This is a genomic window from Saccharopolyspora sp. NPDC045839 (assembly GCF_056431645.1).
Genome location: NZ_JBWKKH010000024.1, coordinates 57,180 through 112,436 on the forward strand (window position 1 = coordinate 57,180; position 55,257 = coordinate 112,436).

53 protein-coding genes and 2 pseudogenes (1 of these 55 cut by a window edge) are annotated in these 55,257 nt (G+C 70.8%); 24 read left to right on the plus strand and 31 right to left on the minus strand.

Going from position 1 to position 55,257, the window contains the following annotated elements:
- The first annotated feature begins 69 nt into the window (after nt 1–69).
- The 3 genes from AC07EQ_RS28590 to AC07EQ_RS28600 all read left to right on the plus strand — a co-directional run bounded on the left by AC07EQ_RS28590 (nt 70) and on the right by AC07EQ_RS28600 (nt 3,225).
- Nucleotides 70–969 carry an EamA family transporter gene (locus AC07EQ_RS28590; protein WP_478390963.1) on the plus strand — a complete coding sequence of 300 codons (900 nt, stop codon included), beginning with the start codon at nt 70–72 and terminating at the stop codon, nt 967–969.
- Nucleotides 966–1,538, plus strand: a complete 573-nt coding sequence (locus AC07EQ_RS28595; protein WP_478390964.1) for an NADPH-dependent FMN reductase — start codon at nt 966–968, stop codon at nt 1,536–1,538. The genes AC07EQ_RS28590 and AC07EQ_RS28595 overlap by 4 nt, the downstream gene beginning before the upstream one ends.
- A gap of 100 nt (nt 1,539–1,638) precedes the next feature.
- Nucleotides 1,639–3,225: an MFS transporter gene (locus tag AC07EQ_RS28600; protein ID WP_478390965.1), complete on the plus strand. Its 1,587-nt coding sequence runs from the start codon at nt 1,639–1,641 to the stop codon at nt 3,223–3,225.
- A gap of 632 nt (nt 3,226–3,857) precedes the next feature.
- On the opposite strand, the gene AC07EQ_RS28605 is transcribed toward AC07EQ_RS28600, so the two are convergent.
- The 5 genes from AC07EQ_RS28605 to AC07EQ_RS28625 all read right to left on the minus strand — a co-directional run bounded on the left by AC07EQ_RS28605 (nt 3,858) and on the right by AC07EQ_RS28625 (nt 9,676).
- Nucleotides 3,858–4,844: a LysR family transcriptional regulator gene (locus AC07EQ_RS28605; protein WP_478390966.1), complete on the minus strand. Its 987-nt coding sequence runs from the start codon at nt 4,842–4,844 to the stop codon at nt 3,858–3,860.
- Between the two features lie 48 nt (nt 4,845–4,892).
- Complete coding sequence (locus tag AC07EQ_RS28610) at nt 4,893–6,080, minus strand: acyl-CoA dehydrogenase family protein (RefSeq protein ID WP_478390967.1); 1,188 nt, start codon at nt 6,078–6,080, stop codon at nt 4,893–4,895.
- On the minus strand, nt 6,077–7,282 hold the full coding sequence (locus AC07EQ_RS28615) for a CaiB/BaiF CoA transferase family protein (RefSeq protein WP_478391040.1): 1,206 nt from the start codon (nt 7,280–7,282) through the stop codon (nt 6,077–6,079). The genes AC07EQ_RS28610 and AC07EQ_RS28615 overlap by 4 nt, the downstream gene beginning before the upstream one ends.
- Nucleotides 7,282–8,610, minus strand: coding sequence for an MFS transporter (locus AC07EQ_RS28620; protein ID WP_478390968.1), 1,329 nt, complete (start codon nt 8,608–8,610; stop codon nt 7,282–7,284). The genes AC07EQ_RS28615 and AC07EQ_RS28620 overlap by 1 nt, the downstream gene beginning before the upstream one ends.
- 472 nt (nt 8,611–9,082) lie before the next feature.
- The gene (locus AC07EQ_RS28625; RefSeq protein ID WP_478390969.1) at nt 9,083–9,676 is read right to left on the minus strand and encodes a TetR/AcrR family transcriptional regulator; all 594 of its coding nucleotides are present in this window, start codon (nt 9,674–9,676) and stop codon (nt 9,083–9,085) included.
- Between the two features lie 135 nt (nt 9,677–9,811).
- Here AC07EQ_RS28625 and AC07EQ_RS28630 point away from each other — a divergent pair, with 135 nt between their 5' ends.
- The 3 genes from AC07EQ_RS28630 (at nt 9,812) to AC07EQ_RS28640 (ending at nt 13,589) form a co-directional block, all read left to right on the plus strand.
- On the plus strand, nt 9,812–10,780 hold the full coding sequence (locus AC07EQ_RS28630) for an SDR family NAD(P)-dependent oxidoreductase (protein WP_478390970.1): 969 nt from the start codon (nt 9,812–9,814) through the stop codon (nt 10,778–10,780).
- 161 nt (nt 10,781–10,941) lie between these two features.
- Complete coding sequence (locus AC07EQ_RS28635; RefSeq protein WP_478390971.1) at nt 10,942–12,348, plus strand: MFS transporter; 1,407 nt, start codon at nt 10,942–10,944, stop codon at nt 12,346–12,348.
- 41 nt (nt 12,349–12,389) lie between these two features.
- Entirely contained in the window at nt 12,390–13,589 is a 1,200-nt protein-coding gene (locus tag AC07EQ_RS28640; protein ID WP_478390972.1) for a cytochrome P450, read from the plus strand.
- Between the two features lie 58 nt (nt 13,590–13,647).
- Here AC07EQ_RS28640 and AC07EQ_RS28645 read toward each other — a convergent pair whose 3' ends face one another.
- From AC07EQ_RS28645 to AC07EQ_RS28665, 5 genes are all read right to left on the minus strand, one after another.
- On the minus strand, nt 13,648–14,985 hold the full coding sequence (locus tag AC07EQ_RS28645; protein ID WP_478390973.1) for a hypothetical protein: 1,338 nt from the start codon (nt 14,983–14,985) through the stop codon (nt 13,648–13,650).
- Nucleotides 14,982–15,569, minus strand: a complete 588-nt coding sequence (locus AC07EQ_RS28650) for an RNA polymerase sigma factor (RefSeq protein ID WP_478391041.1) — start codon at nt 15,567–15,569, stop codon at nt 14,982–14,984. Before AC07EQ_RS28650 ends, AC07EQ_RS28645 begins: the two co-directional genes overlap by 4 nt.
- 72 nt (nt 15,570–15,641) lie before the next feature.
- A complete protein-coding gene (locus AC07EQ_RS28655; RefSeq protein WP_478390974.1) occupies nt 15,642–16,544 on the minus strand; it encodes an NADP-dependent oxidoreductase in 903 nt (300 codons plus the stop codon).
- A gap of 273 nt (nt 16,545–16,817) precedes the next feature.
- A complete protein-coding gene (locus tag AC07EQ_RS28660; protein ID WP_478390975.1) occupies nt 16,818–17,078 on the minus strand; it encodes a hypothetical protein in 261 nt (86 codons plus the stop codon).
- Nucleotides 17,079–17,454: 376 nt separating this feature from the next.
- A complete protein-coding gene (locus AC07EQ_RS28665; RefSeq protein ID WP_478390976.1) occupies nt 17,455–18,150 on the minus strand; it encodes an alpha/beta hydrolase in 696 nt (231 codons plus the stop codon).
- Between the two features lie 375 nt (nt 18,151–18,525).
- On the opposite strand from AC07EQ_RS28665, the gene AC07EQ_RS28670 reads away from it, so the two are divergent.
- The 3 genes from AC07EQ_RS28670 (at nt 18,526) to AC07EQ_RS28680 (ending at nt 19,879) form a co-directional block, all read left to right on the plus strand.
- Entirely contained in the window at nt 18,526–18,789 is a 264-nt protein-coding gene (locus tag AC07EQ_RS28670; RefSeq protein WP_478390977.1) for a hypothetical protein, read from the plus strand.
- 83 nt (nt 18,790–18,872) lie between these two features.
- Complete coding sequence (locus AC07EQ_RS28675; RefSeq protein ID WP_478390978.1) at nt 18,873–19,436, plus strand: MmyB family transcriptional regulator; 564 nt, start codon at nt 18,873–18,875, stop codon at nt 19,434–19,436.
- A gap of 41 nt (nt 19,437–19,477) precedes the next feature.
- On the plus strand, nt 19,478–19,879 hold the full coding sequence (locus tag AC07EQ_RS28680; RefSeq protein ID WP_478390979.1) for an NAD(P)H-binding protein: 402 nt from the start codon (nt 19,478–19,480) through the stop codon (nt 19,877–19,879).
- A gap of 63 nt (nt 19,880–19,942) precedes the next feature.
- Here AC07EQ_RS28680 and AC07EQ_RS28685 read toward each other — a convergent pair whose 3' ends face one another.
- The 3 genes from AC07EQ_RS28685 to AC07EQ_RS28695 all read right to left on the minus strand — a co-directional run bounded on the left by AC07EQ_RS28685 (nt 19,943) and on the right by AC07EQ_RS28695 (nt 21,319).
- Nucleotides 19,943–20,185: a CDGSH iron-sulfur domain-containing protein gene (locus AC07EQ_RS28685; protein ID WP_478390980.1), complete on the minus strand. Its 243-nt coding sequence runs from the start codon at nt 20,183–20,185 to the stop codon at nt 19,943–19,945.
- Between the two features lie 13 nt (nt 20,186–20,198).
- Nucleotides 20,199–20,405: a heavy-metal-associated domain-containing protein gene (locus AC07EQ_RS28690; RefSeq protein ID WP_358386169.1), complete on the minus strand. Its 207-nt coding sequence runs from the start codon at nt 20,403–20,405 to the stop codon at nt 20,199–20,201.
- Nucleotides 20,406–20,485: 80 nt separating this feature from the next.
- Nucleotides 20,486–21,319, minus strand: a complete 834-nt coding sequence (locus AC07EQ_RS28695) for a hypothetical protein (RefSeq protein ID WP_478390981.1) — start codon at nt 21,317–21,319, stop codon at nt 20,486–20,488.
- 336 nt (nt 21,320–21,655) lie between these two features.
- Here AC07EQ_RS28695 and AC07EQ_RS28700 point away from each other — a divergent pair, with 336 nt between their 5' ends.
- Together AC07EQ_RS28700 and AC07EQ_RS28705 are read left to right on the plus strand one after the other, a co-directional pair.
- Complete coding sequence (locus tag AC07EQ_RS28700; RefSeq protein WP_478390982.1) at nt 21,656–23,077, plus strand: MFS transporter; 1,422 nt, start codon at nt 21,656–21,658, stop codon at nt 23,075–23,077.
- A gap of 58 nt (nt 23,078–23,135) precedes the next feature.
- Nucleotides 23,136–23,663, plus strand: coding sequence for a carboxymuconolactone decarboxylase family protein (locus AC07EQ_RS28705; protein WP_478390983.1), 528 nt, complete (start codon nt 23,136–23,138; stop codon nt 23,661–23,663).
- A 653-nt stretch (nt 23,664–24,316) separates the two neighbouring features.
- On the opposite strand, the gene ppnP is transcribed toward AC07EQ_RS28705, so the two are convergent.
- The gene (ppnP, locus tag AC07EQ_RS28710; RefSeq protein WP_478390984.1) at nt 24,317–24,598 is read right to left on the minus strand and encodes a pyrimidine/purine nucleoside phosphorylase; all 282 of its coding nucleotides are present in this window, start codon (nt 24,596–24,598) and stop codon (nt 24,317–24,319) included.
- Between the two features lie 163 nt (nt 24,599–24,761).
- Between ppnP and AC07EQ_RS28715 the strand changes: the two genes are divergently transcribed.
- Together AC07EQ_RS28715 and AC07EQ_RS28720 are read left to right on the plus strand one after the other, a co-directional pair.
- On the plus strand, nt 24,762–26,279 hold the full coding sequence (locus tag AC07EQ_RS28715) for a PucR family transcriptional regulator (RefSeq protein WP_478390985.1): 1,518 nt from the start codon (nt 24,762–24,764) through the stop codon (nt 26,277–26,279).
- A gap of 225 nt (nt 26,280–26,504) precedes the next feature.
- Nucleotides 26,505–27,851, plus strand: coding sequence for an MFS transporter (locus AC07EQ_RS28720; protein ID WP_478390986.1), 1,347 nt, complete (start codon nt 26,505–26,507; stop codon nt 27,849–27,851).
- 107 nt (nt 27,852–27,958) lie between these two features.
- Here the strand turns inward: AC07EQ_RS28720 and AC07EQ_RS28725 are convergent, their stop codons facing one another.
- The 4 genes from AC07EQ_RS28725 to AC07EQ_RS28740 all read right to left on the minus strand — a co-directional run bounded on the left by AC07EQ_RS28725 (nt 27,959) and on the right by AC07EQ_RS28740 (nt 31,976).
- Nucleotides 27,959–29,008 (minus strand): polyprenyl synthetase family protein, encoded by a 1,050-nt coding sequence (locus AC07EQ_RS28725; RefSeq protein WP_478390987.1) that lies wholly within the window; start codon nt 29,006–29,008, stop codon nt 27,959–27,961.
- A 313-nt stretch (nt 29,009–29,321) separates the two neighbouring features.
- Nucleotides 29,322–29,474 (minus strand): hypothetical protein, encoded by a 153-nt coding sequence (locus tag AC07EQ_RS28730; RefSeq protein WP_478390988.1) that lies wholly within the window; start codon nt 29,472–29,474, stop codon nt 29,322–29,324.
- 231 nt (nt 29,475–29,705) lie between these two features.
- On the minus strand, nt 29,706–30,614 hold the full coding sequence (locus tag AC07EQ_RS28735; protein ID WP_478390989.1) for a Vgb family protein: 909 nt from the start codon (nt 30,612–30,614) through the stop codon (nt 29,706–29,708).
- Nucleotides 30,615–30,926: 312 nt separating this feature from the next.
- Complete coding sequence (locus AC07EQ_RS28740; RefSeq protein ID WP_478390990.1) at nt 30,927–31,976, minus strand: NAD(P)-dependent alcohol dehydrogenase; 1,050 nt, start codon at nt 31,974–31,976, stop codon at nt 30,927–30,929.
- Nucleotides 31,977–32,075: 99 nt separating this feature from the next.
- Between AC07EQ_RS28740 and AC07EQ_RS28745 the strand changes: the two genes are divergently transcribed.
- Nucleotides 32,076–32,693, plus strand: a complete 618-nt coding sequence (locus AC07EQ_RS28745; RefSeq protein WP_478390991.1) for a TetR/AcrR family transcriptional regulator — start codon at nt 32,076–32,078, stop codon at nt 32,691–32,693.
- Nucleotides 32,694–32,770: 77 nt separating this feature from the next.
- On the opposite strand, the gene AC07EQ_RS28750 is transcribed toward AC07EQ_RS28745, so the two are convergent.
- Nucleotides 32,771–33,226 (minus strand): RrF2 family transcriptional regulator, encoded by a 456-nt coding sequence (locus tag AC07EQ_RS28750; protein WP_478390992.1) that lies wholly within the window; start codon nt 33,224–33,226, stop codon nt 32,771–32,773.
- 139 nt (nt 33,227–33,365) lie between these two features.
- Between AC07EQ_RS28750 and AC07EQ_RS28755 the strand changes: the two genes are divergently transcribed.
- The 3 genes and pseudogenes from AC07EQ_RS28755 to AC07EQ_RS28765 form a co-directional block, all read left to right on the plus strand.
- Nucleotides 33,366–34,484 carry an NADH:flavin oxidoreductase gene (locus AC07EQ_RS28755; protein ID WP_478390993.1) on the plus strand — a complete coding sequence of 373 codons (1,119 nt, stop codon included), beginning with the start codon at nt 33,366–33,368 and terminating at the stop codon, nt 34,482–34,484.
- Nucleotides 34,485–34,797: 313 nt separating this feature from the next.
- Entirely contained in the window at nt 34,798–35,934 is a 1,137-nt protein-coding gene (locus AC07EQ_RS28760) for a magnesium and cobalt transport protein CorA (protein ID WP_478390994.1), read from the plus strand.
- A 174-nt stretch (nt 35,935–36,108) separates the two neighbouring features.
- Nucleotides 36,109–36,303: pseudogene (locus AC07EQ_RS28765) on the plus strand (helix-turn-helix domain-containing protein); the annotation flags it as partial.
- Between the two features lie 154 nt (nt 36,304–36,457).
- Here the strand turns inward: AC07EQ_RS28765 and AC07EQ_RS28770 are convergent.
- The 3 genes and pseudogenes from AC07EQ_RS28770 to AC07EQ_RS28780 form a co-directional block, all read right to left on the minus strand.
- The gene (locus tag AC07EQ_RS28770; RefSeq protein WP_478391044.1) at nt 36,458–36,586 is read right to left on the minus strand and encodes a hypothetical protein; all 129 of its coding nucleotides are present in this window, start codon (nt 36,584–36,586) and stop codon (nt 36,458–36,460) included.
- Nucleotides 36,587–36,666: 80 nt separating this feature from the next.
- Nucleotides 36,667–36,765 (minus strand): annotated as a pseudogene (locus AC07EQ_RS28775) (hypothetical protein); the annotation flags it as partial.
- A 170-nt stretch (nt 36,766–36,935) separates the two neighbouring features.
- Nucleotides 36,936–38,750, minus strand: coding sequence for a sulfatase (locus AC07EQ_RS28780; protein WP_478390995.1), 1,815 nt, complete (start codon nt 38,748–38,750; stop codon nt 36,936–36,938).
- A gap of 164 nt (nt 38,751–38,914) precedes the next feature.
- Here AC07EQ_RS28780 and AC07EQ_RS28785 point away from each other — a divergent pair, with 164 nt between their 5' ends.
- The 5 genes from AC07EQ_RS28785 to AC07EQ_RS28805 all read left to right on the plus strand — a co-directional run bounded on the left by AC07EQ_RS28785 (nt 38,915) and on the right by AC07EQ_RS28805 (nt 47,002).
- Nucleotides 38,915–39,889, plus strand: a complete 975-nt coding sequence (locus AC07EQ_RS28785) for a formylglycine-generating enzyme family protein (RefSeq protein WP_478390996.1) — start codon at nt 38,915–38,917, stop codon at nt 39,887–39,889.
- Between the two features lie 71 nt (nt 39,890–39,960).
- On the plus strand, nt 39,961–40,563 hold the full coding sequence (locus tag AC07EQ_RS28790; protein WP_478390997.1) for a PadR family transcriptional regulator: 603 nt from the start codon (nt 39,961–39,963) through the stop codon (nt 40,561–40,563).
- A gap of 193 nt (nt 40,564–40,756) precedes the next feature.
- Nucleotides 40,757–42,334 (plus strand): sulfatase family protein, encoded by a 1,578-nt coding sequence (locus AC07EQ_RS28795; RefSeq protein ID WP_478390998.1) that lies wholly within the window; start codon nt 40,757–40,759, stop codon nt 42,332–42,334.
- A 46-nt stretch (nt 42,335–42,380) separates the two neighbouring features.
- Nucleotides 42,381–43,733, plus strand: coding sequence for an MFS transporter (locus AC07EQ_RS28800; RefSeq protein ID WP_478390999.1), 1,353 nt, complete (start codon nt 42,381–42,383; stop codon nt 43,731–43,733).
- Between the two features lie 71 nt (nt 43,734–43,804).
- Entirely contained in the window at nt 43,805–47,002 is a 3,198-nt protein-coding gene (locus AC07EQ_RS28805; protein ID WP_478391000.1) for a glycoside hydrolase family 3 C-terminal domain-containing protein, read from the plus strand.
- Nucleotides 47,003–47,103: 101 nt separating this feature from the next.
- On the opposite strand, the gene AC07EQ_RS28810 is transcribed toward AC07EQ_RS28805, so the two are convergent.
- Nucleotides 47,104–47,238, minus strand: a complete 135-nt coding sequence (locus AC07EQ_RS28810; protein ID WP_478391001.1) for a hypothetical protein — start codon at nt 47,236–47,238, stop codon at nt 47,104–47,106.
- Here AC07EQ_RS28810 and AC07EQ_RS28815 point away from each other — a divergent pair.
- Entirely contained in the window at nt 47,237–47,341 is a 105-nt protein-coding gene (locus tag AC07EQ_RS28815; RefSeq protein ID WP_478391002.1) for a hypothetical protein, read from the plus strand. The two genes, AC07EQ_RS28810 and AC07EQ_RS28815, sit on opposite strands and share 2 nt — an antisense overlap.
- Before the next feature lie 37 nt (nt 47,342–47,378).
- Here AC07EQ_RS28815 and kce read toward each other — a convergent pair whose 3' ends face one another.
- The 4 genes from kce to AC07EQ_RS28835 all read right to left on the minus strand — a co-directional run bounded on the left by kce (nt 47,379) and on the right by AC07EQ_RS28835 (nt 51,571).
- Nucleotides 47,379–48,311 (minus strand): 3,5-dioxohexanoate:acetyl-CoA acetone transferase, encoded by a 933-nt coding sequence (gene kce, locus AC07EQ_RS28820; protein WP_478391003.1) that lies wholly within the window; start codon nt 48,309–48,311, stop codon nt 47,379–47,381.
- Nucleotides 48,312–48,337: 26 nt separating this feature from the next.
- Nucleotides 48,338–49,102, minus strand: coding sequence for an SDR family oxidoreductase (locus AC07EQ_RS28825; RefSeq protein ID WP_478391004.1), 765 nt, complete (start codon nt 49,100–49,102; stop codon nt 48,338–48,340).
- Nucleotides 49,103–49,130: 28 nt separating this feature from the next.
- On the minus strand, nt 49,131–50,366 hold the full coding sequence (locus tag AC07EQ_RS28830) for an MFS transporter (protein WP_478391005.1): 1,236 nt from the start codon (nt 50,364–50,366) through the stop codon (nt 49,131–49,133).
- Nucleotides 50,367–50,500: 134 nt separating this feature from the next.
- Nucleotides 50,501–51,571, minus strand: coding sequence for a LacI family DNA-binding transcriptional regulator (locus AC07EQ_RS28835; RefSeq protein ID WP_478391006.1), 1,071 nt, complete (start codon nt 51,569–51,571; stop codon nt 50,501–50,503).
- 255 nt (nt 51,572–51,826) lie between these two features.
- On the opposite strand from AC07EQ_RS28835, the gene AC07EQ_RS28840 reads away from it, so the two are divergent.
- Complete coding sequence (locus AC07EQ_RS28840) at nt 51,827–52,297, plus strand: Asp23/Gls24 family envelope stress response protein (protein WP_478391007.1); 471 nt, start codon at nt 51,827–51,829, stop codon at nt 52,295–52,297.
- 100 nt (nt 52,298–52,397) lie between these two features.
- On the opposite strand, the gene AC07EQ_RS28845 is transcribed toward AC07EQ_RS28840, so the two are convergent.
- The 4 genes from AC07EQ_RS28845 to AC07EQ_RS28860 all read right to left on the minus strand — a co-directional run.
- Nucleotides 52,398–52,958, minus strand: coding sequence for a dihydrofolate reductase family protein (locus AC07EQ_RS28845; protein WP_478391008.1), 561 nt, complete (start codon nt 52,956–52,958; stop codon nt 52,398–52,400).
- Nucleotides 52,959–53,219: 261 nt separating this feature from the next.
- Nucleotides 53,220–53,663 carry a DUF7144 family membrane protein gene (locus AC07EQ_RS28850; RefSeq protein ID WP_478391009.1) on the minus strand — a complete coding sequence of 148 codons (444 nt, stop codon included), beginning with the start codon at nt 53,661–53,663 and terminating at the stop codon, nt 53,220–53,222.
- Between the two features lie 35 nt (nt 53,664–53,698).
- Complete coding sequence (locus tag AC07EQ_RS28855; RefSeq protein WP_478391010.1) at nt 53,699–54,226, minus strand: COG4315 family predicted lipoprotein; 528 nt, start codon at nt 54,224–54,226, stop codon at nt 53,699–53,701.
- A 420-nt stretch (nt 54,227–54,646) separates the two neighbouring features.
- A protein-coding gene (locus AC07EQ_RS28860; protein ID WP_478391011.1) for a LysR family transcriptional regulator crosses the window boundary here: on the minus strand, nt 54,647–55,257 show its 3' portion. The gene runs 301 nt beyond the window's last position; 611 of the gene's 912 nt are visible here — the last part of the coding sequence; its start codon lies beyond the right edge, outside the window — the gene reads right to left on this strand; it ends in the stop codon at nt 54,647–54,649.

Consider the following 55,257-nt stretch of genomic DNA (forward strand, 5'->3'; position numbering starts at 1 on the left):
GACTTGACATCGAGATTGTCTCCTGGTTTTATCTCGATGTCGAGATTACCCGATGGAGGAGGCAGTGACATGGTCGCCGTCGCAGACCTGGCGCCGGAGGCGCGCATTCGCGAACCAACGCCGTTGCGCGACGCGCTGATCACCGCGATTGCACCCGTGAGCTTCGGAACCGTCTACGTCGCAACCACTCTGCTGCTGCCGCCGGATCGGCCGTTGCTGGCCGCGGCCGCGCGTGCACTGCCCGCGGGCCTGCTCATCCTGGCGTTCACCCGGACGCTGCCGCAGGGTGCGTGGTGGTGGAAGACGACGGTGCTCGGGATGCTCAACGTCGGCGCGTTCTTCCCGCTGCTGTTCGTGGCCGTCTACCGGCTGCCCGGCGGGCTCGCCGCCACCTTCGGAGCGCTGCAGCCGCTCATCGTCGCAGCGCTGGCGGTCCCGCTGCTGAAGATCCGCACTCCGCGCGCAGTGCTGATCGCGTGCGGCGCGGTCGCGGCCGGTGTCGCACTGATGACCACTACAGCAGCGACCATGCCGGACCCGGTCGGCATCGCCGCCATGCTCGCGGCGACCTCGCTGATGGGCTTGGCGATCGTGCTCGGCAAGAAGTGGGGTTCACCGGTTCCGGCGCTGACCATGACCGGCTGGCAACTCACCATCGGCGGGCTGGCGCTCACGCCGTTGACGCTCGTGACCGAAGGGCTGCCGACGACGTTCACCGCTGAGAACCTGATCGGCTTCGCCTACGTCGGGCTCATCGGAACCGCACTCGCCTACACGATGTGGTTCCGCGGCGTGCAACGCCTCGCGCCCACCTCGACATCGCTGCTGTCGACCGCGAACCCGCTCGTCGCCACGCTGGCCGGATTCGTCTTCCTCGGCCAGACCCTCACCCCGTGGCAAATCACCGGATTCACCATCGCCCTCGTCGCTCTCGTCGCGGGCCAATCGATGAACAGGAGCTCGAAATGACCGCACCGGCAAAGGAATACCGCGTTCTCGCTCTCTCCGGGAGCCTGCGCGCCGACTCCTACAACACCGCGCTGCTGCGCGCGGCCGACAAGTTCAACCCCGGCCCGATGTCCATTCAGGTCTACGGCCTCGGCGATCTGCCGCTGTACGACCAGGACCTGGAACAAGGCCCGCTGCCGGCCGCAGTGCTCGACCTGCACAAGTACGTCTCGCAGGCCGACGGACTGCTGATCGCGACCCCGGAGCACAACGCGTCGATCCCTGCCGCGCTGAAGAACGCGATCGACTGGATGAGCCGCATGCCCGACGGGGCGGGCATGGCCGGCAAGCCGGTCGCCGTGGTCGGCGCCTCGCCCGGCGCGCTGGGAACCGTGCGAGCGCAGCTGGCCCTGCGCCAGATCCTCGGGAGCATCGGCGCCGATGTGCTCGCCAAGCCGGAGGTGCTCGTCTTCCGCGCCCACGAGCGGTTCGACGCCAACGGGGTCCTGGCCGACGAATTCACCCGGAACCTCCTGGTCGACCTGCTGGCAGAACTGGCCGGGCGAATCGAACGAAGGAACTTGAGCTGAAGTTAAGTCGAGGTTTTAGCGTCGCGTTCGATCCCGGTCGGGACGCCGCCTCGTTCGCGCGCACGCCACGACACCGGTTCAGCTACGAGGAAGGAAATCCATGCCATCGAACGCCCCCGGGGCCCCTGTCCGGAAGGCCGGGCCCCGGGAGTGGCTGGGGCTCGCCGTGCTCGCCCTGCCCACCCTGCTGATCTCCCTCGACCAGAGCGTGCTGTACCTGGCACTTCCGCACCTCGCCGAAGGGCTGCAGCCCACCGGCACGCAGACGCTGTGGATCATGGACATCTACGGCTTCCTGATCGCCGGCTTCCTCATCACCATGGGCACCCTCGGCGACCGGATCGGCCGTCGCAAGCTGCTGATGATCGGCGCCTTCGCCGTCGGCATCACCTCGGTGGCCGCCGCCTGCTCCACCAGCGCGGAGGCCCTGATCATCACCCGAGCCCTGCTCGGCATCGCCGCCGCGACGCTGATGCCGTCCACCCTCGCCCTCATCAGCAACATGTTCCACGACCCGCACCAGCGCGGTCGCGCCATCGCGGTGTGGGCCGGCTGCTTCATGGGAGGCACGGCGCTCGGCCCGGTCATCGGCGGCGCACTGCTGGAGTTCTTCTGGTGGGGCTCGGTGTTCCTGCTCGGCGTCCCCGTCATGGTGGTGCTGCTGATCGCCGCCCCGCTCGTGCTACCGGAGTACAAGGACCCCAATGCCGGCCGGATCGACCTGCTGAGCGTGCTGCTGTCGCTGGTGTCGATCCTGTCGATCATCTACGGGCTGAAGGAGTTCGCGCGCTACGGCATCGCGCCGGTGCCGGTCGCCGCGATCGTCGTCGGCCTGGCCGTCGGCGTGGCTTTCGTGTCGCGGCAGGGCAAGCTCGCCCACCCGCTGCTCGACCTGAAGCTCTTCAGGGTCGGCGCGTTCACCGCCGCGCTGCTGATCCTGATGGTCTCGATGCTCGGCACCGGAGGCGGCTACCTCTTCATCACCGGGTTCCTCCAGATGGTCGAGGGCCTCTCGCCGATGGCGGCGGGCCTGTGGATGCTGCCCGCGGCCATCGCCTCGATCATCGCCGCGCAGGTGGCGCCGGTCTTCGCCAAGCGCTTCCAGCTCGGCACCGTGGTCGGAGTGGCTCTGCTCATCGGCATGGCCGGCTACCTGATGCTCGTCCTGGTCGACCCGGTCGGCGGGATGCCGCTGCTGATCGCCGGATTCGTGATCATCTTCATCGGCGTCGGCACCTTCGGATCGCTCGGCACCAACCTGGTCGTCGGGTCCGTCCCGCCCGAGCGGGGCGGCTCCGCGGCGGGCCTCTCCTCCATCAGCGGCGACCTGGGCAACGCGCTCGGCATCGCCACGCTCGGCAGCCTCGGCGCCGCCGTCTACCGCGACTCGATCGTGCTCCCCGCCGGAATCCCGGCCGACACCGCCGGGGCAAGCATGGAGGATGCCATCACCGTCGCTCGGGAGCTGCCGGCCCAGGCCGCCGAGGGCTTGATGACCGCCGCCAAGGATGCCTACACCAGCGGGCTCAACACGATCGGACTCGCCTGCGCCGCGATCACCGCGACCAGCGCGATCATCGCGCTCACCATGCTGCGCAACCGCCGCAGGGCCACCTCGTCCGGCCAAGATGCGCCGCAGGAAGGGGTGACCGAGGCGGCGGCCAAGGACTCCCTGCCAACCGCCTGACGCCCGCTGCGACAGAGAACGCCGGCCTCGTGGACGAAGCCGGCGTTCTCCCCATACCCGGATTCCTCGGCAGAAGATGGTCGACGGATCACCCGAGCACCAGGTGACGTCGGCATCGATGCGGCTCAGCCTCCAGCGCCCGCCGTCCGGGACCGCCACGGCGTCGCAGTGATAGGTGATCCGCACACCCTCGGCCGGGCCGCCGCGCCGGCCGCCGGGTCACGGTGCTCGGCGACAAGCCCGTCCGGCCCCACCACGAGGCGGACCCGCTGAGCGCAGCCACCACCCCGGTGACTTCCGTCCTTCGTGCGCACTTCTGTCCACAGTGGTGCTCAACTGAATTCTGTCCAGCCGCGGTGTTTCCGGCACGACTGCTTCCAGAGGTCGGTTCGGAGCGGCTCATCCCGAAGGCGCCCGGCGCCTGACGCAGAGGGCGATTTCGCGCGAAATCTCCACCCTGTGCCCGGACGGCCACGCCCTGCGCGTGCCCTCAACGGCGACCCTTTGGTCAGACCGCGAGTTCGGGGTAGTCGGTGCAGCCGCGGTGGTCGCCGCCGTAGGAAGTCTCCCGGTCCGGGGTGTTGAACGGCGCCTTCGGGATCAGCCGGGTGGAGCCGGTCTGAGACGACCTCTCAGCCGCCCGGATTCATCGGGCGGTGCACGTCGTCGTAGGCGGCGTCGGCCGCGTCGATCAGGCTCGCCCCTTCGGCCTGGAGGTCGGCGATGGCGGAATACCAGGTGTCGAGGGTGGCCCTGCACTGGCTGACCACCTCCTCCGCCGCCGGGCTCAGCGCGGCGTGCCGGTGGACCACGCCGAAGGGCACCGACACCAGCGGATCGGTTTCGATCACGACGGCACCGAGCCGCCGCGCCTGAACGGCCATCCGCAGCGGGAGGAAGGCATGCACGCCGCCGCCGAGCACGAGCGTGAGCTGCGCGTGGCGATTGGGCATGCTCGCGATCAGCCGCGGCTCCACCCCCACATCCCGCAGCGCCGTCGCGACCCGGTCGTTCTCGCGCTGCGCGAGCGAACAGATCGTCAGCGGAAGGTCGCCGAGGGCGTCGAGCGGCAGCCGCCCGGTCGGCGGCGCAGGCGAGCCCGGCGGCATCACCAGCAGCAGTCGCTGCACCCCGAGCTCGACGAAGTCCAGGCTCTCGGTCGGGACGGGCCGGGTGGTGAACCCGAGCTCGTACCGGCCGGCGACGACCTCGCCGCACAGGGCCCGGACGCCGGCGGCCTCGGCGATGTCCAGCCGCACGTCCGGATGCCGGGCCCGGAACGAGGTGATCCAGGAGGCGACCGCGTCGCTGGACATCTCCGGCATCGTGCCGATGGAGACCGAGCCCGCCTTGAGATCCCGGGCCCGGCTCATCTCGTCCCGGGCGGCCACGACGCCGTCGAGGATCGCCCGCGCCTTCGGGACCAGCAGCGTTCCCGCCGGGGTCAGCACGAGGCTGCGCCGAGCCACGCGCTGGAACAGCTCCACGCCGAGCTCTCGTTCGAGCGCCTGGATCGCCTGGGAGAGCGCCGGCTGGGAGACGTAGAGGCGCTGCGCGGCCCGGTTCAGGCCCTCGTGCTCGACCACGGCCAGGAAGTACTCGATCTGACGCAGCTCCATCGTCCCTCCTCCGATCGCCCGGGGCCGACGCGCTCCCCCTGACGAGCCCTAACGTACGCGGTAGCTGTCCGGCAGCACCCCGTCCGCCGCGACCGACCGGATCATCGCGCGGCCCAGGTTCCGCTCGTGGATCGCGGAGGCGCCCTCGTAGATGCGCAGGGTGCGGACGTCGCGCCACATCCGGGGCACCGGGTGCGGCCCGACGATGCCCTCCCCGCCGAGCAGCTGCACGCACCGGTCGGCGATCCTGCCGACCATCTCCGAGCAGTACAGCTTCGCCGCCGAAATCCGCTGCCGGGGAACGGTTCCGGCGTCGAACGAGCGGGCGGCGTCCAGGGCGAGGGCCCGCCCGGCCTCCATCTCCGAGTAGCACCGGCCCAGTTCGGCCTGCACGACGCCGAGATCGGCGAGCGGGGCGCCGAACTGGTGCCGCTCGCTGACGTGGCGGGTGGCCTCCTCCAGCATCCGGGTCGCCTGGCCGACGCAGGTCGCGGCGACGTGGAGCCGGGCGTGGTTGATCCCGCGCATCGCGGCCGCGAGCCCGGTGCCGGGCGCCCCGCCGAGCAGCCGGTCCTCGGCGACGACCACCGACTTCAGGTCGATCTCGGCGACGGGCCCCTCGGCGTGGCCGTTCATGAGGTCCGGGATCCGGGTCGACACGCCGGGCGCGGTCCGGTCCACGATGAACGCGGACACCTCGGGGCCCTCGGCGCCGTCGGTGCGCGCGAAGACGAGCAGCGCGTCCGCCCAGTGGGCGTTGGTGATGTAGCGCTTCGACCCGTCCAGGACCCAGCCGTCGCCGGTGCGCCGGGCGACGGTCTGCACGTTGGTCGCGTCGGAACCGGCCTCCGGCTCGGTCAGCGCGAACGAGGTCACCCGCCGGCCGGCCGCCATCTCCGGCAGCATCTCGCGGCGCTGCTCCTCCGTGCCGTGGTCGAGGATCGCCTGCGAGCAGAGCCCGATCACGGTCGAGAAGCGGGAGCGGTACACGCACGACGCCCTGGTGAACTCGAGCGTCAGCCGCACCTGCTGCTCCATGGTCCAGCCGAGCCCGCCGTAGGCGGGCGGGATCGAGATGCCGAACAGCCCCAGCTCGGCCATGCGCCGCACGATCGCATCCGGGACCTGTCCCGTGGCGACCATTTCGGCCTCGGCGGGGATCAGCTCGTCGTCGGTGAACGCGGCGATCGTGCGCAAGTACGCGTCGAAGTCGGCCATGCCGGCGGCGCGGGTCATCGTTTCTCCATCCCTGGTCGCGGTTGCTCCGGCAGGGCGACGACGCCGTCGTCGGCCAGCCGGTCGATCTCGTCCTCGCTGCGCCCGAGTTCGCGCAGCACGTCACGGGTGTGGGCGCCCAGCCGGGGCGCGGCCGACGTCCGGCCGCGGGCCGCCCCGTCGACCCGGAAGGGCGCGACCGGGGCATCGATCCCGAGCTCGTCCAGCTCGACGACCAGGCCCGATGCGGCGAGGTCGGCGTCCTTCGCGAGCTCGTCGAACGACCGCACCGAGCCGCACACGATCCCCCTCGAAGTCAGCAGCGCGATCGCCTCGGCGCGGGTGAGGTGGCCGAGGGCTGAGCTCAGGACTTCCTTCAACGCCAACCGGTTCGCGACCCTCGACCCGTTGTCCGCGAAGCGCGGGTCGGTCGTGAGCTCCGGCCTGCCGATCGCCGAGCACAGCGCGGCCCACTTGGTCGCGGTGTAGGCGGAGACCACGACAGCGCCGTCGACGGTCTGCACGAGATCCGCGGCGGGCGCCACCGCGGGCTGGCCGTTGCCCGTCCGCCGGGGCGCGTCGCCGGTGAGGCGGTAGTCCGTCCACTGCGTCGCCTGGGCCGCCACCACCGCTTCCATCAGCGAGGTCTCGACGACCGCACCGTTGCCGGTCCGGCCGCGCCGGACCAGCGCGGCGAGCACCCCGGACGCCAGGGCGTTCGCGGCCAGCACGTCGGCGACGGTGAAGCCGACGCGCTGCGGTTCGCCGTCGGCATCGCCGGTGGTGTGCATGATCCCGAACTCGGCCTGGGCCGCGATGTCCAGTCCCGCTCGTCCCGCCGAGGGGCCACGGGTTCCGAATCCGGTGACGAACCCGTAGACGAGGTGCGGGTGGCGCGAACGCGTCCGCTCCGGCCCGATGCCGAGGCGTTCGGCCGAGCCGTGCCGGAAGTTGTGCAGCAGCACGTCCGATCCCGCGCACAGCTCGTCGAGGACTCGGAACCCCTCGGGATGCCGCAGGTCGATCGCGATGCTGCGCTTGCCGCGGTTGTTCGCGTGCAGCATCGCCTGGCCGAACGAGCCGACGGATCGCGCCTGGTCGCCGGTGGGGCTCTCCACCTTGATCACCTCGGCGCCCAGGTCGGCCAGCTGCTGGCCGGCCCCGGGAGCGGCGATGTACTGGCCCAGGTCCACCACCCGGATCCCGGTCAGCGGTGCCTCCATCACGAAGCCCTCCTCATCGCGGTCTCGGCCTCCAGGGTCCGGCGAGCGGCCTCCGGGTCCAGCAACCTCGCGCCGATCACCGCGAACGCGCAGATGGCGATACCGACGACGAGGAACCCGTTCGAATAGCCCTCGGACGGCGTCGGCCCGGCTTGGACGATGAGCCCCAGCGCGTAGGGGGCGACGATTCCCGCGATGCTGTAGAACCCGATCACGCACCCGAAGAACGCGGTCCGCTGGCGTTGCGGCAGGAAGTCGGAGGCACCCGCGAAGGCGACCGAGAACGCGACGCTGTTGATGGAGAAGGTGCAGATCACCAGCACCAGCTGGAGCGTCCCCGGCCCGACCAGCGCGAACGCGATCATGCTCAGCCCGGCGAAGACGATCAGCGCGCCGCTGAGGTGACCGCGCGCGGCCCGGGAGCTCCAGCCCCGCGCGAGGAGCCGGCCCGACAGGTATCCGCTGGCGACGAGGACGACGACCGCCGTGGCGTAGGGCGCGGTGACCAGCCATCCGACGGTGGCCGGCGCGTAGCCGAGGCCTTCGCCGAGGAACGCGGGCAGCCACGAGACCTTCAGCGAGGTGATGAGGTAACCCGCGAACGACAGCAGGCTGAGACCCCAGAAGCTGGGCAACCGCAGCAACCGGAGGAACGGCACGTCGATGTGCCCGTTCGGGTCCGCCTCCGCCGCCACCGCGGTCGTCGGGCGCTTCCGCAACGGCTGCCGCTCGACGTAGCACAGCCAGACGACCAGCCAGACGGCGCCGACCGCGATCAGCACGAGGAACGCGGCGTGCCAGGAGTACGAGACGATCACCCACGTCAGCACCGGCGCGGAGATCAGCGGGCCGACCGAGGACCCCGCGTTCACGATCGACCCGGCGAACGCGCGCTTCTCCTTCGGGAACCGGTCGGCGACGACGCTCTGGCACAGGGCGTGAGCCGGCCCCTCGAAGAAGCCCAGCACGATCCGGGACACCAGCAGCACCCCGAACGTCGTGGGCACCGCGAGCGGCAGCATGCTGGCGATCCAGGTGAACATCAGGATGGCCGCCGCCCACTTCGCGGAGATCCAGCGCATGGCGGCGGACAACCCCACCGCGCCGACGGCGAACAACCAGAAGAACGCGCTGCCGACCAGGCCGAAGTCCCCGGCGGTCAGGCCGAGGTCATGGCGGATCTGCTGCGCCGCCAATCCCACCGCCGCCTTGTCCGCGAAGTTCAGCGTGAAGAAGGCGAAGAGCAGGATGACGATGCCCCAGGCCTTGCGGTCCGGGCGTGGGAGCGCCGGTGACACCACCGGCGTCCCGATTTCGGCTGATGCCATGTGACCCTCCGTCACGGCCTTGACCTCGTTGACAAGCGCTGCGCCGCAACAACTCCACCGGTGATCTGCGGCACCAACAAGGCCGAATCCCGAGTCACGCTTATAGCCAGAGCCGATAATCCGCGCGCCGCGCTCTCCTCCCCCCGCGCGCACCGCCCTCGGGGTCGCTTCGGCATCGTGATGCGGCCACGCGTGGAACGTGGCCGCCCGGGACGAAGGACGCCGATTTCGCGCGAAACCGCCGCACCGTGTGAGGGCCGGATGGCGATTTCGCGCGAAATCGCCATCTGTGCCAGGGACCGGGGGCCTTCGGGACGAGCTCTCCCGAAGTCCTTCTGAAACGCCCACTTGATATCGAGGACGCAAGAGCAGCCGAGTGGGAACGAGATCACGTCCACCCGCGACCAGGACGCACGAAAACCGATGTCCTGCAAGGAAAACCGGAGCTACTCGCCGACTGCTGCGGCTCGGTTCAGGGCAGGCCGGGCCAGCCGCGCGCGAGGTGGCAGAACGCGGTGTCCAGGGCCGCTCGCGGGTCGGGCTCCGTGCCCGCGAGATCGGGGATTTCCAGTACGTAGCGGGCAAGCAGGCGCGAGGAGAGGTCGTCTGCGTCGCGGCCGGTTTCCTCGGCGATGACGCGGGCCAGCGCGGCTTCGCAGCTCGTCCACAACGTCCGGGCGTAGGCGCGCAAAGCCGGGGTGGCGACCACGAGTTCGGCGACGCGCCGGGCCTCTGGTCCGGGATCGGGGGCGAAAGGGCCTCGCGTGGCGAGGAAATCGCGCAGGGCATCCAGGACCGAACCGCCCTCCGGGCGGTTGCGAACGGCCGCCGCCAGGCCCGCCTCGCGTTCTCCGGCGTCGCCGAGGACCAGCGCCTCCTTCCCGCCGGGGAAGTGCGCGAACAGCGTCGACACCGCAGTGTCCGCGGTGTCGGCGATCTCGGCGACGGTGACCTGGTCGAAGCCCCGCTCCAGGAACAGCCGGCGCGCGGCCGCCGAGAGTGCCTGGCGGGTGGCGGCCTTCTTGCGTTCACGCCGGTCGGACACCCGCGCCGGAGTCTGTGCCATGCCTCGATGCTACCGGCGAGCAGGAGCGACTCCAAAATCGAAGTCATTGCAAAGTCGGAACGACTTCGATTTACTTGAGCGGGGCGCCGCAACCCGAAACCACCCCGAAACCACACCGAGCCCACCGGAGCCGCCATGCCGCCCACCGCCCAGACCGCGCAGTGGGACGTCCGCCGGCCACCGCGCGCCGACGGGAAGACCTTCCTGGTGACCGGTGGAAACGCGGGGATCGGGTACTTCGTCGCCGAACAGCTGGCCGGCACCGGAGCGACCGTCGTCCTCGGCAGCCGCAACGGCACCAAGGCGAACGCCGCGATGGCATCGATCCGGTCCCGGACCCCCGATGCACGCGTGCACCACCTCCGCCTGGACCTCTCCGACCTCTCCTCGATCAAGTCCGCCGCGGACGAGCTGGACGCGGGCGGACTCGACGCGATCGTCTGCAACGCCGGGGTGCTGCTGGACGGGCCGCGGCGCGAGGAGACCGAGGATGGCCACGAGTTGACGTTCGCCACCAACCACCTCGGACACTTCCTGCTGGTCGGACACCTGGCGCCGCTGCTCGCCGCGCGCGCGGGCCGCGTGGTCACCACCGGCAGCTTCGTGGCGAAGTCGGCGAACCTGGACCTCGCCGACCTGCAGAGCACGCGGGACTACGAGCCCAAACGCGCCTACGCGCGGTCGAAGCTCGCGCAGATGCTGTTCGGCTTCGAGCTCGACCGTCGCCTGCGCGCCGCCGGCGGGGCGGCGCTGAGCGTGGTGAACCACCCCGGTGGCGCGCTCGACTCCCTCACCCCCTCCCGCCCGCCCGTTCACATCCGGACCACCGGTCAGCGGTTGCGGGGACTGCCCGCCGGACTCGCCTTGCAGGGCAAGGAAGCCGGCGCGTGGCCCGCCGTTCGAGCGGTCCTGGATCCATCCGTTCGCGGTGGCCAGCTGTGGGGACCTCGCATGTTCGGGCTTCGCGGCGAGCCTCGCAGCGAAGCCGTTCAGGGCCCGCTCGCCGACGTCGCGCTCGCCGCAGGCCTGTGGGCCGCCAGCGTGGACCTCACCGGCATCGACCCCTTCGAGGCCGTTCCAGGACCGGCGAAACACGGGCGGTGAGCCCGCCTCGACCTGTCGACATTGGACAGATCGCGAAGGTCCACCCATCCCGAACGATCTCAAGAAAATGTGACGCATTTCACGTCTGTTTTGTCCGTTTACCGGGTGTCCCCGGCCCGGCATGATGCACGCGCCAATCGCTCAACAGTGAGGAAAAGCGCGTGGAAAACACTCGGGATACCGGGTCGTGGCGGGAGCTAGGCGGTCATCTGAGCACCGCGGTCGTGCTGGCCGGCGGGGTGCTCGTCGGCGCGGTGAACATCTACGTGGCGGCGAGCCTGCTGCCGACGGCGGTCGGCGACATCGGCGGCGAGCGGCTGTACGCGTGGAACATGACGGCCTTCCTGATCGCCCAGGTGGTCGCGACGATGTTCGTGGGCCGGCTGCTCTCCCGGCGCGGCGATGTCGGCTCCTACCTGATCGGCTTCGGCGTCTTCGCCGGCGGTTCGCTGGTCTGCGCGGCGGCCCCGGCGATGCCCGTGCTGCTGGTCGGCCGCGGCATCCAGGGCCTCGGCGCCGGACTGCTGACCGGCCTGGGATTCGCCATGATCCGCTCGGCGCTGCCACCCCACCTGTGGTCGCGCGGCAGCGCGTTGGTCTCCGCGATGTTCGGCGTCGGCAACTTCGTGGGCCCGGCGCTCGGCGGGCTGTTCGCGCAGTTCGGTTCGTGGCGACTGGCTTTCGTCGTGCTGGCCGCCGTCTCGGTCGTGATGGCGGCGTTCGTGCCCAGGGCGCTCCCGCGTAGCGAACGGGACGAGCACGCGACCCCGGTGCCGGTGCGCTCGCTGGTGCTGGTCGTCGCGGCCGTGGGCGCGGTGAGCGTCGCCGGGATCCTCTCGAACGCCGCCGCGATGACGGCGTTCATCCTGCTGGGGCTCGCGTTGGTCGTGACGTTCCTGGTGGCGGAAAAGCGGGCGGCGGTGCGGGTCCTGCCGCGTTCGACGTTCCAGTCCGGCTCGGCGTTGCGGTGGGTCTTCCTGACCATCGTGCTGCTCGCATCCGGTGTGGCCGTGGAGACGTTCCTGCCGTTGTTCGGCCAGCACCTGGGTGGGCTGCCGCCCGTGGCGGCGGGATTCTTCGCCGCAGCACTGTCTTTCGGCTGGTCGGCGAGCCAGATCGTGAGCTCCTCGGCGAGCCGGGAGCGGACGATCCGGCGGCTCCAGGTCGCCGGCCCGGCCGCTCTCGCCGCCGGGTTCGCCGCGCTCGCCCTGCTGCAGCACGACGACGCGCCGCTGCCCGTGGTCCTCGCCTGGCTGCCCGTGCTCGTCGCCGGCGGCGCGGGAATCGGCATCGCCATGCCGCACCTGTCCGTCGCCGCCATGGCCAGCACCGATGATCCCGGCGAGGGGCGGAAAACCGCCGCCGCGATCGCGACGGTGCTGACGATGTCGACCGCCTTCGGCGCGGCGGTCGCCGGACTCCTGGTCAACCTGGGCGCGCCATCGATGGTCGCGTCCGCCCGCTACCTCCTGATCGGGTTCGCCGCCATCGCCGCCCTCGGGATCTTCACCGCGCGACGCGCCAACGACGTCGCGCGCCGCCGGGAGAAAGCGGACGCCCACCGATGACCAAGCCGACAACGCATGACAGTCCGGCACGAGGAGGTTCCATGCACGACGCACAGCTGCCGATGTTCCCGATGGCCCGCGCGGAAGGTTGCCCGTTCGACCCGGCGCCGGACCTGTCCGGGGAACGGGTGTCGCGGGTGAGGTTGTGGGATGGCAGCACGCCGTGGCTGGTCACCCGCTACGCGGATGTCCGGGCGCTGCTGGTCGATCCCCGCGTCAGCGTCGATGTCGCGCAGCCCGGTTTCCCGCACACCAACGCGGTGAGCAAGGCGCGGGACGCGCAGATGAAGACGCTGATGCAAATGGACGCGCCGGAGCACACCGCCCAGCGGCGGTTGCTGACCCCGGAGTTCACGTCGAAGAAGATCGAGTCGTTGCGGCCCGGCATCCAGCGGATCGTCGACGAGCTCGTCGACACGTTGCTCGCCGGCCCGAAACCCGTGGACCTCGTGGAGGCCCTCGCGCTGCCGATCCCCTCGCAGGTGATCTGCGAGCTGCTCGGCGTGCCCTACGCCGACCGCGACTTCTTCCAAGAAGTGGCCCGCACGCTCGTCATGGACGAGTCCGATCCCCTGCGCGCCATGGCCGCCAGCGAGGAGCTGAACGCCTACTTGGAGGAGCTGGTGGCCGCGAAGGACGCCGAGCCGGGCGAGGACCTGCTCAGCAAGCTGGCCGTCGAGCACTACCGGACCGGGGAGATGACGCGGCGCGAGATCGCCGTGCTGGGCCAGCTCCTCCTGGTCGCCGGGCACGACACCACCGCGAGCATGATCGCCTTGGGCACCGTCGCACTGCTCGCGCACCCGGAGCAGTTCCGCGCGGTCCGGGACAGCGACGATCCCGCGCTGGTGGCCAACGCGGTGGAGGAACTCCTGCGCTACCTGTCCATCACCCACACCGAAGCCCGCCGCGTCGCGCGGGAGGACCTGGAGATCGGCGGACGGACCATCCGCGCGGGCGAAGGCATCATCGCGGTGAAGAGCACCGCCAACCGGGATCCCGCGGCGTTCCCGGACCCCGACGCGCTCGACGTCCACCGAAAAGCCCGCCACCACATCGCTTTCGGCCACGGCGCGCACCACTGCCTCGGCCACGCGCTGGCCCGGGTCGAGCTGCAGGTCGTGTACGGCACCCTCTACCGGCGCATACCGACCCTGGAGCTGGCCGTACCGCTGGAACAGCTCGTGTTCAAACAGGATGCGGTCTTCTACGGGGTGCGAGAGCTGCCCGTCACCTGGTGAGCTCCGGCGGAAACCGGGCGGGCGGCTTCGAAAAGCCGCCCGCCCGGCCGCTTCCCCATCACATCAACGGCACGAATCCGTTGAACAACGGCAGCCTCTCGCCGTCCCGCGCGAGGACCCACGTGGTGCCGTCGTCCGGGGAGACGGGCTTCGCCCCTTCCGGCAGCCACATCCCGAACGTCCCGTTCGCGACCGGCACGTCGAACGCCTGCCCCAGCGAGAAGTCGGCGATCATGGAGGCCCCCGACGGCGGCACGATGCCCACGAACGCGATCTTCGCGCCGTCCTTGCCGAATCCGGGCACCGCGAGTCGGCGAACCGGGATGGACTGGCCGACGAAGGTGTCGGTGTGCAGCCGGTGGATCTTGCCCGCGGGGTTGGCCGGATCCGGCTCCGTGGTGCAGGCCACCGCGTGCTGCGCGGTCCGGCCCAGCACCACCCGGTACGGCCCGTCCTCGACGAGGACGCCGGGCTGGTAGCCGTCCCGGTCGGCAGGCGGCTCGGCGAGCCCGCCCAGGCATTCGCCGAGCGCCCTGCCCGCCGGCGAAGTCCGGTCCCCGGAGCGGTCGATCAAGCTGAGCAGCGGCGCCGGCGGCGCGGGCAGTTCGGCGCGGGGCCAGATGACCTTTTCCGTGCCCCTACCCGGCTGCCCCGGCTCGCCCCGCCCCGGCTGCTCCGGCGTACCCTCGCCCGGCTGTTCCGGTTCGCCCTGACCCGACGGCTCCGCCTTGCCCTGGCCCGACTGCTCCGGCTTGTACTCGTCCAGTCGTTGCGCCCAGAGGCGGGTTGTCCCCGGGTCCCTCAGCGTGAAGCTGGTGAACTGTCGCGTGTCCGTCGCGACGTCGCTCTCCGAAACCCCCAAGCCGTCCGGCATGGACAGCATGATCCGGGGCCACGTGGGATCGGCGACGCCGGCGGCCACCCCGGTGCTGGTGTAGAGCAGCAGCGCGGTGCTGCTTCCGGCGGCGTAGAAGGGTTCCGTGTTCGGGTCGGACATCGTCACCGTCGTCGACGTCGTCTCGCAGAAGACGGGCTTGCCGCGCACGGTGAACGCGGCGACGACATCGTCGCCCTGCGCCGTGATGGACGCGTTGACCCATTCGCTCCGATCCGGCACCTGGCCGGTCTTGCCCGCGGCGCGAACCGCGTTCCAGCACCGGTCGAGCGTCTTGGTCGTGGCGTCGGGCGGCGCGGCGGTGGGCGTCTCTACGAGCTGCGAGCGGGCGACCTGCACACCGATCACGGCACCGGCGGCGAGCAGGACGACCGCGGCCGAAGCCGCCACCACCCGGCCGCGGTGGCGCGTCGGCATCCCGGCCTCGACCCGGCCGCGCAACCTGGCGCGGACCTCGGGCGGGAGTTCACGTCGCGGGGGAAGCCGTGGCTCGTCGTTCATTTCTCCTCCACCAGGTCGCGCAGCTGGGCCTTCGCCCGGGACAGATGCGAGCGAACGGTGACCTCGGCGACCTTGAGCAGCACCGCCGCATCCGCGATCGACAGGTCGCCGAGCAGGCACAGCTCCACGACCTGCCGCTGCGCTCGCGGCAGCGTGCGCACGGCATCGATCACCTGCTTCAGCCGCGCCTCGCCGTCCAGCTGGTCGGCGACGGCGTCGGCGTGGTCCGACACCATGTCCGGTTCGGGAATGCGGCGCAACAGCCGCAACCGCCGGCTCGCGCCCCGGCGCTCCGTTCGCGCGAGGTTCCCGGCCACCGTGTAGAGCCACGGCAGCAGGCTGTCCCGCACCAGGACGACCTCGGCGCGCTTGCGCCAGGCGATGAGGAAGGTGCTCGACGTCAGGTCTTCGGCGGCGCTCCAGGAACCCGTCAGCCGGTAGGCGTGGTTCCACACCGCTTGCACGTGCCGCTCGAACAGGACGCCGAAGGCCCCGTCGTCGTCGCGTGCCGCGCGCGCCCAGAGGTCACCGTCTTCGAGGTCGTCGGCGGACTCCGCCGACGACCTCGCGCCGGTCCATTGCATGGTCACACCCCTCAGTGGCCGGCAATGGCGGAAGTGTTGTCGCGGTCGGCCGGAACGGCGGCGGCGGTCCGCTCAGGGAACGAGGACGATCTTGCCGACCGCGTGCCCGTTCTCGACCTGGGCGAGGGCTTCGCCGGCTTCGCCGAGCGGCCGGACCTGCGTGACGTGCGGATCCAACGCCTTCGTCGCGACCAGCCGGGCGAGCGCGGTGAGGACGGCCGTGCTCCGGTCCCGTTCGACCTCGCCGCCGCCGAGCTCGCGGGCCAACGGCTTGTCGGCCACCGAGCGCAGCTTGGTGCGGTCCGCGACCAGACCCGCCACGGTGCGCAGGGCCTCGCCACCGACGAGGTCGAAGACGGCGTCGACCCCGCCCGGCGCGGCAGCGCGCACCCGATCCAGGACACCGTCGCCGTAAGCGACCGGGACGGCCCCGAATCCCGCCACCAGCTCGTGCTTGGCCGGGCTGGCGACCCCGACGACGTTGATCCCCCGGGCTCGCGCGAGCTGCACGACCGGAATCCCGACGCCGCCGCCGGCCCCGTTGACCAGCAGCGTCGCCCCGGCATCCAGGCCGAGGTTCTCCAGCGCGTCGTGCGCGGTACCGGCCGCCACCGGCAGCACCGCGGCCTCCTCCGGCGACACCTCGTCCGGTCGATGCGCCGCGAACGACGCGGTGACCAGCGCCTGCTCGGCCCAGCCGCCGACCATCCCGGGACAACCGCCGAACACCTCGTCGCCGACCGAGAACCCCTCGACCCCGGGCCCGCGCGAGATGACGGTCCCCGCCACCTCGCGGCCCAGCACGGCGGGCCCGGCCACGCCGTAGGAGCCTTCTCGAAGCCGCCAGTCCCCCGGGTTCACGCCCGCCGCGCGCACCTGGACGAGCAGCTCGCCCGGGCCGGGCTCCGGCACCGGAACGTCGAGGAAGGCCTGCTTCTCCGGCCCGCCCACTTCAGAGAACCCGTACGCCCGCATGCCCACTCCCCTTCGCCGTCCCCTCCAACGTACTAAGAGGTCGTTTCAGAATCGTGCGTGGGCATGTGTGGGGTGTGCCGTCCTGCTCTCACGCGGGGCGTCGATTTCGCGCGAAATCGCCACCGGAGCCAGGCGCCTGCGGGATGAACCGAAACGACCGCTGAAGACTCCCGGGGACGAGCACCGTGTGTCTGGAATGGACAGTCGCCGGGTCGCGCGGTGTCGTTTCAGATCCAGCCCTTCTCCGCAGGTATCCGGGCCGGCCGTGCGAGGTCACGATGACGCACCGGCAGTTCGGTCGCGAGCCGCCGGGCATCTCGTCGGCGGCTCCGCGACCAGCACTCCCATCGCGGGAACGGGAATCGCGAAGGCCGCGGCGACGAGCGCTGCGGGCAACCGCCGCTTGCGGCCGACGAGGGCGTCGAAGCTGCACCGGCTGACGACGATGTTCCCGGCGACGAGGGCGAAGGCGAGCACGCTCACTGCGATGAACGCGGTGCGGTCCGATGAGCCGGCCGATTCCGGCCACAGCACCGAGGAACGTGACGATCGGGATCGACACGACGCAAGGTGGACCAGCGCGCGTAGGTCTCGAACCGGCACGCGCTGACCAGGCGCCCGTGCTCCTCATCCCGCCGTCAGGGGCCGAACGGATCACGGTGCCGGCGGGATCAGGGCGGTCGTCACGATGCACGCCTGCATCCTCGCGGGTTGGTGTGATCGCGAGGTGTGCCGCGGTTCACGAGTTCGCCTGCAGCCCGCGAACTCACCTCGAAAACGCCCGTGAGCGCTTTGTGCCGCCACAGCAGCGCAAAACGCTCACGGGTCCGATCGCCGCCGATCGTCGCGTTCCCGGCGATCACCGGGGAAGGCGGCGTTCTTCACTTCGAGTCCGCTGAGGACGGACTGCTCAGGACCGGCTCGCGAGGTTCTCCTCGAAGAACGGCGTGGCCTCCTCGACGGCGCGGTCGACGTACTTCGGCACGTCGTAGAAGTCCATGTGCGTGCCTCCGTCGACGACCACGAGCTTCTTCGGGCTGCGCACCCGGGAGTGCAGTTCCGTGGACATCCACAGCGAACCCGCCTCGCTGCCGGCCACGATCAGGACCGGCTGGGCGAGCAGGTCCTCGACCATGTGGAAGGCGTCGAAGGTGAAGATCCGGGAGACGCTCTTGGTGAACAGGAACTTGTTCTTGGCGTTCGGGTGCTGGGCGCGCGGGGTGAGGTAGTAGTCGTGGGCCTCGACCAGGTCGCGCGGGGTGTTGTCGTCCGGCTCCGCCGGGACGTACGGCAGGTAGGCGGGCTCGGCGCCCTGCGCCTCCGCGGTGCGCTGCTGGGCGAGCGCCTGGAGGGTGGGCACGGCGGCCGAGTCGGGGTCGGTGCAGAACCAGTTCCGGCGGAACGAGGTGCCGATGTTCAGGCCGCTGACCGCGGTGATCGCCTTGATGCGGTAGTCGGTCATCGCGGCGTTGATCGCGTAGCCGCCACCTGCGCAGATTCCCACCGCGCCGATGCGCTCGGCGTCGACGTAGTCGAGCGACTGGAGGTGGTCCACCGCGGCGCGCACGTCGGCGGGCGGCCGGGTCCTCCAGGTGGTGCGGCTCACCGCCGCTGTCGCCCTGGTAGGAGGCGTCGAAGGCAAGCGTCACGAAGCCCCGCTCGGCCAGCTTGCTCGCGTACAGGCCGGCGGTCTGCTCCTTCACGCCACCACCGGGGTGGACGGCGACGATCGTCGCGTAGCTGCCCGCCGGGTCGAAGTCCGCCGGGAAGTAGAGGTTGCCCGCCATGCTGATGGGGCCGTTGGGGAAGGTGATGGCTTCCACTGGTCGCTCCTCGGTGTTGCTCTGGTGCTGGCGCTCGACTGGTCGGCTCGAGCGACAACTCAAGGCTGCGCGCTCCCGCGAGCCCGTGGGAGAGCCTGGTTGTCGGGGGTACCAGCAGAACCTCCATAAGCCGCCGGAACCGGCCTAGCCTCGCAGTCATGCAGATCGCCAAGGACATCAAGGACTTCCTGATGACCCGCCGCGCCAAGATCACCCCCGATCAGGTGGGGCTTCCGTCGAGCGGACGTCGCCGCGTCGCGGGCCTGCGGCGCGAGGAGGTCGCGCTCCTGGCCGGCGTCAGCTCGGAGTACTACGTCCAGATCGAGCGCGGGAACGTCGCCGGCGTGTCCGAAGAGGTCCTGCCTCGATCGCCAAGGCCCTGCAGCTCGACGAGGCCGAGACCACTCACCTGTTCGACCTAGCTCGATCCGCAACCGCGCAGGCGCGGAAGAAGCCCGCTCGGGGACGTGCGGCGCGGCAGGTACCGGAGAGCGTCCAGGCGCTCATGGACGCGATGGTCACGGCTCCCGCGATCGTGCAGAACGGCCACCTCGACATCGTGGCCGCCAACGCACTCGGCCGCGCCCTCTACGCGGACGTCTTCGAGCGGACGCCCCGGCAGCCACCGAACCTGGCCCGGTTCATCTTCCTCGACGACCGCGCCGACCAGGTTTTCCCGGCCTGGGAGAAGGCCGCCGACGACGCGGTCGCGCTGCTGCGCGTCGAGGCCGCCCGCTCCCCCAATTCCAAGGCCATCACCGGAATCGTCGGGGAGCTGGCCACCCACAGCGACGAGTTCCGGACCCGGTGGGCGGCGCACGACGTGCGGGCGCACCGGCGCGGCGAGAAGCGGTTCCACCACCCCGTGGTCGGCGACCTGGCGCTCCGCTTCGAGGCCCTCGACATCGCCAGCGCCACCGGCCTGACCCTGTTCGGCTACACCGCGGAGCCGGGCTCGCCCTCCGACGAAGCCCTCAAGCTGCTCTCCAGCTGGATCGCGACCGAGCGCGGCGAGACCGCTCGCCGTGACACGGACGCCGCGGTGCGGCCGCCCGCGGCGGCCGAGTAGCCGGAAGCCCCTTTCCCCAAGACTCCGAAGGAGATCGACCCATGCCCGAATCGATCGACCGGGTCCTCGTCGGCGCTACCGGGCGCACCGGCCGCCACGTGGTCGCGGCCGCCACCGAGCGCGGCCTCACGCCGGTCGCCCTGGCCCGCAACGAACAGCGCGCCCGCGCCCTCCTGCCCGGCACCGAGATCGTCGTCGGCGACCTCGAAGATCCGGCCGGGCTGCGCGCGGCCGTCCGGGATGTCGACGCCATCATCTTCGCGCACGGTTCCGACGCCGCCGGCCGGGCCGACTCCGTGCAGCGCATCGGCTACGGCGGGGTCGTCAACGTGCTGCGGGCCCTCGGCGACCGCAAATCCCGGATCGTGCTCCAGACCTCGATCTTCGTCACCCGCCGCGACCACTACTTCTCCAGAGGCGCGGCGGATTCCGCGACGTCCTGACCGCGTGGCGCTTGCTGCGGAAGGCCGGTGGCGGTCGTTCCGCCACCGGCCTTTCGCCCCTTGCTATTCCGCTGCCTCCTCGCCGGCCCGCTCGGCCGCGGAGAATCCTTCCCGCGCGTGCGATCCGTCGCAGAACGGCTTCTTCGCCGAGAGCCCGCATCGGCACAGCAGCCGGGTGCGGCCGGGGCCGAGCTCGTAGGTGTTGTTCTCGTGGTCGACGATCTTGACGGGTCCTTTGACCTGGTACGGCCCGTTGTCCACGGTCTTGATCACCACGGACGGCTCGGCCGGGGTCGGATCGCTCATCGATTCGCCGCCGTCAGCTCGCGACCTGGTATCCGGCCTCGTTGACGGCCTTGCGGATCGCGTCCGGGTCGACCGGCGAGGCGCTGACGACCGTGAGCTCGCCGTTGCTGATGTCCACGTCGACGTCGGTGACGCCCTCGACGCCCGTGACCGCGGACGTCACCTTGCTCATGCAACCCGAGCACGTCATGCCCTTGACGACGAAGGTGCTCTCACTCATCGGATCTCCTCTTCTGGGAACGAACTTGATCAATACCCCCGCAGGGTATCAAACATACTGGTAGGGGGTATATCGGCGGCCTACTCGGCGAGTGCGGTGAACTGAGCGGTGCGGACCTTCCCCGCGTGCTTGAAGTCGAGGAACAAGCGGTAGGTGCCCGGACCCGGCACTTCCGCGTGGAACGCGACCTCGGGCCCCGGGCGGGTCACGCCGTCCTCCGGCGAACCGTCCGGGTGGACGTGCAGGTACGCCAGGTCTCCCAGCCGGAGCGCGACCAGGTGGCCGTAGGCGCCGAGGTACGGCTGCAGGTCGGTGACCGGCACGCCGTCGCGGCGCACCACGAGGGTGAGCGGGTTCGCCCGGCCGGCGACCAGCTCCCCGCCGAGCTCCACTTCGTAGCCGTCGACCGCCGAGACGGCGGCGACCTCCGGCACCGGGCGCGGCCGGTAGTCACCGGCGACCGCCAGGTCTGCGCCGAGGGTGAGCGCCGGCCCACCTTCCGGCTGGAAGTCGATGAAGACCCGGTACTCGCCGGCCTCCGCGAGCTCCAGCGGCACCGACCAGGCGCCGCCGCCCACCTCGACGGGGTGCACGTGCCAGAACCCGGTGAGGTCCCGGCGGACGACGATGAGGTGGATCTTCTTGCCGTGCACCTCGGCCAGCGAGGTCAGCGCGGCGCCGTCGGGTCCGAGGATCCGGAACCGGTAGTCGGCGACGTCGCCCGCCGCCAACCGGGTCGTCTCCGGCGCGAAGGTGTACCCGTCCTTCGTGATCTGCAGCCCCTGCGGCACGCCCCCGGCCCCGTGGCCCTGGTGACCGGCCGCGTGACCATGCTCGCCGTGGTGCTGGTGGCCGGTCGCGTGCCCCTGGTGGGCGTGGTGCTGGTGGTGACCGACATTCGCCGACGCGTTCATCGTCGCCGCCTCCTTCTTGTATACCCCCTAGGGGTATCTCTCGAACACGGAGGACTATGCCAAACGATCAAACCGGGGCGCAACGTGATCCACGACATACCCCTTGGGGGTACAACCGGACCGAGACGGCAACCGCCGGGCCAGAACGGCCATTCGCCGAGGTGGCGCAGCAAAACCCGCACCCCGACAGGAGATCCGGGTCGAGCGGAACTCGAGCCAGACCATCCGCCGCACTCGCATCGGCGATCGGCGCGGACTGGACATCCCGGCCCCGCTCGTCTATACCCCTAGGGGGTATCAGTATCCGATCTTTCGAATCACGCGAGGAGTCCCGACATGTCCGCACCAACCCGATCGCCACGCAGGTGGTGGGCGCTCGCGCTCATCGCCCTGGCCCAGTTCATGGTGATCATGGACACCTCGATCATCGGCGTCGCCCTGCCGCGGATGCAGGCGGATCTGGGCTTCTCCCAGGAGAACCTCTCGTGGGTGTTCAACGCCTACGTCATCGCCTTCGGCGGCCTGCTGCTGCTCGGCGGCAGGCTGTCCGACCTGCTCGGCGCGCGCCGGATGTTCGCCGCCGGCTGGCTCGTGCTGCTCGCCGGCTCCGCCGTCGCCGGGGCCGCCGGCACGGCGTGGGTCGAGCTGGCCGGGCGGGCGCTGCAAGGCGCGGGATCCGCGCTGATCGCGCCGTCCGCGCTGACGCTGCTGATGATGCTCTTCGGCGCAACGCCGAAGGAACTCGGCAAGGCGCTCGCGCTCTACGGCGCCGCCGCCCCGGCCGGCGGAACCGCCGGCGTCTTCCTCGGCGGTGTCATCACCGAATACCTGAGCTGGCCGTGGGTCTTCTACCTGAACATCCCGATCGCGGTGCTCGCGCTCGCGCTCACCCCCGCCCTGATGCCGGCCGGTTCGGCGCAGCGCGGCTCCACGGACCTGCTCGGCGCGTTCCTGGCCACCGGCGGGCTCGCCGTCGCGGTCTACGCCATCGTCCGCGCGCCCGAAACCGGTTGGGGTTCCGCCGAAACCGTCATCGGCCTGGTCGCGGCGGTCGCGCTGCTGGCGGCCTTCCTGGTCGTCCAGGCCAAGCGCCGCACTCCCCTGGTCCGGCTCGGCATCTTCCGGACCCCGGACCTCGGCGCGGCCAACATCGCACAGCTGCTGCTGGGCGCGGCGTGGATCCCGATGTGGTTCTTCCTGAACCTCTACCTGCAGCAGGTGCTCGGCCTCGGCGCCTTCGCCAGCGGCTCCGCGCTGCTGCCGATGACCACGGTCATCATGCTGCTGATGATCGTCATCGCGCCGAGGCTGGCCGCCCGCTTCGGGGTCAAGCCGATGATCGTGTCGGGCCTGGTCCTGCTCGCGCTCGGGCTGGGGTGGCTGGCCCTGGTGCGAACGGACGGCAACTACGCGGCCGATGTGCTGCCCGCCTCGCTGGTGGCCGCGGCGGGCATGGCGCTGGCGTTCGTCCCCTCGCTGGGCACTGCCATCTCCGCCGCCCGGCCCGAGGAAGGCGGGCTGGCCTCGGGAATCGTCAACACCAGCTACCAGATCGGGTCGGCCCTGGGCCTTGCCGCGATGACGGCGCTGGCGACGTCGCGGGGCGTCGACCGGATCGGCGATCCCGCCGCGCTCACCAGCGGTGTCTCGGCCGCCTTCGTCGGTGCCGCCGGCATCGCGATCGCCGGTGCGCTCATCGCCGGGATGAGCTTGCGCGGCAAGCGTTCCGCGACCGAACCCCAGAGCACGAACGCCTGACCACCGGCCGCCGCCCGCCTCGCTGGGCGGGCGGCGGCCCCGAACCCCGGAGCACCACATGCGACGTCTCAAGCCGCTCGAACCCGCCGACGCACCGGCCAAGTCCAGCGAACTGCTGGCGGAGATCATCGGCCGCCACGGCACGGCCGGCGACATGGTCCGCACCATGGCGCACTCGCCCGCGCTGCTGACCGGCTACCTGTCGTTCTCCCGCGCGATGAAGCGGGCCAGGCTGCCCGCGGCGCTGGGCGAGAAGGTCTCGCTGGCGGTGCAGGAATGGCTCGGCTGCGCGTCCTGCCTGGCCGCCCACACCGACGCCGCGAAAGCCCTCGGCCTCAGCGACACCGACATCGCCCTGGCCCGCCAGGGCACCTCGGCCGATCCCCGGGAGGCCGCGCTGCTCGCCTTCGTCGTGAACGTGGTGGCCGAACCCGCGACGATCGGCGACGACGACATCGCCGCACTCGCCGCCCACGGCTGGACCGAGCGCACCATCGCCGACGTCGTCGGGCTGGTCGCCCTGAACCAGCTCACCGGCACCTTCAACCTCGTCGCCGGCATCGAACCGGCACCCGCCGCGCCGTGACCTCGGGAGTCGGCGTCATGTCCCGGGCATGACACCGACTCCCGGGCCTGGGCCCGCGCGGCCGATCCAGGGCGGACCGTCCCGTTCGTGATCGTGCGGATGTCGTCGATCGCTTCGAGAACCGACATCCCGGCGTGTTCCATCCCGCCCCGCGCGCAAGCCCGGCACTGCACCACTGCCGATCCGCCGGACGGCGCCGCGAACCACCAGACCGGCACGCCGGAAGGGAACCCCTCGCGGTTTCGGGTAAGACCGGAAGCCGGAAACGCCGGGCGAAATTCCAATTCCAGCCAAGATCAGGAGCCTGACCAACCGGGGGATAGCCACCCGATTTCAGGGGGTCGATTCAGAATGGCGCGCGCGTGGGACCTGGCCGCCGGGGATGCAGTGCATCGGTTTCGCGCGAAGCCGCCACCGGTGCCAGGCTCCGGGAGCCTTCGGGATCAGCCTGGCGGAGCCATTCCGAAACGAGCCTCGCGGCAAGATCGGAAGCCGAGAACACCGGACGAGATCCCGGTTCCAAGCAAATTCGGGAACCTGGCCGAGCAGTGCCATGAGCCGCGTGGACGATCGCGGAACCAGGAGCCGGCGCTTGCGGTGCGCGCCGGCTCCTGGTTCCGCTCCCGGGACGACGGTCCGCGCGGCGGAGAGGATCAGGTGTACGGGCAGAGGTACGCGACGGTGTCCGTGATGCGCACCGTGAAGGACTCGTTGCCCTCGATCTGGAAGGAATCGCCTTCCCCGAAGGTCTTCCACTCCTCCGAACCCGGGAGTTTGACGTCCCATGAGCCGCGGGTCAGGATCATCCACTCCCGGGTCGGCGCCTCGAAGGTCCACTCCCCCGGTTCCATGACTCCGACGGTGAACTTGCCCTGCGCGTTGGCGAACTCGAGGCTGCGGACCCGGCCTTCGTAGTACTCGTTCTGCTTGATCATCGCGTCTCCCTCCACGGGATCGTGCGTCTCGACGGCGACGCGCCGAGTGAACTGACGCGCTCACGCTATGGCCGATGGATCACCCGAACAATCTCCACCCTGTACAAGACGGGCGGTGGTTCTTCTCCGCTGGGGACAAGTTCCGGCCCAGTAGGATCCCCGCATGGGAAGCACCGCTCACGCGCTCACGGTCGCCGATGTCGTCGCTCTCGACCGGCTCCACCTCGCCGTCGCACATGCCGGGCCGGGGATGCGCACGGTCGTCGACGTCCCGCACGTCGCCGAGCTCCCCTCCCCCGGCCAATGGCTGGAGGGCGGCGAGCTCGTGATGACCACGGGCACGCTGCTCGGGCAGGACGCGCAAGCCTGGTCGCACTACGTCGCCGAGCTCGATGCCTGCGGCGTCGCGGCCCTCGTCGTCGGAGTAGGTCCGCACGCGCCCTTCGCCAAGGCGCCGGAGATGCTCGTCGAACTCGCACGCGAGCACGACCTCCCACTGCTCACCGCGCCGGCGACGACATCGTTCGTGAACATCACTCGCGCGGTCATCGCCGCGCAGGCCGAGTCCGAACGAGCGATCCTCCAGGACTCCTTCGCCATGCAGGTGCGCCTGACCTGGATCGTGGCGCGCGGTGGCAGCGTGGACAACCTGCTCGTGGAATGGCACCGGTCGACCGGAGAAGGCGCCGGCGTGCTCGACCGGGTCGGGCGGGTGCTCGGCAAGAACGCGGGGCTCGCCGCCGAGGCGCTCGAAGCGGTCAGCGCCCAGGTTCGGGCGGAGCCGCCGGCGCTCGGTGAACGGTTGTGCCTGCCGGCGGGCGAAATCCCGGGAATCGACGCCGAACTCGTGGTGTCCCCGTTCTCCGGGGAGACCACGGTGCGCGGCTACGTCGCCCGCACCGATTCGCAGCTGTCGAAGGCCGAGTTGGCGGTGCCGACCCTGCTGTCGCTGCTCGCCCTCGAATTCGAGCGGCGGTGGTTCCTCGACGAGCCGGCCCGGCGACGTCGGGCGCAGCACTTCGCGAACCTGCTGTCGATCGACGACGACGGGCGGGCCCGGGCGTTGCTGAAGAGCCTCGGCGTCGAGACCCGGAACCTGTGGGGAATCGCGGTCGAGGCGAGATCGGACACCCATGCCGAGGTGCTGGTCGACGATCTCGCCGTGGTGCTCGGAACGCCGTTGCTGCGGCAGCGCGATCGCCTCGTGGAATGCCTGGCCGTGGGCGAGCCGAAGCGGATCCTCCAGGACTACGGGCTCGATGTGCCGGTGGGCATCGGAACCGCCGTGTCGCCGGGAGGGGCGTCGCGGACGATGCGTCAGGCGACGTCGGCGCTGGCCACGAGCCGGCGCACGGGCTCGCTGATCGAGTTCGTCGACGGTGCCGCGCACGAGTTCCTCCTCAACGTCGCCGACACCGATTACCTCAGCGCCTTCGCCGGCGCCGTCCTCGCCCCGATCGAAGCCACCGGCAACGGCGAGGTGCTGCTCCGCACGCTCCACACCTGGCTGATCGAACGGCGGTCGATCGAGGCCTGCGCCGAGCGGATGGGGGTGCACCGGCACACGGTCCGCAACCGGATCCAGCGGATCACCCAGCTGACCGGGCACAGCCTCGAGAACGTCGACGCGCAGACCGAGCTGTGGCTCGCGCTCAAGGCACGCGGTTTCCGGGAGGAATGAACCCCCGCTCGCCCCGGGACCCGCTCCGACCTGTCTCGATGCGGCGCCGTGGTTGCCGCCGGCGGCGTCTCCGCGGGTTGGCCGCTGTGGACATTTCTCAATGCAGCGTTGTCCGACGCGGCGATTTACCGGCGCATCGGTCGCTGACATCGTTGGTGCACAGCATCGGGATCGTGTCCTGAGTCACTCCGGCACCCCTGGCACCATGCGGAACAAGGAGACAGCGTGTTCACATCCACCAGGCGATCAACTGCCGAGAACCGCACGGTCCTCCGCCGAGTCGTCGCCGCGAGCGGGGTCGGAACGCTCATCGAATACTTCGACTACGCCTCCTACAGCTACCTGGCGACGACCATGGCAGTGGTGTTCTTCCCCACCGAGGATCGTTCGGTGGCGTTGCTGAGCACCTTCGCCGTATTCGCCCTGTCCTTCCTCGTCCGCCCCGCCGGTGCTCTGCTGTGGGGCTCGCTGGGTGATCGCCTGGGCAGGAAACGCATCCTGGCGACGACGATCCTGCTCATGTCGGGTTCGACCTTCGCCATCGGGCTGATCCCCGGCTACGCCTCGATCGGCGTCGCCGCCCCTGCCCTGCTGCTCCTGCTGCGCATCGTGCAGAGCTTCTCGGCCTCCGGGGAGTACGCGGGAGCAGGCATCTTCATCGCCGAGTACGCGCCCGACGGAAAGCGCGGGCTGCTCACGGGAATGGTGCCGATGAGCTCGGCGGCCGGATTCCTGCTCGCCTCCACGATGACCACGACGCTGTACACGGTGCTGCCCCCTGAAGCGATGGAGAGCTGGGGATGGCGGATTCCGTTCCTGGTGGCAGGGCCGCTCGGCCTCGTGGGCCTCTACCTGCGATTCCGGCTCGAAGACACGCCGCAGTACCGCAAGCTCGCGGAAGAAGAACGTGCCGACAGGGACACCCGGCCGGCACCGCGGCGATCGCAGTTGCTCGCCAACCTGCCGGGCATGGGCAAGCTGCTGCTCGTCATGGCGCTCAACGCGGGCGGCTACTACCTGCTGCTCGGCTACGTGCCGACCTATCTCATCGAGCAGGTCGAGATGAGCCAGGCCGACTCGAACCTCGTCGTCACGATCTCCCTGATCACCTACCTCGCCATCGTCCCGATCACGGCATTCCTGTCGGACAGGTTCGGCCGCAAGCGCACGCTGATCGCCGCCTGCGTGCTCCTCATCGCGCTGAGCTACCCGCTGATGGTGCTGCTGTCGGCCGGCGGGATGCTGCTCGCCACCGTTGTCCTGGTCCTGTTCCTGGCGATGTTCTCGCTCAACGACGCGGTGTTCCCGGCCTTCTTCGCGGAAACCTTCGCCACGCGCTCGCGGTACCTCGGCTTCGCCCTCCCCTTCAACGTCGGTGCCGTCCTCTTCGGCGGTGTCGCCCCGTACGTCGCGACCTGGCTGATCGCGCGGACCGGCAATCCGCATTCGCCGGCCTTCTTCCTCATCGGCGTGGCCGTGCTCTCCCTCATCGGGGTGGCGCTGGCCAAGGAGACCGCGAGGAAGCCCTTGCCCGACAACGGGGTCGAGTCCCCGAACCTGCCGCCTCGTTGAGGTTCCGCGCGGCCGCCTCGGCTGCTCACGTCCGATCCGCGCCGTTGGGCACGGATCGGACGTGGACCTCGCGGCCGTTGGCGCTGCGCTTCGAGGCGGCGTCCGGGTCAGCGGGTCCGGCCGATCAAGGACCGGGCCAGCGCCTCGAAGGTCGCGCGGATCTCCGCCGGCATCGGCAGCGATGCCAGGCAGTCCGCGACGCCCGTGAGGTGCCGCATGGCCTCGCGTTCGGCGAACTCCCGGCCGCCCAGCTCCTCGACGAGCTCCGCGGCGAGTCTCAGGTCGGCTTCGGTCCGCGCCTCGGCACCGACCAGCGAAACCAGGCGCTCGCGCGCGGGGCCTTCCGCGGCCAGCGCGGCGATGATCGGCAGGGTCTTCTTGCCCTCCCGCAGATCCCCGAGCACCGGCTTGCCCGTCGCCGCCGGATCCCCCCAGATGCCCAGCACGTCGTCGGTGCACTGGAAGGCGAGCCCGAGGCTGCGGCCGAGGCGGTCGAAGCGCTCCGCGGTCGCGGCGTCCGCGCCGGCCAGCAGGGCGCCCGCCGAAGCGGAAAAGCCGAGCAGCGAACCGGTTTTGGCCTCGGCCATCGCCTGGTACTCGGCGACGCCCACCGCCAGCTCGCCCGTCCACGGCCGTTCGGTGAACCGGATGTCCTCGACCTGACCGACGACCACCTCCCGCATCGAGGCGGCGAGGCGCGCGGCCACTGCGGCACCGGCGTGCGCCCCGCCCTGGCCGAGCAGGATCGCGAACGCTTCGGACTGCAGGGCGTCGCCGAGCAGGATCGCCGCCGGAACCCCATGTTCCTTCCACACCGCGGGCTGACCGCGTCTCAGCACGTCGCCGTCGATGAGGTCGTCGTGGATCAGGCTGAAGTTGTGGACGAGTTCGACGGCGGCGGCCCCGGGCAGCGCCGCCGACGGTTCGCCGCCGACCGCCTCCGCGGCGAGCACGGCCATCGTGGGCCGGATGGCCTTGCCGGTGGCGGCGGGATCCCGCGAGTGCCAACGAAAATGGTAGGAGCCGATCGCCCCGAGCGATGGCCCGAGCCGTGCGACGGCATCGCGCAGCAGTGGTTCGGTGAGCTCGCGAGCCCGTCGGCTGGCGCTCGCCAGCAGCTCGTGATCGGTCTTCGCGGTGACCGGCGATGTGGTCATGATCGGCCTCGATCCTGGTTTCTAATCCCGACGTGACCGACGTTACGTGTCCAAAGAGGCCGGTCAGATCGGCCGAAGTGGCAACCGAGATCGACCGATCGGCCAGGAAACGAGGCCCAACGCCTCATACTTTCGGCCGAAATTCCGGCGCACCCCATTCGCAGCGGGCCCCGCCGGGACGGTGTTGCCGCTGGTAGAGCTCGGGCAACCACCAGCTCAGGCGTCGAATCCGGCCGCATCCCCGCTCGTCGAGGACGACCGGCGGGGATGCGGCGTTCGGCGCAAGCGGATTCGAGGACCGGGCGGACCTCGGTCACCGCCGAGGCCGGAACTTCCTGGCCAGTTCGACGGCTTCCGCCGGAGCCGCCACGTCGAGCACGAACCGGCCACCAAGGGTCTCCTCGCCGAGGCGCGTCGGCCCCTCGGTGATCGCCGACGGCCCGCGGGCTCCCGTACGTACGGCCATCGGCCTGTCACGCTCGGTGTCCAGGCCTGGCCGAGCCGGGTCTCGTGCGCCTTGCGGTAGTCGTCCGGCCTGGATCCGGCGGCACGACTCATCCGCCTCGAAGATCACGAGTGTCCGTTCATGGGTGTTCCCCTCCTCGGGCCCGCGCAACCTGAGGTCTTGCGCCTCGGTATCGAGGCGGGGCCGGACGCCGTGCCGGAGCGGGCCCCCACACCGGCCGGTGCACCGGCTTCAGCGGTCGGCTCCGGCCGGGAGCGGGGCGATCCGGGCGAGGGCGCCGATCTCCAGCGCCGTCCACAGTGCACCGTCGGGGCCGAGGACGATGCCGTGCGGTTCCGAGCCGGGCGTGGGCAGGTCGTGCACCTCGATGACGCCTCCGGCGGTGATCGAGCCGACCCGGCCGGTGCCCCACTCGGTGAACCACATCGCCCCGTCCGGGCCGGTGGTGATGGCGTGCGGCCGGGCGGCGCGGTCGGGCAGCGGGAACTCCTCGATCGCGCCGTCGGTGCCGATCCGGCCGATCTGGCCCGCGCCGATCTCGACGAACCAGATCGCGCCGTCCGGGCCTGCCGCGATGCCCACCGGCGCGGCGGCCTCGGTCGGCAGCGGGTGTACCGCGACTTCGCCGTCCGGGCCGATCCGCCCGATCGCGTTGGCCATGTTCATGGTGAACCACATCGCGCCGTCGGCCCCGGCGGTGATCGCGGACGGGAACGCGCCGGCCAGCGGCAGCGGGAACTCCCGCACCTGACCGTCCGGCGTGATCCGGCCGATCTGGTTCGCGGCGGTCTCGGTGAACCACAGCGCGCCGTCCGGCCCGGCGGCCAGGCCGTACGGCCCGGATTCCGCCGTGGGCAGGTCGAACTCGGCGATCTCGCCCGCGGTGGTGATCCGGCCGATCCGGTGCGCCTGGTACTCGGTGAACCAGAGCGCCCCGTCCGGCCCGACGGTGATGATCGTCGGCCCGCTGTCCGGGTCGAGCTGGTGGCTGGTGAGCGCGCCGCCGGGCACCAACCGGCCGATCCGGCCGCTGCGCACCATCGTGAACCACAGCGCGCCGTCCGGCCCGGTGGTGACCGCGTACGGGCCGGTGCCCTCGGCGGAGACGTCGTGCTGCTCGATCCGCGCGGTCGATGTCATGCGACCTCCTTGTGCTGTTGCGCGATGCGTTCGATGTCGGCAGGAGTGGCCGACACGATCATCCTGCAGTGCCCCGTGACGAGTTCGACCGGCACTCTTCCGCTGCACGGCCGCTCGACGTCGGCATCGCCGAAGCGCCGGATCGGCTCGGCCGCCGACGATCGCCCAAGGCATCGCGTCATAGGTCACCAGCACGTCGCGCCCAACCGAACCGGACTTCGTTGCCACCGCGGTCGTGCAGCCGGACGGCTGACGGAAAGGCCCGCTGCCCGGCGCTTTCGCACCGGACAACGGGCCTCGCGCTCGGCCGGCTCAGGCGCCGATGGTGGCGGTGTCGATCACGAAGCGGTACCGCACGTCGCTGTTCTCGACGCGGTCGTAGGCCTCGTTGACCTGGTCCGCGGAGATCAGCTCGATCTCCGAGCCGATGCCGTGCTCCGCGCAGAAGTCCAGCATCTCCTGGGTCTCGGCGATCCCGCCGATCATCGACCCGGCCAGCACCTTGTTGCCGCCCAGCAGCGAGAAGGCGTTGTACGACAGCGGTTCGCCGGGAGCCCCGACGTTGACCATCGCGCCGCCCACCCGCAGCAGCCCGAGGTAGGCGTCGATCGGGAGCTTCGCCGAGACCGTGTTGAGGATGACGTCGAACCGCCCCGCCAGCGCCTCGAAGGTCGACTCGTCGCTGGTCGCGAAGTAGTCGGTCGCGCCCAGCCGCAGGCCGTCCTCCTGCTTCTTCAGGCTCTGGCTGAGCACCGTCACCTCGGCGCCCATCGCGGCGGCCAGCTTCACCGCCATGTGCCCCAGCCCGCCGAGCCCGATCACGGCGACCTTCTTGCCCGGGCCCGCGCCCCATTGGCGCAGCGGCGAGTAGGTGGTGATGCCCGCGCACAGCAGCGGTGCGGCGACGTCCAGCCCGATGCCGTCCGGGATCCGGCACACGAAGGCGTCCTTCACCACGACCTGCCGGCTGTAGCCGCCGTAGGTGTTCTCGCCGTCGAAGCCGACTCCGTTGTAGGTCTGGACGTTGCCCTCGACGCAGAACTGCTCGCGGCCGGCCCGGCAGTACTCGCACTCGCCGCAGGAATCGACCATGCAGCCGACCCCGACCCGGTCCCCGACCTGGTACTTCGTCACGGCCGAGCCGACCGCGGCGACCACGCCGGCGATCTCGTGCCCGGGAACCATCGGGAAGATCGCCTCGCCCCAGTCCTCCTTGGCCTGGTGGATGTCGCTGTGGCAGATGCCGGCGTAGGCGATGTCGATCAGCACGTCGTCCGGGCGCAGCTCACGTCGCTCGATCGTCGTCGGCGCCAGGGGTGCGCCCGGCGACGGTGCGGCGATAGCGTGCGTGATCGTGCTCATGAATCCTCCAAGGAACAGCTGTGCAGCAGGTCCCGATCATGTAAGAGACCTCTTACATTGGAGACGTAAGAGCCCTCTTACATATTCCGAGCGGAAGATGTGATCCACGACATGGGCGGCAAGTACCACCACGGCGACCTCCGCGCCGAGCTCGTGCGCGTCTCGCTGGACCTGATCGCGGAACGGGGCCTGGCCGGCTTCTCGGTGGCGGAGGTGGCGCGGCGGGCCAAGGTCAGCCCGGGCGCGCCGTACCGGCACTTCCCAGAACGGGAGAGCCTGCTCGCGGCGGCTGCGGCCGCGGTCGCGTGCCAACTCGCGGAACGCGTGCAGACCGCCGTCGAGGCCCGGGACGATCCCGTGGACGCGCTCGCCGCGGCGGCCGGGGCCTACACCGAGTACCTCCTCGAACGCCGCGCGGGCATGAACATCATCTACGCGGACGACCTGCAGGGCCCCAAGCACGCCGAGCTGCACGAGCAGACGCGACGGCTGACCGATCAATTCCTGATGCTGTGCCTGGCCGTGTCGGACACACCCCAGGAGGCCCTGGAGCTGATGGAGCAGCTGTTCACCCAGGCGCACGGCTACGGCATGTTCTGGCTCGACGGCGTGTTCACCAAGCAGGGCTACTCCCCCGAACTCGTCGTGCGGAAGTCCACCGCTGCGGCGCGCATCGCGATCGAAGGCCACGCCAAGCAGCCACCACCCAGCCGCTGAAACCATGGACGGCAAAGGAATCCGCACTGGCCGGCGAGCACGCCCCGTCGATCCCGGGAGCGGCGGGGCGTCGAGTCCTACTGGCCGGACTTCGCGTCGAGGCCGCGCAGCTCGCGCACGCTCCCGGCGAGCGTGCGGTCACCGAGCGAATTGAGCACCGCCTGCTCGGCGTCGGCCGTGAGCGCGGCGAAGTACTCCCCTGAGCGCGCGGCGACCAGGCACATGTCCTCCGCCTCCGGCGGCGAGCAGGCCCACAGGGGCTTGTCACCGACGGCGCAGCGGTAGATCTCCGCCAGCGTGATCTGATCCGCCGGGCGTCCCAGCCGGGCCCCGCCGGCACGGCCCTTGACGCAGACGACCAGCCCGGCGTTCGCCAGCGGCACGAGGAGCTTGCGGACCAGGCTCGGGTTGGCGTTCAGGCTGCCGGCCAGGTGGGCCGAGCTCAACGCGGCGGCGTCCTCTTCGGCGGCGATCGCCAGGAACAGCATCACCTGCAACGCGCGGGAGAACCGGATGTCCAGCACGGTCCCCACCCCCTCCCGCGGAACGACGCCGACGTCCGCCCCAGAATAGCAACTATCACAGTTGCACATCTCGCCGTTAAATGTATCTTTGACTTGAACATTTAAACGCGGGCGGCCGCCCGCAAGCACACGGCAGGAGACCGACACGGTGAGCACCCGCGCAGCTCAGGCACTGTCCCGCCCGTTCACGTTGGGTTCGGCCGAGCTGCCGAACCGGATCGTCATGGCGCCCATGACCCGCCAGTTCTCCCCCGGTGGCGTTCCCGGCGAGGACGTGGCCGCTTACTACGCCCGTCGCGCCGCCGCGGGGACCGGCCTGATCATCACCGAGGGCACCTTCGTCGACCACCGGTCCGCCGGCTTCAGCGACGGGATCCCCCGCTTCCACGGCGAGCAGCAGCTCGCCGGCTGGAGCAGCGTCGTGGAGGCCGTGCACTCGCACGGCGGCAAGATCATGCCGCAGATCTGGCACGTCGGGATCCAGCGGCCGGCAGGCGCACCGCCGTTCCCGGAGGCCCCGCCCGTAGGGCCGTCCGGGCTCACGCTGGACGGCATGCCCGGCGTGGGCGAGCCGCTGACGCTGTCCGACATCGACGACGTCATCGGCGCGTTCGCCGACGCCGCGCAGGCGGCCAAGCGGATCGGCTTCGACGGCGTGGAACTGCACGGCGCGCACGGCTACCTCATCGACCAGTTCCTGTGGGAGCGCACCAACCAGCGCACCGACGTCTACGGCGGCGACCTGCTCTCCCGGACCAAGTTCGCCGCCGACATCGTGGCCGCCGTCCGCGATCGGGTCGCGCCGGACTTCCCGGTCGTGCTGCGGTTCTCCCAGTGGAAGGCCAACCACTACGACGCCCGGCTCGCCGAGGATCCCGGCGAGCTCGAATCCCTGCTCACCCCGCTGGCCGACGCCGGAGTCGACGCCTTCCACGCCTCCGGACGCCGCTACTGGGTGCCCGAGTTCCCCGAATCCGGGTCGGACCTGAACGTCGCCGGGTGGACGAAGAAGCTCACCGGCAAGCCGGTCATCACCGTCGGCTCGGTCGGCCTCGACAAGGTCTTCGAGCCCGGCGCCATCACGGGAGCCGCAGCGGCGGTGGAGAGCATCGAGCGGCTCGCCGAACACCTGGAGCGCGACGAGTTCGACCTCGTCGCCGTCGGGCGCGCACTGATCGCCGACCCGGAGTGGGCGGACAAGGTCCTCGGCGGCCGCCTGGCGGAACTCGTCCCGTTCAGCAAGGACGCGCTGCAGACCCTGCACTGACGACCGGATCCGCGGAAGGGCGGGCGTTGACGTCGGCCGAAAACGCCCGCCCGCGGCGCTTCGCGCATCGAACGTCCAGCGGAGAGCGCGCCAGGTGGTCCACAAAGGACTGCGGGCGGAGGCACGGGGTCGCGGTGTGCACGGCGGACGGCGGAAGGTGCAGGCGAGTTCGGGGCGGATGACGCTCGACCGGCGATGAGACCGGGTGGGCCGGTGCCAGCGGATCTCGGCCTGGACTGAGTAGGCTGGCCTCGATCGCAGCCGCCGGGCACTCGCTCGGCTCACGCATGCTCCGACCGCCCTGGAGGTCCTCGTGCCCGAATGGCGTCCCCTGCGCAAGCGCCCCCGGCGCACCCCGGAGCAGTCTGGGCCCGCCGCTCCCGAGCACTCCATGGACCCCCGCTCCACCGACGAGCGGCCGCTGGCGGACCGGCCGCTGATCGACACCGCGATCTACCGCGACGGCGTCCGGACCGCCACCCCGTCCAGCCTCGCCGAGACCTACCGGCTGCTGCGAGACGAGCCCGGCATGATGGCGTGGATCGGGCTGTACCGCCCCGCCGAAGAGGAACTGCTGGCCGCCGCCGAGGAATTCGACCTCCACAAGCTCGCCGTCGAGGACGCGATCGTCGCCCACCAGCGCCCCAAGATCGAGCGCTACGGCGACACCCTGTTCGTGGTGCTGCACGCCGCCACCTACGTGGACGAGGCCGAAGAGGTCAGCTTCGGCGAACTGCACCTGTTCATCGGCCCCAACTTCGTGCTCACCGTCCGCCACGGCCAGTCCCCCGACCTGTCGGCGGTGCGCCGCCGCATGGAGGACGACCTGGATCTGCTGCGGCGCGGCCCGGAGGCCGTGCTGTACGCGGTGCTGGACAACGTCGTCGACGGCTACGCGCCGGTCATCGCGGGCCTGCAGAACGACATCGACGAGATCGAGACCGAGGTCTTCGAGGCGAACCCGAACGTTTCGCGGCGCATCTACGAGCTGTCCCGCGAGGTCATCGACTTCCAGCGGGCGACGCAGCCGCTGCTGGCCATCCTGCGGAGCCTGGAGGCGGGCTTCCAGAAGTACGGCATCGACGAGGAGCTGCAGCGCTACCTGCGCGACGTCGCCGACCACGCCACCACGGTCGCCGAGCGCGTCGACGGGTTCCGCCAGATGCTCGACAACATCCTCACGGTCAACGCCACGCTGGTCACCCAGGCCCAGAACGAAGAGATGAAGCGGATGACCGAGGCCAGCTACGCGCAGAACGAGGAGATCAAGAAGATCTCGTCGTGGGCGGCGATCCTGTTCGCGCCCACCCTGATCGGCACGGTGTACGGGATGAACTTCGACTTCATGCCCGAACTCCACTGGGGCCTCGGCTACCCCTTCGCGGTCGTCCTCATGCTGGTCGTCTGCCTGAGCCTCTACACGATCTTCAAGCGCCGCAACTGGTTGTGAGCCGGACGTTGCCCGCGCAGTGGGCGCGTACCGGGTGTCGCCCGTGGCCGCATCAGGGTTGAACCACACTAGACGTGCACGGATTCGGCTGCCGACGTTGAACCCCTGAAGCGCGCTTTCCGGCGCTGACAGGACCATCCTCAACCCGCCGCCGACAGCGAGGCCGAGGCGGGAAAGACGTTGGAGTACAGCCAGGCAAAGATCAACTATCTGGAAACGGGTAAGACACAACAGAAACCCGACGAGGTCACGGCCTTGCTCCGATCCTGCGGCGCGGACGTCGAGCACGTCGACCGCATGTCGTCGCTTGCCGCACTAGCCGATCAAAGCACCTGGCGGGCACCGTTCGGCGACGTACTACCCAACTAGTTCAAGACCTTCGACGGACTGGAAGGACTCGCCACCGCCGAGTCCACCTACGGATCGTTGCTCCTGCTGAAGCGCCGTAGTACGTGGCAACAACCTCGCGCCACTGTTCGGGGGTGACCTCACCGATGCCGTTTCGGTCGCGGATGGCCCGCATTTAGCCGGGTTCGCCGGAGGGGTCGCCGGAGGCTGCGGGATCGGGCACGGCGGCCCGGTCGAAGCGGGAGAACCAGGGTTCCTCGACCTGGAACGGACCGTGCGGGGCCACCAGCGGCACGAACAGCACCCAGGGGCCACTCCTCGGCGGTCCGGACGGCGGCCGCGTCCGGTGAGGATGGAGGCGCGGCTGGGCGAGCACACCGGGTGCCGGACGAAGGCGTTGCTGAAGCGGGTGCCGCGAGCCGCGAGCGCGTCGATGTGCGGTGTCGACGTGGGGGTTGCCGAAGGCTCCGACGGCGTCGGCACGCAGCTGGTCGGGCATGAGGATGACGAAGTCGGGACGGGAGGTCACGGTGGTCCCTTCATCGGGTTCGGGAGCCGGAAGCATCATCGACGACGCCCGGCGCGGAGGGCGGTGACAGCTCGGCCGACGGTTACGGCCGGCCGTGACAGGGCGGGGCGAGGTGCCGCGCGGTTCAGGCGGGTCGGCCGCTGTGACGAGAGGTGGGCCCGGTGGTGGCCTCCACCGCGGAAAGGTCGGCGGCGATGGCGCGCAGGCGTGCGGTCGGTAGCAGCCCCACGGCGAAAGCAGCGATCTGGAGGAGGGAGAGGTCGGCGGCCGTACGGGCGAAGGGCCCGTCGAGGAGGGTCGCGAAGTGGTCGCGCAGCACGGCCGCCGCCCCGGGGTGGGTGAGCAGCTCGCGGAGGGGAACGTGCACGCTGAGCGGCCCAGCGGGAAAGTCTTCGGGGCGCGGCGGAGGCTGCCGGGACGCCTCCGCCTGAGCCTGCTGTGCCCGTACGAGCAGGTGCTCGTCCGTGACCGGTCCGGTCATGGGAAGGCCGAGGCGCTCGTACTGGTCGAGAGGTGCGTCGGCGGCGCGCAGGCCCTCGACCAGCAGGCCCGCCATGCGCAGTTCGAGGGCGTCGTCGACGAGCGGGGACTCCTGCCCCGGGTCGGTGTCGAGGTCGAAGAGGAGGGTGCCGAAAGCGTACGGGTTGGACATGGCGTGGCCCGGGACCCTCAGGAGCGGGACTTCCTTGGTGAACGGGAAGGGCGGGACGAGCTCGGCGTTCCTCAGCTCGGCGGGTGCGAAGAGGCCCCGCATGTGCGCGGGCATCAGCGTGTGCTCGTACAGGGGTTGGTTGTACGGGTTCACGCAGGCCCGCATGTAGACGTACCGGCCATCGGTGACGCTGACGTGTCCGCCGAACGCGCCGAACAGGGCCGCCTCGCGCACCGGGGTGTCGTCGGCGACGGTCTGGCGGAGCGGCTGTCCCTGCATGTCGGGGGTGCGGTCGATGCCGAAGTACTCCAGGAGGGTGGGGCCGAGGTCGACGGTCTGAACGAGGGATGCGCGGCGCTCTGCGCGTACGCGGCTGCGGGGGTCCCAGACGAAGAGCGGGGTGTGGATGGTCTCGTCGTACCAGGGCTGGACGTTCTTTCCCCACCAGCCGTGCTCGCCGAGGAGGAGGCCGTGGTCGGTGCAGACGATCAGCATCGTGTCGTCCCACAGGGCGAGTTCGTCCATGGCGTCCAGGACCCGGCCGAGGGACCAATCGCACATGGTCAGGAGCGCGGCGTACTCGTAGCGGGCGTGCTCCACCTGCTCGTCGGTCTCGACGACCTGCTTGTAGTCGGGCCAATCGAAGTGGGGGCCTCCGTACGTGTGCCGGTACCGTTCCTTGTGCCGGGGGTGGCTGAAGAACGGCTCGTGCGGGTCGAAGGTCTCGATCTGCAGGAACCAGCCGTCCTCGCCATGGTTCGTGCGCAGGAACTCCAGGCCGGCGTCGAAGGTGCGGGTCTGCGGGTGATCGACCTCGTCGGCCAGGTACTGCCGGTTGATCCAGTCCTGGCGCCATGCCTCGCCGCGGCGGGCCCGGAGGCTCTCGGGGATGTCGGGGTCGGCGACGTGCCCCTTCCACGGGTCGCCCTCCTGGCCTCGGAAGAACTCGAAAGTGCGGTAGCGACCGTGGTAGGTGGCGCCGCCGACCTCCCAGTAGTGCTGGTGGTCGGTGACCAGATGAGTGTGGACGCCGTTCTCGGTGAGCATTCGGGGCACGGAGTCGTCGAAGGGCTCCAGCGGGCCCCAGCCCCGGTGCAGGAAGTTGTAGCGGCCGGTGTGCAGCTCACGCCGTGCGGGCATGCACGGCATCGACCCGGCGTAGCAGGTGTCGAAGGTCGCGGTGCATTCAGCGAGACGCGTGAAGTTCGGGGCGTGTGTCCAGTCCGCGCCGTACGGGGGCAGGAAACGCCGGTTGAGTGTGTCGAACATGACCATGACGGCCTTCATGGGGGTGTCCTTCCCGTGGCCTGCCGGTGGTGACCGAGCGTCGGACAGGTCGCACACCCTCCGACGGGATATGTACGTTAGAACATAGCCATCGTGAAGCAAAGACCTTCACGATCCCCACCCCACCGAGCCCCCGGCGTCCCACGGAGTCCCACGGAGCCCCCATGAGCGATCCCACCCCTCCCCCGCGCTGCTGCATGCCCACCGGCGGCACCCCGGCCCCCGCCCCTCGCCCTGCCCCGACCACGCGCCCGACGCCCGCCGGGGCCGGTTCCCCCGCGACCTCACCCGAGGGAATGGTGCTGCTGCCCGGCGGCGAGTTCCTCATGGGCGCAGAGGACGCCGAAGGGGTCCCCGGCGACAGGGAGGGGCCGGTGCGGCCCGTGCGGCTCAGCCCGTTCCGGATCGACGCCTGCGCGGTGACGAACGACGCCTTCGCCGCGTTCGTCGCGGAGACCGGACATGTCACGGACGCGGAACGTTTCGGCTGGTCGTACGTGTTCGCCGGCTTCCTGCCCGCCGCCCTGAGGCGCGGCGCACCGCGCCCCGGACGCACCCCGTGGTGGTGCGGGGTCGAGGGGGCGTCCTGGAACCGGCCCGAGGGACCGGGAAGCACCCTGGAAGCACGCGGGAACCACCCGGTGGTCCATGTCTCGTGGGCCGACGCCGCCGCCTACGCGGCCTGGGCCGGCAAGCGGCTGCCGACCGAGGCGGAGTGGGAGTACGCGGCCCGGGGCGGCCTCGACCAGCGCCGATACCCCTGGGGCGACGAGCTGAATCCGGGCGGCACCTTCCGCTGCAACATCTGGCGCGGCACCTTCCCGTCGAAGAACACCGCCGCGGACGGCTACCGCGGCACCGCCCCCGTCGACGCCTTCGAGCCCAACGGCTTCGGCCTCTACAACATGTCCGGCAATGTGTGGGAGTGGTGCGCCGACTGGTGGACCACCGAGCACGGCATCGGCCCGGTGCCGCTCGACCCCAGCGGCCCGGCCACCGGCACCCACAGGGTCATCCGCGGCGGCTCCCACATGTGCCACCGGTCCTACTGCAACCGCTACCGGGTCGCCGCCCGCACCGCCAACAGCCCCGACAGCTCCAGCGGCCACGCGGGTTTCCGTTGCGTTGCGCCGACGTGAAGACTCTTGACACCCGCCGGCAGTCGGGTGAACCTAACGAGACAAGTTCCTAGGAACATAGGTGACCCCGAATGCATCTCGACTACGTGATCCTCGGAGCCCTGGCCGTGCGCCGACTCTCCGGCTATGACATGCGCGGATGGATGGAGAGTTCGGGCCGCTACATCGGCTACGGCGTCCAGCTTCCCCAGATCTACCGGCGGCTCGCGAAACTGGTCGAGCGCGGCTGGGTGGGCTTCGACGTGGATCCGCGCGAGGGCCGTCCCGACGCGAAGGTCTACCGGCTCACCGAGGAGGGCCGCGAGGCGCTCCTCACGTGGGCCCGCTCGCCCTTCGAGCCGTCGTCGCGGCCGATGGACCCCGACTTCAAACTGCGCTTCGTCTTCGGCGGCCAGCTCGGACCGGAGATCGCGCTCGACATCGTCTCCACCGAGCTGGAGTACCGGCTCAAGCACGACGCCACCACTCCCGAGGCACCCCTGACCACCCTCTACACAGGGGAGATCCCCGAACTCGACCCGGCCTGGGCCCGTGAGGTCCACACCATGGCCCACGAGAACGGATACGCGTCCGTCGCGGCCTACATCGCGTGGCTCCAGCTGACCAAGGCCCGCCTCGAAAGGCAGATCGAGCGGCACCGCGACGAGCGGCACGCCCAGCGCCACGAGCGCTGAACCTCCCCGGCGGCCCGGGACCGGCGCCCCGGCCCTACCGGGCCGGCGCCCGCCCTGCCCCGGGCCGCACCTCCCACGTGCTCCCCCTCCGGGAGATCTCCGGCCCTCACCGGCGACTGCACCCCGCCACGGCCTCGGGCTCCCCTCTGGCGAGCCCGCGGTCCGGCGTACCCGAAAACGCCTGGAGTCCGTCATGCGCATCATCTACGTGGACGTCGACACACTTCGCGCCGACCACACCACCCCTTACGGCTACCACCGCCCCACCACCCCGCACCTCCAGCGGCTGGCCGAGAAGTCTGTCGTCTTCGACCGCTACTACTGTTCCGACTCACCCTGCCTGCCCTCACGAACAGCCCTGACAAGTAGTCAATTCGGTATCACCAACGGGGTCGTGGGCCACTTCGGACCCGCCGCCCAGTTCCGGCTCGACGCCGGGCACGGGCCCGAGCCGGACCGGCCCCTGCTCGGGCAGCGCCTCGGCTGGGGCGGCTACTACACCGCCGCCGTCTCCGTCTTCGCCGAACGCCACCGCGCCTACCACTTCCACGCGAACTTCCGCGAGTCGATCCGCGCCACCGACCGCTTCGGCGACGAAGAGGCCCCGGACGTCAACCGGGCGGCGATCGACTGGATCCGCCGCCACGCCCAGGAGGACAACTGGTACCTCCACCTCACCTACTGGGACCCGCACACCAACTACACCCAGCCCGCCGAATGGACCGAGAAGATGGCGGCGTCCGGGCCGGTGCAGTCCTGGCCCGACGAGGAAACCATCGCCCACCACGGCGCCGAGGTCTACGGCCCCCGCAGCGCCCTCGACCTCCACTACTCCCTCCGGGGCGCCGGCACCTCCCCCGTCCCCCACAACATGCCCGACGCCATCCGCTCCCGCGCCGACTTCGAGCACCTGATCAACGGCTACGACGGGGCCATCTCCTACTGGGACCACCACTTCGGCCAACTCATCGCGACGCTGGAAGAGTTGGGCATCGCCGACGACACCGCCGTGATCGTCAGCGCCGACCACGGCGAGTCCTTCGGCGAGCAGGGCTCCTACGCCGAGCACGGCCTGGCCAACGAGCCCACCCACCGGCTCCCCCTGGTGGTGTACTGGCCGGGCGTCACCGACGACCTGCCCACCCACGCCCGGCGCAACGACGACCTGCTCTACAACATCGATCTCGCGCCCACCCTTTGCGACCTGCTGGGCCTCGACACCCCGACCGGCTGGCAGGGCACCTCCTTCGCCGGAGCGGTACACGGCGAGGCGATCGACTCCCGCGAGTACCTGGTCCTCGGGCACGGCGCGCACACCTACCAGCGGGCCGTCCGCACCCGCGACCACCTCTACATCCGCACGTATCACCCGGGGGCCTTCCGCGCCGAGTGGGAGCAGCTGTTCCACGTCACGGAGGATCCGTACCTCACCCGCGACCTGACGGCGGACGAACCCGAGCTCACAGCCCGGATGCGCGCGCACCTCGCCGAGTGGTGGAACGAGTACGCGGGCCGCCCGGGCTGTCTGCCCGATCCGATGCAGGCGACGCTGCAGACCGGCCCGACGTACTACAACGACCCTGTCCGGTACGCCCGGCATCTGCGGGACACCGGCCGCGCGCCTCTCGCCGAGGACCTCGAAGACAGGCTCGCCACCGTGAACTTCCCCGTCTCCTGGCACGCGCCCGACCGGCCCCGGACCGCCGAACTGCTCCAGCGCTGGGCGCAGTTGCTCCAGACCCGTGACCAGGAGTCCGTCCAGATGCACTGAAACGCCCGTCCGATCCCCATCCCGGCGCCGACGAAGGAGTCGCACGATGCCGAGCGAAGCCGCACCTCCCTCCTCACCCCAGTCAGGTGTCGCCCGCCTTCCCGCCGGGCCTGGCGAGAAGCCGCGGAACTGGCGCCAGGTCACGCTCCTCGGCGGACTGATCAGCGCGGACAACGGCGAGGGAAGCGTCGTGTCCGTGCTGTTCCCCGCCCTGCGGGCGGCGCTCGGCCTCCCGCTCGCCGCGCTCGGCGTGCTCGTCGGCGTCGGCAAGCTCGTCGGGGTGATCTTCGGCCCCGTATGGGTGGCGGTGGCCCAGCGCTACCCGCGCAAGACCGTCCTCGCCGTCTGCGCCGGTCTGTGGGGTGTGTGGACCATAGCGGCCGGGTTCGCGCAGAACTACGCCCAGCTCCTCATCCTGTTCACCATCGCCGCGATCGGCGTCGCCGGCGGCGGTCCCCTGGTCAACGGCCTCCTCGCCGACCTCTTCGACGACCGGACCCGGGGCAGGGCGACCGGCTACATGTACGGGCTGTCGGCCCTGGCCACCGGCGTCAGCGGGCCGCTGCTCGGCCTGCTGTCCGAGGTGGAGGACGGCTGGCGGTACGGGTTCTTCTTCGCGGGCGGCATACAAGTCCTGTTCGGCGTGCTGATCCTGCTCTTCCTCCGCGACCCCGGCGTCGGCGCCTCCGAGGAGCACGCCTCCGCGGTGGCCCCCGCCGAACGAGCGCTGACCTGGTCCCAGGTCCGCGAACTGCTGCGCAACCGGTCCCTGCTGCTGATCTGCGCCCAGCGCCTGACCACCGGCCAGTTCGTCATCCTCAGCTTCGGCGTGACGTTCCTCGTCGACGTGCGCGGCTTCACGAACTCGGAAGCCTCCTACCTGACCGTAATGTTCGCCGTGTCCTACTTCGCCGGCACGCTGCTGGGCGGACTCGCCACCGACGGGATCCACCGCCGCAACCCCCGTACCGGCCGGGTCGCGGCGATGCAGTTCACGGTCTTCGCCTACGCCCTCGGAGTCTGCGCGGTGACCCAGTTCGCCTGGCCGTCCCTCGGCGTGTACCTCGCGCTGTTCGCCGTACTCGCCTTCGTCCAGGGCTGCACCCCCGGGATCAACCGGCCCCTGGTCATGTCGGTGACCCTGCCGGAAGCGCGCAGCGCCGCGTTCGCCCTGATGCTCTCGGCCGAGGCGGCCGGCTGGGCCGTGACGACCGTCCTCGTCGGCTACATCGGCGACGCCCTCGGGCTCCAGGCGGCGTTCCTGTGGGTCGTCGTCGTCCTGATGCTGGTCAACGGGGCCATGCTGAGCCTCCTCTACCGCGCCTGTCCCCGCGACGCGTCCGCCGTGCACGCCGAACTGGCCCGTCGGGAGGCGGCAGCCGGCGCGGGCGGGGACTGACCCTCCTGGCCCATCTCCGCTTCGGACACGCCCCTCCGAGCACACACCTTCGAGCCCCACGGAAGCCCCTCATGCCTCGCATCACCGAGTCCCGCGTCCACTACGCCTCCCCCGGCGGCACCGAACCGCCCCTGCTGGTCTGGGCACCCCCGAACGGCAGTCCCACCGCCGCCGTCCTCTTCTTCCACGGGGGCGGCTGGAACTCGGGCGCGCCGGAGCAGTTCGCCCCACAGGCCCGTATGCTCGCCGCCGACGGCGTCCTCGTCGCGAGCGCGGGCTACCGGCTGATCGGCCGTGACGCCCACGCACTCGCCGACTGCCTCGCCGATGCCCGCGCCGCGGTCGAGCACGTACGGCGGCTCGCGCCGGACCTCCCGCTCTTCCTCGCCGGGGGCTCCGCGGGCGGACAGCTCGCCCTGACCACGGCGCTCACCGCACCTGCCGGCCATCCCCCGCTCGCCGGACTCGTGCTGTTCAACCCGGTCGTCGACCTGTGCGGCACGAGCGACCTCGGTGACGCGCTCCGCGGTCTCCTCGGCCTGTCCCGCCCGGCGGCTGCCGAGGTCTCGCCCCTCCATCTCGTCGGGCCAGGCGCCCCGCCCACGCTCGTCCTCCACGGAACGGCGGACGAACTCGTCCCGATCGCCGACGCCCGCCGCTTCCGCGACGCCATGACCTCGACCGGTAACGCCTGCCGACTCGTCGAGTACGAAGGAGCGCCACACGGGTTCTTCAACCCCGGGTCAGGAGAGGCTCGTTGGTTCGAGGACCCGGTGACCGAGACCATCGCCTTCTTCCGCTCCCACTCCGCCGGCGGCACCGGATTCCCGGGGGGCCACGACCTCCTCGTCGAGGCCGCGCTCGCCCGTCTCGACCTCGACGCCAAGACCCGCCTGCTCGCCGGCCAGGACCTGTGGACCCTGCCCCCGCTGCCCGAGATCGGTCTGGACTCCCTCGTCATGTCGGACGGGCCGGTGGGGGTGCGCGGAGCGGCGTGGAGCGCCGACGACCCGTCGCTCTGCCTGCCCAGCCCGACCGCGCTGGCCGCGACCTGGGATCCGGCACTGGCCCGCCGCGCCGGCCGGGTCCTCGCCCAGGAGGCGCACCGCAAGGGCGCCCACATGCTGCTCGCGCCCACCGTGAACCTCCACCGCTCCCCGCTGGGTGGCCGGCACTTCGAGGCGTACTCGGAGGATCCGCTGCTCACCGCCCGGATCGGCACCGGCTACGTCACCGGGGTCCAGGAGAGCGGGATCGCCGCCACCGTCAAGCACTTCGTCGCGAACGACGCCGAGACCGAGCGCTTCACGGTCGACAACCGCGTCCCGGAGCGGGCCCTGCGCGAGCTCTACCTCGCGCCGTTCGAGGCGATCGTGCGGGACGCCCGTCCATGGGCGCTGATGTCGGCGTACAACGGGGTCAACGGCGCCACCATGACCGAGCACCGCGCCCTCCAGACGGGGGTTCTCCGCGAGGAGTGGGGCTTCGACGGGGTCGTGGTGTCCGACTGGCTGGCGGCCCGCGACACCGTCGGGGCGATCGAAGGCGGTCTGGACGTGGCCATGCCCGGTCCGCTGACTGTGTTCGGTCCGGCGCTGGCCGCCGCGGTACGGGACGGGCGGGTGGCGGAGTCGGCGGTCGACACCGCCGTACGGCACGTCCTCCTGCTCGCCGCGCGTCTCGGCCTTCTGAGGGGCGCGGCCCCCGCCGTACCCACCGACCGGCGGCCCGCGCCCCTGAACGGCCCCACAGTCGCCCGGGAGATCGCCACCCGCTCCTTCGTCCTGCTCCGCAACCCGGCGGGGACGCTCCCGCTGGACGCGTCGGCTGTCCCCAGCATCGCCCTGATCGGCCGCGCCGCCCGCGACGCCCGCTTCCTGGGCGGTGGTTCGGCCACCGTCTACCCCGCCCGGGTCGTCTCGCCACTCGACGGCCTGACCGGGGCTCTGCCGGAGGGGGTCACCCTGACGTACGCCATGGGCGCCGACCCGAACGACCAACTGGAGGTCGCCGCCAAGGGGTTCGAGCTACGGGCGGTCCTGCGCGACGCGCACGGAGCTGTCCTGGCGGAGCAGCCCCTCGCTCTCGGCCGCGTCCGCTGGATGGACGCGGCACTCCCGGACGGCGTCGACTACGACTCCCTGGCGACGGTCGAGATCACCGGCACCTTCACCCCGCGCGACAGCGGGACACACCACTTCGGCACCGGCGGCACAGGCGACTTCCGGCTCACCGTCGACGGAACCGTCCTGCACGACGAGGCGGACCCCGAGGGCGGCGACCCGATGGAGGTGCTCACCGGCCGGGCGATCCCGCGCGGATCGGCCGCGCTGGAGGCCGGGCGGACCGTCGAGGTCAGCCTCCTCCACCGCGCCCCCAAGGTCGCCTACGGTCCGATCCGCGGCGTCACCTTCGGTCTTGCCCATCGCGACCCCGAACGCGACGGTGACCGGCTGATCGAGGAGGCCGTCGCCGCCGCCCGCGCCGCCCACACCGCGGTCGTCGTGGTCGCCACCACCGAACGCGTCGAGTCCGAGGGCTTCGACCGGACCGACCTGCGGCTGCCCGGCCGGCAGGACGAACTCGTGGCACGCGTCGCCGCCGCCAACCCCCGTACCGTCGTCGTCGTGAACGCCGGGGCGCCGGTCGAGATGCCCTGGCGCGAGGACGTGGCCGCGATCCTGCTGACCTGGTTCCCGGGACAGGAGGGTGGCGCCGCCCTCGCCGACGTCCTCCTCGGCCGGGAGGAACCGGGCGGTCGCCTGCCCACCACCTGGCCCGCTCGGCTGGCGGACGCCCCCGTCACACGCGTCACTCCCGAGGACGGCGTCCTGCCGTACGACGAGGACCTCTTCGTCGGCTACCGGGCCTGGGAGCGGCACGCCACCGCCCCCGCCTACCCCTTCGGCCACGGACTCGGCTACACCACCTGGGAGTACCTCACCCTGGAGCCCGCCGACGGGCGCGCCCGCGTCCGGCTCCGCAACACCGGTACCCGGCCGGGCCGGGAGACCGTCCAGCTCTACGCCGAGCCGGTCACCGCGGCCGAAGGCCGCCCCGCCAGGCAGCTCGCCGGACTCGCCACCGTCACGGCGGAGCCCGGCGAGACGGTCGAGACCGAGATCGCACTCGCGGACCGGACGTTCCAGGTGTGGGACGAGGCGGCGACGGCCTGGGCCGTCGCCCCCGGCCCGTACCTCCTGCACGCGGCGCGGAACGCGACCGACCCCGTGCTGACCACCCGGCTGTCCGTCCCCGAACGGTCCTGAGACCGCCCCGGGCGCCGGAACCTGACGTCCGGCGCCCGGGGCCCCACCCCCCTGTGGCTCGACGCCCTCGGCCGCCGACTGCCCGACCCGTGCCTGCCGGGCTACGGCACCCTCGCCACCCTGCGCCATCTGCGCACGACCCCCGACATCGCGGCGTACGACCACTCCTGGTTCATCGTCACCCAGAAGATCATCGCGAAGGAGTTCGCGCTCTCCGGGATGAACTTCGACTTCATGCCCGAACTCCACTGGGGTCTCGGCTACCCCTTCGCGGTCGTCCTCATGCTGGTGGTCTGCCTGAGCCTCTACACGATCTTCAAGCGCCGCAACTGGTTGTGAGCCGGAGCCCGCACCGGGCTCCGGCTGGCTCGAGCCGTCAGAAACCGACCTGGTCCCTGCCCTTGAGCCGCAGGATTTCGCGAGCCTCGTCGGGGGTGGCGACCTCCAGGTTCAGCGCCTCCAGCACGGTGCGGATGCGGGTCACCTGGTCGGCGTTGGTCTTGGCCAGCTCGCCCGGCCCGATCCACAGCGAATCCTCCAGCCCGACGCGCACGTGCGAGCCCTGGGCCGCGCCGATGGTGGCCAGCGGGATCTGGTTGCGGCCCGCGCCCAGGATCGACCACTGGTAGGTGTCGCCGAGCAGGCGGTCGGCCGTGCGGCGCATGTGCATCAGGTCCTCGGGGTGCGCGCCGATCCCGCCCAGCAGCCCGAACACCGACTGCACGAACAGCGGGCCCTGCACCAGGCCGCGCGAAGCGAAGTGCGCCAGGTTGTTGAGGTGCGCGATGTCGTAGCACTCGAACTCGAACCGGGTGCCGTTCTCCGCGCCGATGGCCAGGATCGCCTCGATGTCGGCGAAGGTGTTCTTGAACACCAGGTCCCGGCTCTTCTCCAGGGCCTCCCGCTCCCAGTCGTGCCGGAATTCCTTGAAGCGGTCCAGCATCGGGTAGAGGCCGAAGTTCATCGAGCCCATGTTCAGCGACGCCAGCTCGGGCTTGAACACCGCGGCGGGCCGCATCCGCTCCTGCACGGTCATGTGCGGCGAGCCGCCGGTGGTGATGTTGATGACCGCGTCGGTGTGGGCCTTCAGCTGCGCCAGGATCGGTTCGAAGTGGGCGGGGTCCTGCGAGGGCCTGCCGTCCTCGGGGTCGCGGGCGTGCAGGTGCACGATCGCCGCCCCCGCCTCGGCCGCGCCCAGCGCCGCCTCGGCGATCTCCGCCGGCGAGACGGGCAGGTGCTCCGACATCGACGGGGTGTGGATCGCGCCCGTCACCGCGCACGTGATGATGACCTTGCGACCGGTTGCCATTCGCGTCAAACCTCCACAGTGGATCGTCAGTAGAGCTTCTCGGTGTTGCCGTCGACCGCCATCGCCTGGCCGTTGACGTTGCGGGCCAGCGGGCTCGCCAGGAACGCGGCCATGTCCGCGATGTCCTCGGCGGTGACCAGCCGGCGCATCGACGACTGGTCCTGGTAGGCGGCCGCGATCTCCGCCACCGGCCTGCCCAGCATCTCCGCCTTCGCCTCGATGACCGCGCGGATGCGCGGGCCGTCGACCGCGCCGGGGCAGATCGCGTTCGCCCGGATCCCCTCCGGGCCGAGCTCGATCGCCAGGGTCTTGGTGAAGCCCACCACCGCCCACTTCGACGCCGAGTACGCGCTGCGCCCGGCCATGCCGAGCCGCCCGGCGGCCGAGGAGAGGTTCACGATGGACGCGTCGGCGGCCTCGCGCAGCAGCGGCAACCCGTGCTTCACGCAGTAGAACTGGCTGTGGACGTTGACCTCGAAGGTCCGCGCCCACGCGGCGCCGTCCAGCGTTTCCACCGGCCCGGTCGGACCGGCGATGCCCGCGTTGTTGACCAGCACGTCCAGGCCGCCGAGCTCCGCGCGCACGGCCGCCATCAGCTCCTCGACCTGCGCCTGGCTCGAAGCGTCCGAGACCCGGGCCGCCAGGCCCCGTTGCCCGGCCGCCCGCACCGCGTCCTCGTTGATGTCGGTGACGAGCACGCGGGCGCCCAGCCCGGCGAACCGGCCGGCGATCGCCAGCCCGATGCCGTCCGCACCGGCGGTGACGAGCACCCGCTTTCCCGAGAAATCCACTTCCTGCACCCTTCCTGGAACTCCGGTGTCACGAACGCCGTTCGGCGTCGCCGTACTTGAGGAAGAACGACAGCGCGGTGCCGATGGCGCACACGCCGACGACGAACCACAGGCCGGACAGCTTGCTGCCGGTGAAGTCCTCCATCGCGCCCATCGCGTACGGGCCGAGGAATCCGCCGAACAGCCCGATGGTGTTGACGAACGCGATGCCGCCCGCCAGGGTCGCCCCGCTCAGCCGGGACGCCGGGAACGTGTAGAGGATCGGCTGCATCGCGAAGAACGAGAACGCGCCGAGGCAGAACCCGATTAGGCCGACGACCGGGCCGGAGACCGCGCCCAGCGCGAAACCGACGCAGATCCCGCCCATCGTGATGGTGACCAGCCTGCGGGAGCTGCCGCCGTTGACGGCGAACCGCGGCACCAGGAACGCGCCCAGGCCGGCGAAGATCCACGGGACCGAGGTCAGCAACCCGATCTGCAGCGACGACAGCTCGCCGTAGGTGCCGATGATCGACGGCAGGAAGTAGGACAGCGCGTACACCGCGATCTGCTGCGACAGGTAGATCGCGACCACCAGCAGGATCTGCTTGTCCCGCCACACCTGGCGCATGCTGTGCGTACCGGACGCCTCGGCGCCCGCCTCGTCCTCGGCCGCGATTCGGCGCTGCAGGTCTTCGGCTTCGGCCGCGGTCAGGAACTTCGCCTGGTCCGGCCGGTCGGGCAGCTTCTTCCACACCACGAAGGCGAACAGGCAGGCCGGGAGCCCCTCGATCAGGAACATCCACTGCCAGCCGTGCATGCCGCCGAGGCCACCCATCCCGAGCAGCAGTCCGCCCAGCGGCGGGCCGAGGATGCTCGCCGCGGACACGCCGAGCAGGAACAGGCCGTTGGCCTTGGCGCGGTCGGCGCGGGTGAACCACTGCGTCAGGAGGTACATGACGCCCGGGAACAGGCCGGCCTCGGCCACGCCGAGCAGCATCCGCATGATGTAGAAGGACCACTCGCCCTGCACGAAGGCCATCCCGGCGGACACCAGGCCCCAGGTGACCATGATCCGGGTGATCCAGAACCGCGCCCCGACCCGGTGCAGGATCAGGTTCGACGGGATCTCCGCCAGCGCGTAGGTGATGAAGAACAGCCCGGCGCCGATCCCGTAGGCGGTCGCCGAAATGCCCAGGTCGATCTGCAGGTGTTCCTTCGCGATACCGATGTTGGTCCGGTCCAGGAAGCTGATGATGTAGGCCCCGATCAGCAGCGGGAGCAACTTCCGGAAAATGACTCCGTTCAGCTCGCTGGGCGAGCGCATCACCGATTCTGGGGCGCTTTTCGGCATGGTGTGACCTTCGGTTCTTTTCCGGCGTGCCGGATGGTCGGGTTCTTCTTCGGGAATTCGCTTTTTCAGCGGCGGGATTTCTCGGCGGCCCGGGTCGGTTCGCAACCGCAGGTCCGGCCGATGTGCAGGCGGTGCGCGCACACCAGCGTCTGGTAGCTGTTCGACGGCTTTTCCATGCGTTTGAGCAGCATTCCGAAGGCCTCCCGGCCCATTTCCTCGTGCGGCTGCATGACGGTGGTGAGCCCGATCAGCCCGGACATGCTGTGCGGAATGCCGTCGTGCCCGGTCACCGCGACGTCCTCGGGTACCCGGATGCCGTGTTCCACCGCGTACTCCAGGATGCCGATCGCGAGCTCGTCGCTGCCGCACACGATGGCGCTCGGCGGATCGTCGCGGGCGAACAGGCGGGCCGCCGCGCGGCGGCCGCCGTCGCTGTTGAGCTCGGTGCTGATCTTGCGGTCGCCGCCGATGTCGATGCCGTGCGCGCGGGCGGTCGACACGAAGGCCTGCTCCCGGGCCGAGGACGCCGAGGAGAACCGCGGCCCGATCACGGCGGCGATGTCGGTGTGGCCGTGCGCCAGCACGTGCTCCATCAGCGACGTCGCCGCGGCGGCGTCGTCGATGCCGACGAAATCGCCCTCCAGGTACTGGGATCTCCGCGACAGGTAGACGTACGGGATCCGGGCGGCGCGCAGGGTCCGCAACGCGGTGGCGTCCTCCCGGAACGCGGCGCTCAGGACGACCCCGTCGACGTTGCGGTGCACCAGGCTGCTGGAGACCTTGCCCAGCGTCCGGAGGTCGTCCTGGGTGGTCGCGACGAATACCTCGTACCCGGCTTCGGCGGCCGCGGAAACGATGCTCTGCGCGAATCGCGGATAGGTCGGATTGATGATGTTGGGTTGCACCAGCCCGATGACGCGGGTGCGATTCGGGTCGACCGGTCCTCCCCGGTTCGGCGGGCGAAAACCGATTTCATCGGCGACGGCGAGGATGTGCCGGCGCGTTTCCGGCGCCACCCCGCCCTTTCCGTTCATGACGTAGGAGACGGCGGCGGTGGAAACGCCGGCGGCGCGCGCCACCGCGGCCGCCGAGACCGTGCCCGGTCGGCGCGAGGAGCGACGAGTCGCGATCTCCACAGCCGAGTCTCCCTTGACGTGCGATGCGGATCTCAGATCCGGGGTGAACCTAAGGCGCTCGCTGAACGTTAAGCAACATTAAGCTGACGGCCTCCCCCGGCGACGGCCGGCCACGCGTTCGGCACTGCCCGACGAGCACGCCCTGCGACGACCTGCCAACGATGCGCGAACGTCGCAGACTGGTGGGCAGCCAGTCATCACCGAATCTCGAGGCGAGACGCGCGCGAGCCGAAATCGAACAGGGAGACGGCAGCGATGGCCGAATCGGGCGGAAGAACATCGAAAGAGCAGGCGGAGACCACCGAGGCTGTCAGGTGGACCACGACGACCGGAGAAGTCGCCGAGACCGGTCAGGGACGCACGACGATCGGGGTCGTGGTGGTGCAGAAGATCGCGGTGACGGCCACCCGCGAAGTCCCCGGGGTGGCCGCGCTGGGCGGCGGGATGGCACGGGCGTTCGGCGCGCTGAGGGAGCGCATTCCCGGCGCCAGCGCCGCGCAGACCTCGGGCGCGAACGTGGAGGTGGGCGAGAAGCAGACCGCGATCGACTTGCAGATCATCGTGGATTACGGCGTTTCCTTGGTGGAGCTGGCGCGAGCGGTGCGGCGCAACGTCATCACCGCCGTGGAACGCATGACCGGGCTGCAGGTCGTGGAGGTGAACATCGAGGTCATCGACATCCGCCTGCCCGGCGAGGAGGAGGCGGCGCCCGCACGCGTCGAATGATCCCGACCGGGCACCCAACGCGCTGGCGCTCCGCTCCTCGCCTGCGGCTCGGTCTCACCTGCCCCGGCTCAGCCGCCGGCAGGGCAAAACCCGGTGCGGCTCAGCGGGTCCGGTAGCGCGCGTAGATCAGTCCGCTGTCAAAGCCACGCTCCTCGACCAGCTCGAGATCGAGGCGCACGCCGTCGGGGAAGAACCGCTTGCCGCCGCCGACCACGCTCGTGGTGATGAACAGGTGGTACTCGTCCACCAGGCCGGCCGCGATCGCCTGGGCCGCGAGGTTCGGGCCGTCGACGGTGAGGTCGTGATCAGCCTCGGCCTTGAGCTTGCGGACCGCGTCCGGGTCGAAGGTCCGCTCGATCCTGGTCCTCGCGCTGGACACCGACTCAAGCGTCGTGGAGTACACGATCTTCTCCGCGGCCTGCCAGTCGCGGGCGTACTGCAGGATGTGCGGCGGCTGGTCGGGCTCGGTGTGCGCGGTCTCCCAGTAGACCATCGTCTCGTACATCCGCCGGCCGTAGAGGTACGTGCCGACGGGGCGGAAGAGGTCGTTGACGAAGGTATGCACCTCCTGGTCGTCGGCGGCCCCGGTGCCGAGGTCGCCCTCCGCCGCCTCGGCGTAGCCGTCGAGCGAGGTGATCATCGAGTAGATGAGCTTTGCCATGCGTCTCCTCCGGGTACGAGCGCGTCGGTCTGCCAGCGGTCCCGCAGGCTGTGACCTCCGCACGCCCCGGAACTCATCGGTCGGCGGGTCGGCCGGTTCCGCCAACCGTCAGATCCCGGACGAAGCGCACCTCGTCGGCGTGTTGCCCGCGCAGTTCCGCGCCCTGGCCACCCGCTACGCGAAGCGTAGTGGCCCACCACCGGTCGGAGATCATCATCGCGGCCATCGTTTGTGGCTGCGCACCGACTTGCCGGACACGCCCTAGTCGTCCGGGACCGTCCGGCGAGCCGGTTGTTCCCGGAGATCCACGGCCAGCGCCCAGATGACGGCGACGTCGATCACGATGATGAGCAGCGACCACACCGGGGCGTACGGGATGAACAAGAAGTTCCCCAGGGCGCTGAGGCCGGCGATGATCAGGCCGGCGACCCGCGCCCAGGACTGGCCCGCGGTCAACGCGATCCCGGTGACCCCGACCAGGACGCCCAGCACCAGGTGCACCCATCCCCACGTCGTCACGTCGATGCTGAAGGCGTAGTCCTGGGTGACGACGTAGTACGAGCTCCGCAGGATCGCCGCGAGTCCGACGATGACGTGGAAGAACCCGATGATGATCATCATCACCGCGGCGAACAGCTCCACCCCGCCGGCCCAGGACTCCCGGGCGCTCGGGTAGTGGACGCCCCCGTGTCCCGCGTGTGCCATGGTCCTCATCTCCCGTGCTCCGGCGCCCGACCGTCCTACCCGCCGATCCGGTTCCCCGCGGGTGAGATCGCGTACCAGTTGCCACCGTTGGAATTCACGGTGTGGCCATTGGCCTGGCCCGCCAGTTCATCGCCGACGTAGTAGTACAGCGGGTGTCCGTTGTAGACGACCTGCGTGCTCCCGTCCGGGCGCCGGGCCGTGGCGAGCAGGGCCGGGTTCACGGCCGGACCCGCGATGGGCGGAGCGGTCGTGGTCAGCGGCGGCCAATCGCCGGCGCACGCCTCCAGGCAGGCCGGCTGGTCGCTTCGATCCTTGTCGAACAGGTACACCGTGCGCCCGTCCGGGCCCGTGAGCACGGCGCCGAGGTTGGGCACTTCGCGGGTCTGGACCGCGATGGCTCCGCCGGTGACCGGCGGGGCCGTCGTCGGTGGCGGGGGCGTTCCAGGTCCGCTGCCGGCGGGCTCCTCCCCGACGGGCACGCATGCGGTCGCGAAGGCCAGGACGCCTCCCGCCAGCCCGATGCTTCGCAGCAGGGCTGCGCGATCTCGTGCGAAGTGGGCCATCGCGCCTCCCCAGGGCGAGGCCGCCGAACCTCGCCATCGACGCATCCCGATCCGGAGCCGGGTTCGCGGTGGCCGAAAAGACGACCACTTCCCAGCACAGCACGAGGGTGGAACCCGCCTGGCGGCCGAGCACAGGGCCGGAAGTCCCCCGATGGGCCATCGGCGCGTCTGTTCCGATCACGTGGTCACAGTCGTCGTCGCGCGAGGCCGAAGGTCTGGCCGGTCGGTCCGCCGTGCGGCCTGGTCGCCAGCCGATCCATGCCTGCGCCACCGCGTCACCGCTCTACCGGGGGCGATGCCCCGAGCACCTCCGCAGCCACATGGCGCACAGCAGTCGCGAGTTCGCACCGCACGCGGCCTGATGGCCCGGAACGCGGCCGCCGGACGCGCCCCGGACGCGTGACGCGGGGTGCGTCGCGATCACCCGGCCCGGCCTGCGTCGTCGAACGGCTTGAGCAGGTCCAGGAGGCGCAGCACGGCCGGGTCGTTGTGGTGATCGCGCATGGCGGCGAAGGTCGCCATGGTGAGGAACCCGGTCGGATCTTCGAGCGGCCGGAAGACGATGCCGGCCGGGCTGCTCGCACCCACCTGTTCCGGCACCAGTGCCACCGCGCCTCCTGCGGCCACGCCGGCGAGCAGTCCCGAGAGGCTGTCGGCCCGGGCCAGCTCGCGCGGCGTGAACCCGACGGCCCGGCACGCGGCGCTCACCTGCTCGGCGAGGGCCGCGAGCGCAGTCAACGACGGCAAGGCGAAGTCCTCGTCGACGAGGTCGTCCAGCCGCAGGATGTCGCGCCCGGCAAGGGAATGCTCCTCGGGCAGTGCGACGACGAATCGTTCGAAGCCGAGGTCCTGGAGGTCGACGCCGTCGGCATCGGCGACCGGACCACGGACGAATGCCAGGTCGAGGAACCCGGAACGGACCGAGGCGACGAGTTCGCTCGAGAGGTTCTGGTGGAGGTGCAGGCGTAAGCCTGGGAGGTGCTGCCGGGCCTCGCGGAGCAGGCGCGGCAGGAACGCGTGGGCGAGGCCGC

What these genes read in the sequence shown, in the direction of transcription:
- AC07EQ_RS28590 (WP_478390963.1), top strand. Translation starts at nt 70, where the DNA reads ATGGTCGCCGTCGCAGACCTGGCGCCGGAGGCGCGCATTCGCGAACCA.
- AC07EQ_RS28595 (WP_478390964.1), top strand. Translation starts at nt 966, where the DNA reads ATGACCGCACCGGCAAAGGAATACCGCGTTCTCGCTCTCTCCGGGAGC.
- AC07EQ_RS28600 (WP_478390965.1), top strand. Translation starts at nt 1,639, where the DNA reads ATGCCATCGAACGCCCCCGGGGCCCCTGTCCGGAAGGCCGGGCCCCGG.
- AC07EQ_RS28605 (WP_478390966.1), bottom strand. Translation starts at nt 4,844, where the DNA reads ATGGAGCTGCGTCAGATCGAGTACTTCCTGGCCGTGGTCGAGCACGAG.
- AC07EQ_RS28610 (WP_478390967.1), bottom strand. Translation starts at nt 6,080, where the DNA reads ATGACCCGCGCCGCCGGCATGGCCGACTTCGACGCGTACTTGCGCACG.
- AC07EQ_RS28615 (WP_478391040.1), bottom strand. Translation starts at nt 7,282, where the DNA reads ATGGAGGCACCGCTGACCGGGATCCGGGTGGTGGACCTGGGCCAGTAC.
- AC07EQ_RS28620 (WP_478390968.1), bottom strand. Translation starts at nt 8,610, where the DNA reads ATGGCATCAGCCGAAATCGGGACGCCGGTGGTGTCACCGGCGCTCCCA.
- AC07EQ_RS28625 (WP_478390969.1), bottom strand. Translation starts at nt 9,676, where the DNA reads ATGGCACAGACTCCGGCGCGGGTGTCCGACCGGCGTGAACGCAAGAAG.
- AC07EQ_RS28630 (WP_478390970.1), top strand. Translation starts at nt 9,812, where the DNA reads ATGCCGCCCACCGCCCAGACCGCGCAGTGGGACGTCCGCCGGCCACCG.
- AC07EQ_RS28640 (WP_478390972.1), top strand. Translation starts at nt 12,390, where the DNA reads ATGCACGACGCACAGCTGCCGATGTTCCCGATGGCCCGCGCGGAAGGT.
- AC07EQ_RS28645 (WP_478390973.1), bottom strand. Translation starts at nt 14,985, where the DNA reads ATGAACGACGAGCCACGGCTTCCCCCGCGACGTGAACTCCCGCCCGAG.
- AC07EQ_RS28650 (WP_478391041.1), bottom strand. Translation starts at nt 15,569, where the DNA reads ATGCAATGGACCGGCGCGAGGTCGTCGGCGGAGTCCGCCGACGACCTC.
- AC07EQ_RS28655 (WP_478390974.1), bottom strand. Translation starts at nt 16,544, where the DNA reads ATGCGGGCGTACGGGTTCTCTGAAGTGGGCGGGCCGGAGAAGCAGGCC.
- AC07EQ_RS28670 (WP_478390977.1), top strand. Translation starts at nt 18,526, where the DNA reads ATGCAGATCGCCAAGGACATCAAGGACTTCCTGATGACCCGCCGCGCC.
- AC07EQ_RS28675 (WP_478390978.1), top strand. Translation starts at nt 18,873, where the DNA reads ATGGACGCGATGGTCACGGCTCCCGCGATCGTGCAGAACGGCCACCTC.
- AC07EQ_RS28680 (WP_478390979.1), top strand. Translation starts at nt 19,478, where the DNA reads ATGCCCGAATCGATCGACCGGGTCCTCGTCGGCGCTACCGGGCGCACC.
- AC07EQ_RS28685 (WP_478390980.1), bottom strand. Translation starts at nt 20,185, where the DNA reads ATGAGCGATCCGACCCCGGCCGAGCCGTCCGTGGTGATCAAGACCGTG.
- AC07EQ_RS28690 (WP_358386169.1), bottom strand. Translation starts at nt 20,405, where the DNA reads ATGAGTGAGAGCACCTTCGTCGTCAAGGGCATGACGTGCTCGGGTTGC.
- AC07EQ_RS28695 (WP_478390981.1), bottom strand. Translation starts at nt 21,319, where the DNA reads ATGAACGCGTCGGCGAATGTCGGTCACCACCAGCACCACGCCCACCAG.
- AC07EQ_RS28700 (WP_478390982.1), top strand. Translation starts at nt 21,656, where the DNA reads ATGTCCGCACCAACCCGATCGCCACGCAGGTGGTGGGCGCTCGCGCTC.
- AC07EQ_RS28705 (WP_478390983.1), top strand. Translation starts at nt 23,136, where the DNA reads ATGCGACGTCTCAAGCCGCTCGAACCCGCCGACGCACCGGCCAAGTCC.
- ppnP (WP_478390984.1), bottom strand. Translation starts at nt 24,598, where the DNA reads ATGATCAAGCAGAACGAGTACTACGAAGGCCGGGTCCGCAGCCTCGAG.
- AC07EQ_RS28715 (WP_478390985.1), top strand. Translation starts at nt 24,762, where the DNA reads ATGGGAAGCACCGCTCACGCGCTCACGGTCGCCGATGTCGTCGCTCTC.
- AC07EQ_RS28725 (WP_478390987.1), bottom strand. Translation starts at nt 29,008, where the DNA reads ATGACCACATCGCCGGTCACCGCGAAGACCGATCACGAGCTGCTGGCG.
- AC07EQ_RS28730 (WP_478390988.1), bottom strand. Translation starts at nt 29,474, where the DNA reads ATGGCCGTACGTACGGGAGCCCGCGGGCCGTCGGCGATCACCGAGGGG.
- AC07EQ_RS28735 (WP_478390989.1), bottom strand. Translation starts at nt 30,614, where the DNA reads ATGACATCGACCGCGCGGATCGAGCAGCACGACGTCTCCGCCGAGGGC.
- AC07EQ_RS28740 (WP_478390990.1), bottom strand. Translation starts at nt 31,976, where the DNA reads ATGAGCACGATCACGCACGCTATCGCCGCACCGTCGCCGGGCGCACCC.
- AC07EQ_RS28780 (WP_478390995.1), bottom strand. Translation starts at nt 38,750, where the DNA reads ATGAAGGCCGTCATGGTCATGTTCGACACACTCAACCGGCGTTTCCTG.
- AC07EQ_RS28785 (WP_478390996.1), top strand. Translation starts at nt 38,915, where the DNA reads ATGAGCGATCCCACCCCTCCCCCGCGCTGCTGCATGCCCACCGGCGGC.
- AC07EQ_RS28790 (WP_478390997.1), top strand. Translation starts at nt 39,961, where the DNA reads ATGCATCTCGACTACGTGATCCTCGGAGCCCTGGCCGTGCGCCGACTC.
- AC07EQ_RS28795 (WP_478390998.1), top strand. Translation starts at nt 40,757, where the DNA reads ATGCGCATCATCTACGTGGACGTCGACACACTTCGCGCCGACCACACC.
- AC07EQ_RS28800 (WP_478390999.1), top strand. Translation starts at nt 42,381, where the DNA reads ATGCCGAGCGAAGCCGCACCTCCCTCCTCACCCCAGTCAGGTGTCGCC.
- AC07EQ_RS28805 (WP_478391000.1), top strand. Translation starts at nt 43,805, where the DNA reads ATGCCTCGCATCACCGAGTCCCGCGTCCACTACGCCTCCCCCGGCGGC.
- AC07EQ_RS28815 (WP_478391002.1), top strand. Translation starts at nt 47,237, where the DNA reads ATGCCCGAACTCCACTGGGGTCTCGGCTACCCCTTCGCGGTCGTCCTC.
- AC07EQ_RS28810 (WP_478391001.1), bottom strand. Translation starts at nt 47,238, where the DNA reads ATGAAGTCGAAGTTCATCCCGGAGAGCGCGAACTCCTTCGCGATGATC.
- kce (WP_478391003.1), bottom strand. Translation starts at nt 48,311, where the DNA reads ATGGCAACCGGTCGCAAGGTCATCATCACGTGCGCGGTGACGGGCGCG.
- AC07EQ_RS28840 (WP_478391007.1), top strand. Translation starts at nt 51,827, where the DNA reads ATGGCCGAATCGGGCGGAAGAACATCGAAAGAGCAGGCGGAGACCACC.
- AC07EQ_RS28845 (WP_478391008.1), bottom strand. Translation starts at nt 52,958, where the DNA reads ATGGCAAAGCTCATCTACTCGATGATCACCTCGCTCGACGGCTACGCC.
- AC07EQ_RS28850 (WP_478391009.1), bottom strand. Translation starts at nt 53,663, where the DNA reads ATGGCACACGCGGGACACGGGGGCGTCCACTACCCGAGCGCCCGGGAG.
- AC07EQ_RS28855 (WP_478391010.1), bottom strand. Translation starts at nt 54,226, where the DNA reads ATGGCCCACTTCGCACGAGATCGCGCAGCCCTGCTGCGAAGCATCGGG.